This window comes from Collinsella aerofaciens, assembly GCF_028209395.1.
Taxonomy (GTDB): domain Bacteria; phylum Actinomycetota; class Coriobacteriia; order Coriobacteriales; family Coriobacteriaceae; genus Collinsella; species Collinsella aerofaciens_AZ.
On record NZ_JAQLDQ010000014.1, the window covers coordinates 1 to 56,391 of the forward strand.

General features: G+C 60.2%; 55 protein-coding genes and 5 tRNA genes. 33 read left to right on the forward strand and 27 right to left on the reverse strand.

The window, feature by feature from the left end; genetic code table 11:
- The 4 genes from PMW67_RS06450 to PMW67_RS06465 form a co-directional block, all read left to right on the forward strand.
- The coding region (locus tag PMW67_RS06450) for a DUF3825 domain-containing protein (protein WP_271739181.1) at positions 1-267 on the forward strand (267 nt) is incomplete at its 5' end.
- A gap of 138 nt (positions 268-405) precedes the next feature.
- Positions 406-480, forward strand: a tRNA-Val gene (locus PMW67_RS06455).
- Positions 481-927: 447 nt separating this feature from the next.
- Positions 928-2,082, forward strand: coding sequence for a hypothetical protein (locus tag PMW67_RS06460; protein ID WP_271739183.1), 1,155 nt, complete (start codon positions 928-930; stop codon positions 2,080-2,082).
- A gap of 466 nt (positions 2,083-2,548) precedes the next feature.
- A tRNA-Ala gene (locus PMW67_RS06465) sits at positions 2,549-2,621 on the forward strand.
- Positions 2,622-2,831: 210 nt separating this feature from the next.
- On the opposite strand, the gene PMW67_RS06470 is transcribed toward PMW67_RS06465, so the two are convergent.
- Positions 2,832-2,907: transfer RNA gene (locus PMW67_RS06470), tRNA-Ile, on the reverse strand.
- A 552-nt stretch (positions 2,908-3,459) separates the two neighbouring features.
- Between PMW67_RS06470 and PMW67_RS06475 the strand changes: the two genes are divergently transcribed.
- From PMW67_RS06475 to PMW67_RS06570, 20 genes are all read left to right on the forward strand, one after another.
- A tRNA-Ala gene (locus PMW67_RS06475) sits at positions 3,460-3,532 on the forward strand.
- A 74-nt stretch (positions 3,533-3,606) separates the two neighbouring features.
- Positions 3,607-5,640 (forward strand): ABC-F family ATP-binding cassette domain-containing protein, encoded by a 2,034-nt coding sequence (locus tag PMW67_RS06480; protein WP_271739185.1) that lies wholly within the window; start codon positions 3,607-3,609, stop codon positions 5,638-5,640.
- Positions 5,627-5,923: a hypothetical protein gene (locus PMW67_RS06485; protein WP_164473297.1), complete on the forward strand. Its 297-nt coding sequence runs from the start codon at positions 5,627-5,629 to the stop codon at positions 5,921-5,923. The genes PMW67_RS06480 and PMW67_RS06485 overlap by 14 nt, the downstream gene beginning before the upstream one ends.
- A gap of 9 nt (positions 5,924-5,932) precedes the next feature.
- Positions 5,933-6,616, forward strand: a complete 684-nt coding sequence (locus PMW67_RS06490; RefSeq protein WP_117564781.1) for a site-2 protease family protein — start codon at positions 5,933-5,935, stop codon at positions 6,614-6,616.
- Positions 6,617-6,700: 84 nt separating this feature from the next.
- Positions 6,701-7,510 (forward strand): segregation and condensation protein A, encoded by an 810-nt coding sequence (locus tag PMW67_RS06495; protein WP_271739187.1) that lies wholly within the window; start codon positions 6,701-6,703, stop codon positions 7,508-7,510.
- A gap of 11 nt (positions 7,511-7,521) precedes the next feature.
- Complete coding sequence (gene scpB, locus PMW67_RS06500) at positions 7,522-8,250, forward strand: SMC-Scp complex subunit ScpB (RefSeq protein ID WP_117803200.1); 729 nt, start codon at positions 7,522-7,524, stop codon at positions 8,248-8,250.
- A complete protein-coding gene (locus tag PMW67_RS06505) occupies positions 8,237-9,214 on the forward strand; it encodes a pseudouridine synthase (protein ID WP_271739188.1) in 978 nt (325 codons plus the stop codon). Before scpB ends, PMW67_RS06505 begins: the two co-directional genes overlap by 14 nt.
- Before the next feature lie 66 nt (positions 9,215-9,280).
- Positions 9,281-9,967, forward strand: coding sequence for a (d)CMP kinase (gene cmk, locus PMW67_RS06510; RefSeq protein ID WP_271739189.1), 687 nt, complete (start codon positions 9,281-9,283; stop codon positions 9,965-9,967).
- Between the two features lie 3 nt (positions 9,968-9,970).
- Positions 9,971-10,699, forward strand: a complete 729-nt coding sequence (locus PMW67_RS06515) for a lysophospholipid acyltransferase family protein (RefSeq protein ID WP_117779046.1) — start codon at positions 9,971-9,973, stop codon at positions 10,697-10,699.
- 2 nt (positions 10,700-10,701) lie between these two features.
- The gene (locus PMW67_RS06520; RefSeq protein ID WP_271739191.1) at positions 10,702-11,601 is read left to right on the forward strand and encodes a 4-hydroxy-3-methylbut-2-enyl diphosphate reductase; all 900 of its coding nucleotides are present in this window, start codon (positions 10,702-10,704) and stop codon (positions 11,599-11,601) included.
- Positions 11,602-11,603: 2 nt separating this feature from the next.
- A complete protein-coding gene (locus tag PMW67_RS06525) occupies positions 11,604-13,046 on the forward strand; it encodes a DUF512 domain-containing protein (RefSeq protein ID WP_117654758.1) in 1,443 nt (480 codons plus the stop codon).
- A gap of 10 nt (positions 13,047-13,056) precedes the next feature.
- Positions 13,057-14,391 (forward strand): ribosome biogenesis GTPase Der, encoded by a 1,335-nt coding sequence (der, locus tag PMW67_RS06530; RefSeq protein ID WP_271739192.1) that lies wholly within the window; start codon positions 13,057-13,059, stop codon positions 14,389-14,391.
- Entirely contained in the window at positions 14,384-15,067 is a 684-nt protein-coding gene (gene plsY / locus PMW67_RS06535; protein WP_271739193.1) for a glycerol-3-phosphate 1-O-acyltransferase PlsY, read from the forward strand. Before der ends, plsY begins: the two co-directional genes overlap by 8 nt.
- A gap of 9 nt (positions 15,068-15,076) precedes the next feature.
- Positions 15,077-16,084 carry an NAD(P)H-dependent glycerol-3-phosphate dehydrogenase gene (locus PMW67_RS06540; RefSeq protein WP_055250142.1) on the forward strand — a complete coding sequence of 336 codons (1,008 nt, stop codon included), beginning with the start codon at positions 15,077-15,079 and terminating at the stop codon, positions 16,082-16,084.
- A gap of 18 nt (positions 16,085-16,102) precedes the next feature.
- On the forward strand, positions 16,103-16,774 hold the full coding sequence (gene rpe / locus PMW67_RS06545; protein WP_055250140.1) for a ribulose-phosphate 3-epimerase: 672 nt from the start codon (positions 16,103-16,105) through the stop codon (positions 16,772-16,774).
- 6 nt (positions 16,775-16,780) lie between these two features.
- The gene (locus PMW67_RS06550) at positions 16,781-17,959 is read left to right on the forward strand and encodes a cysteine desulfurase family protein (RefSeq protein WP_055250138.1); all 1,179 of its coding nucleotides are present in this window, start codon (positions 16,781-16,783) and stop codon (positions 17,957-17,959) included.
- Positions 17,956-18,765 carry a Nif3-like dinuclear metal center hexameric protein gene (locus tag PMW67_RS06555; protein WP_055250137.1) on the forward strand — a complete coding sequence of 270 codons (810 nt, stop codon included), beginning with the start codon at positions 17,956-17,958 and terminating at the stop codon, positions 18,763-18,765. Before PMW67_RS06550 ends, PMW67_RS06555 begins: the two co-directional genes overlap by 4 nt.
- Entirely contained in the window at positions 18,762-19,481 is a 720-nt protein-coding gene (locus tag PMW67_RS06560; protein ID WP_055250135.1) for a zinc ribbon domain-containing protein, read from the forward strand. The genes PMW67_RS06555 and PMW67_RS06560 overlap by 4 nt, the downstream gene beginning before the upstream one ends.
- Before the next feature lie 2 nt (positions 19,482-19,483).
- Positions 19,484-20,698 (forward strand): bifunctional phosphopantothenoylcysteine decarboxylase/phosphopantothenate--cysteine ligase CoaBC, encoded by a 1,215-nt coding sequence (gene coaBC, locus PMW67_RS06565; protein WP_240139041.1) that lies wholly within the window; start codon positions 19,484-19,486, stop codon positions 20,696-20,698.
- Between the two features lie 80 nt (positions 20,699-20,778).
- Positions 20,779-20,855 (forward strand) — tRNA-Pro (locus tag PMW67_RS06570).
- A gap of 607 nt (positions 20,856-21,462) precedes the next feature.
- Here PMW67_RS06570 and PMW67_RS06575 read toward each other — a convergent pair.
- The 6 genes from PMW67_RS06575 to PMW67_RS06600 are packed head-to-tail and all read right to left on the reverse strand — an operon-like array spanning position 21,463 to position 26,299.
- Entirely contained in the window at positions 21,463-22,860 is a 1,398-nt protein-coding gene (locus tag PMW67_RS06575; RefSeq protein ID WP_271739198.1) for a sensor histidine kinase, read from the reverse strand.
- A 26-nt stretch (positions 22,861-22,886) separates the two neighbouring features.
- Entirely contained in the window at positions 22,887-23,549 is a 663-nt protein-coding gene (locus PMW67_RS06580) for a response regulator transcription factor (protein WP_055250129.1), read from the reverse strand.
- Positions 23,550-23,594: 45 nt separating this feature from the next.
- On the reverse strand, positions 23,595-23,996 hold the full coding sequence (locus PMW67_RS06585; RefSeq protein ID WP_055250127.1) for a hypothetical protein: 402 nt from the start codon (positions 23,994-23,996) through the stop codon (positions 23,595-23,597).
- Positions 23,989-24,798, reverse strand: coding sequence for an ABC-2 family transporter permease (locus PMW67_RS06590; protein ID WP_271739201.1), 810 nt, complete (start codon positions 24,796-24,798; stop codon positions 23,989-23,991). Before PMW67_RS06590 ends, PMW67_RS06585 begins: the two co-directional genes overlap by 8 nt.
- 5 nt (positions 24,799-24,803) lie before the next feature.
- Positions 24,804-25,574 carry an ABC-2 family transporter permease gene (locus PMW67_RS06595; protein ID WP_271739203.1) on the reverse strand — a complete coding sequence of 257 codons (771 nt, stop codon included), beginning with the start codon at positions 25,572-25,574 and terminating at the stop codon, positions 24,804-24,806.
- Positions 25,571-26,299, reverse strand: a complete 729-nt coding sequence (locus PMW67_RS06600) for a lantibiotic protection ABC transporter ATP-binding protein (protein WP_055250122.1) — start codon at positions 26,297-26,299, stop codon at positions 25,571-25,573. Before PMW67_RS06600 ends, PMW67_RS06595 begins: the two co-directional genes overlap by 4 nt.
- A gap of 396 nt (positions 26,300-26,695) precedes the next feature.
- On the opposite strand from PMW67_RS06600, the gene PMW67_RS06605 reads away from it, so the two are divergent.
- The 6 genes from PMW67_RS06605 (at position 26,696) to PMW67_RS06630 (ending at position 31,557) form a co-directional block, all read left to right on the forward strand.
- Positions 26,696-27,400, forward strand: a complete 705-nt coding sequence (locus PMW67_RS06605; protein WP_089573364.1) for a CDP-alcohol phosphatidyltransferase family protein — start codon at positions 26,696-26,698, stop codon at positions 27,398-27,400.
- Positions 27,401-27,466: 66 nt separating this feature from the next.
- Positions 27,467-27,901: an FHA domain-containing protein gene (locus tag PMW67_RS06610; protein WP_271739205.1), complete on the forward strand. Its 435-nt coding sequence runs from the start codon at positions 27,467-27,469 to the stop codon at positions 27,899-27,901.
- Between the two features lie 3 nt (positions 27,902-27,904).
- The gene (gene ftsR, locus PMW67_RS06615; RefSeq protein ID WP_271739207.1) at positions 27,905-28,789 is read left to right on the forward strand and encodes a transcriptional regulator FtsR; all 885 of its coding nucleotides are present in this window, start codon (positions 27,905-27,907) and stop codon (positions 28,787-28,789) included.
- A gap of 35 nt (positions 28,790-28,824) precedes the next feature.
- Positions 28,825-29,355, forward strand: coding sequence for an adenine phosphoribosyltransferase (locus tag PMW67_RS06620; RefSeq protein ID WP_271739208.1), 531 nt, complete (start codon positions 28,825-28,827; stop codon positions 29,353-29,355).
- A gap of 32 nt (positions 29,356-29,387) precedes the next feature.
- On the forward strand, positions 29,388-30,512 hold the full coding sequence (locus PMW67_RS06625; RefSeq protein WP_271739209.1) for a coiled-coil domain-containing protein: 1,125 nt from the start codon (positions 29,388-29,390) through the stop codon (positions 30,510-30,512).
- A 178-nt stretch (positions 30,513-30,690) separates the two neighbouring features.
- The gene (locus tag PMW67_RS06630; RefSeq protein ID WP_271739211.1) at positions 30,691-31,557 is read left to right on the forward strand and encodes a DegV family protein; all 867 of its coding nucleotides are present in this window, start codon (positions 30,691-30,693) and stop codon (positions 31,555-31,557) included.
- A 72-nt stretch (positions 31,558-31,629) separates the two neighbouring features.
- Here PMW67_RS06630 and PMW67_RS06635 read toward each other — a convergent pair whose 3' ends face one another.
- Together PMW67_RS06635 and PMW67_RS06640 are read right to left on the reverse strand one after the other, a co-directional pair.
- Positions 31,630-32,241 carry a DUF1836 domain-containing protein gene (locus PMW67_RS06635; RefSeq protein WP_172674580.1) on the reverse strand — a complete coding sequence of 204 codons (612 nt, stop codon included), beginning with the start codon at positions 32,239-32,241 and terminating at the stop codon, positions 31,630-31,632.
- 154 nt (positions 32,242-32,395) lie between these two features.
- Positions 32,396-33,334, reverse strand: a complete 939-nt coding sequence (locus tag PMW67_RS06640) for an NAD(P)/FAD-dependent oxidoreductase (RefSeq protein ID WP_270225187.1) — start codon at positions 33,332-33,334, stop codon at positions 32,396-32,398.
- A gap of 118 nt (positions 33,335-33,452) precedes the next feature.
- On the opposite strand from PMW67_RS06640, the gene PMW67_RS06645 reads away from it, so the two are divergent.
- Positions 33,453-34,754 carry an MGDG synthase family glycosyltransferase gene (locus tag PMW67_RS06645; RefSeq protein ID WP_117637272.1) on the forward strand — a complete coding sequence of 434 codons (1,302 nt, stop codon included), beginning with the start codon at positions 33,453-33,455 and terminating at the stop codon, positions 34,752-34,754.
- Between the two features lie 393 nt (positions 34,755-35,147).
- On the opposite strand, the gene dut is transcribed toward PMW67_RS06645, so the two are convergent.
- From dut to PMW67_RS06660, 3 genes are read right to left on the reverse strand one after another with little or no spacing between them, the layout of a single operon-like run.
- Positions 35,148-35,591, reverse strand: a complete 444-nt coding sequence (gene dut / locus PMW67_RS06650) for a dUTP diphosphatase (protein ID WP_271739214.1) — start codon at positions 35,589-35,591, stop codon at positions 35,148-35,150.
- A gap of 4 nt (positions 35,592-35,595) precedes the next feature.
- Entirely contained in the window at positions 35,596-36,039 is a 444-nt protein-coding gene (nrdR, locus tag PMW67_RS06655) for a transcriptional regulator NrdR (protein WP_022093781.1), read from the reverse strand.
- Between the two features lie 51 nt (positions 36,040-36,090).
- On the reverse strand, positions 36,091-36,540 hold the full coding sequence (locus PMW67_RS06660; RefSeq protein WP_271739215.1) for a LysM peptidoglycan-binding domain-containing protein: 450 nt from the start codon (positions 36,538-36,540) through the stop codon (positions 36,091-36,093).
- Between the two features lie 163 nt (positions 36,541-36,703).
- Between PMW67_RS06660 and lexA the strand changes: the two genes are divergently transcribed.
- Positions 36,704-37,348, forward strand: coding sequence for a transcriptional repressor LexA (gene lexA / locus PMW67_RS06665; protein ID WP_040359862.1), 645 nt, complete (start codon positions 36,704-36,706; stop codon positions 37,346-37,348).
- Complete coding sequence (locus PMW67_RS06670; RefSeq protein ID WP_271739217.1) at positions 37,348-38,052, forward strand: heparan-alpha-glucosaminide N-acetyltransferase; 705 nt, start codon at positions 37,348-37,350, stop codon at positions 38,050-38,052. Before lexA ends, PMW67_RS06670 begins: the two co-directional genes overlap by 1 nt.
- Here the strand turns inward: PMW67_RS06670 and hflX are convergent.
- The 15 genes from hflX to PMW67_RS06745 all read right to left on the reverse strand — a co-directional run bounded on the left by hflX (position 38,037) and on the right by PMW67_RS06745 (position 56,129).
- Positions 38,037-39,326: a GTPase HflX gene (gene hflX / locus PMW67_RS06675; RefSeq protein ID WP_195535605.1), complete on the reverse strand. Its 1,290-nt coding sequence runs from the start codon at positions 39,324-39,326 to the stop codon at positions 38,037-38,039. The genes PMW67_RS06670 and hflX overlap by 16 nt on opposite strands.
- Positions 39,326-40,264 (reverse strand): tRNA (adenosine(37)-N6)-dimethylallyltransferase MiaA, encoded by a 939-nt coding sequence (gene miaA, locus PMW67_RS06680; protein WP_271739220.1) that lies wholly within the window; start codon positions 40,262-40,264, stop codon positions 39,326-39,328. Before miaA ends, hflX begins: the two co-directional genes overlap by 1 nt.
- Complete coding sequence (gene miaB, locus PMW67_RS06685; protein ID WP_117736849.1) at positions 40,264-41,634, reverse strand: tRNA (N6-isopentenyl adenosine(37)-C2)-methylthiotransferase MiaB; 1,371 nt, start codon at positions 41,632-41,634, stop codon at positions 40,264-40,266. The genes miaA and miaB overlap by 1 nt, the downstream gene beginning before the upstream one ends.
- Positions 41,635-41,679: 45 nt before the next feature.
- The gene (locus PMW67_RS06690; RefSeq protein ID WP_006235982.1) at positions 41,680-41,997 is read right to left on the reverse strand and encodes a stage V sporulation protein S; all 318 of its coding nucleotides are present in this window, start codon (positions 41,995-41,997) and stop codon (positions 41,680-41,682) included.
- A 74-nt stretch (positions 41,998-42,071) separates the two neighbouring features.
- Positions 42,072-43,157: an ATP-binding protein gene (locus tag PMW67_RS06695; protein ID WP_006235981.1), complete on the reverse strand. Its 1,086-nt coding sequence runs from the start codon at positions 43,155-43,157 to the stop codon at positions 42,072-42,074.
- A 1-nt stretch (position 43,158) separates the two neighbouring features.
- The gene (rny, locus tag PMW67_RS06700; RefSeq protein ID WP_089573375.1) at positions 43,159-44,709 is read right to left on the reverse strand and encodes a ribonuclease Y; all 1,551 of its coding nucleotides are present in this window, start codon (positions 44,707-44,709) and stop codon (positions 43,159-43,161) included.
- A gap of 257 nt (positions 44,710-44,966) precedes the next feature.
- On the reverse strand, positions 44,967-45,659 hold the full coding sequence (locus tag PMW67_RS06705; protein WP_117861923.1) for a regulatory protein RecX: 693 nt from the start codon (positions 45,657-45,659) through the stop codon (positions 44,967-44,969).
- An 11-nt stretch (positions 45,660-45,670) separates the two neighbouring features.
- Positions 45,671-46,819, reverse strand: coding sequence for a recombinase RecA (gene recA, locus PMW67_RS06710; RefSeq protein ID WP_022094695.1), 1,149 nt, complete (start codon positions 46,817-46,819; stop codon positions 45,671-45,673).
- A gap of 257 nt (positions 46,820-47,076) precedes the next feature.
- Positions 47,077-47,607, reverse strand: a complete 531-nt coding sequence (locus PMW67_RS06715) for a CinA family protein (RefSeq protein WP_271739224.1) — start codon at positions 47,605-47,607, stop codon at positions 47,077-47,079.
- 12 nt (positions 47,608-47,619) lie between these two features.
- Entirely contained in the window at positions 47,620-48,168 is a 549-nt protein-coding gene (gene pgsA, locus PMW67_RS06720) for a CDP-diacylglycerol--glycerol-3-phosphate 3-phosphatidyltransferase (RefSeq protein WP_233547957.1), read from the reverse strand.
- A 99-nt stretch (positions 48,169-48,267) separates the two neighbouring features.
- Positions 48,268-49,617, reverse strand: a complete 1,350-nt coding sequence (gene rimO / locus PMW67_RS06725; protein WP_271739227.1) for a 30S ribosomal protein S12 methylthiotransferase RimO — start codon at positions 49,615-49,617, stop codon at positions 48,268-48,270.
- Between the two features lie 27 nt (positions 49,618-49,644).
- A complete protein-coding gene (locus tag PMW67_RS06730) occupies positions 49,645-50,142 on the reverse strand; it encodes a YajQ family cyclic di-GMP-binding protein (protein ID WP_118238136.1) in 498 nt (165 codons plus the stop codon).
- Between the two features lie 26 nt (positions 50,143-50,168).
- Positions 50,169-51,680 (reverse strand): RodZ domain-containing protein, encoded by a 1,512-nt coding sequence (locus PMW67_RS06735; protein WP_271739230.1) that lies wholly within the window; start codon positions 51,678-51,680, stop codon positions 50,169-50,171.
- Positions 51,680-54,457, reverse strand: a complete 2,778-nt coding sequence (locus PMW67_RS06740) for an FtsK/SpoIIIE family DNA translocase (protein WP_271739231.1) — start codon at positions 54,455-54,457, stop codon at positions 51,680-51,682. The genes PMW67_RS06735 and PMW67_RS06740 overlap by 1 nt, the downstream gene beginning before the upstream one ends.
- 1 nt (position 54,458) lies before the next feature.
- Positions 54,459-56,129 (reverse strand): ribonuclease J, encoded by a 1,671-nt coding sequence (locus tag PMW67_RS06745; protein WP_271739233.1) that lies wholly within the window; start codon positions 56,127-56,129, stop codon positions 54,459-54,461.
- Positions 56,130-56,391: the final 262 nt, after the last annotated feature.

A 56,391-nucleotide genomic window follows, 5' to 3' on the forward strand; every position in this document is an offset into this window, starting at 1 on the left:
TGTCGCAGCCCCGACCCGCGGTCACGAGCGGGGGCTCCTGTCGTTTCCGTGCCCCTGGATTGGGTCATAGTGTCTGTGCCGCAGTTCTACGGCGGCCGGATCCAGCTGCTCTTGCCGCTGTGCCTGACCGGCGACAAGCCCGAGCTGGCGCTGACCATCCAGCGCGAGGACGGTTTCTACGCAGCGCGTACCTGTCTCACGCTCGACATGGCTTACAACAACGCGCGACTTATCTGCCGTCCTGAGACTTCGTGGATCAAGCGATAAAGGGCTGTTGAACTGGTGGTTTGTCGCGTACCCTGATTGCGGTTGCGCGGTTTGCTCCCACGAATTTAAAATCGAGGGCAAAAAGTTCTTGGTAAACCGCGCGTGGCTATGTTAGTATCTCTTTTGCCGAAAGGCGACGGGCGATTGGCTCAGGGGTAGAGCATATCCTTCACACGGATGGGGTCACAAGTTCGAATCTTGTATCGCCCACCATCTAAAGCACAGGTCAGAGGTGTTAAGCCTCTGGCCTTTTTCTATTTGACACCAAGGGTGACACCAAAACTGACACCAAATTTTCGATTTTTATTAGCATGGGGTCCTATTTTTTATTGATCGCAAACCCTTCATAGTTCCTACATATTGAATATAATTTTCGTTCGTTGACCAACTATAGAGTGACGTCGTCGAACATTTTGAAAATGGTTCACGCGCTCTTTCAATGAAATCTTTGCATGATTCATACGCAATTGTGGAGAAAAAGACCACTGGCTCACAGCTCGTACCAGCACATTCACGCCTCGTGACAACCTTTCAACACATCCCATCCATTTTTTGGTCAGCGTTTGGTCAGCTTCCGGTACTTACCCGCATGATGCCCCAGTAGATAATCGTCCACGACCACAACCGCATGGCCTACGGCCGATACCAGGGGAGGCGCAAATGGACGAAATCGTCTGCGCAAACACCGCATTCCGCTATTGGCGCTGCCCACCGCAGGTGCGCGACCTCTACCCGCGCATACCCAGCTCCGATGACGGCTGGCGAGCCCTATCCCAAGCCCCTTTCGTAACCGACGTCCTCAAGACGCCAGTCATCACAGCAGCATCAACACGAAGCAACCTGCATTCCGAGACAAGACGGACCATCCGATGGAACAGCGCCTATACAGAGAAAGTTTCCATCGACACGGGTATGGGCTTTAGCGTCACAGACCCTCTTAATACGCTATTCACCATGACTCGAAGCGTTTCTTCATGCGACTTGGTTCTGGCTATGTACGAGTTTTGCGGATGGTTCTCGGTTTTTAAACCATCGCCCGCGGTCGACATGGCACTTGAGCAGGCTAAATCAGAAGAAGAGCAGTACACCACAGAAAGTCTGTTTGAACTAGACGAAACACAAGACGAGGCCCCATGGAAGCGAGTCTATGCTCAGAAGCACCAGAAGGATAGTGATAATAATCAAAGTGGGCAGCAGGATAACGGATCCGGAAATAAAGCTAACGGAAAGGGCACATCGCTCTGGATGAGAAAGCCTCTTATTGAAATAGAAGAACTGCACAGATTTGCAGCGAAGGTTAGGGACGGGATGTGGGGAAAGCAATTCTACGAAGCTGCACAGCAGGTAATGGGTATTGCTGCATCCCCGCTAGAAGTTGCTGGAATAATGTTGCTAAGTCGTCCGAGGCGTGCTGGCGGAGCGGAGTTTAAATACATATACGTCAACGACTTAACACCGCTGTCGAATTCAGCTCGGAAAATCGCAGGTCAGAAAGTCTGTTACGGCGATATCGTCATCGTAAACCCAATAAAAATGAAGGCTGTGATTATCGAACTTCAAGGAGAGGTTATCCATGGATCGGGCGCTGTGCTTGACCACGATGCCTCTCGAATGACAGCATTGCAAAGCATGGGATACGACGTATTTCTTGTAACTCATGACATGCTCAATGATCACGAACAGCTTGATGCCATCATTCACAGTGTGTGTAAGCGATTGGAGTTGCGCTACAAGCCAAAAACCGAGGGGATGAGATGTGCTGAGACCAGATTGAGCGCAAACGTTCTGTGCAATTGGCTTGGTATTGGTAAGTAATAATGGCCTAGTGAGCATTTTTAATACTTTATATGCTGCCAGTAATTAAGTCCCATTTTAAAACAATGCCGGTTTACTACGTTGGATTGAGGGTGGCTGAACACACCGAATTCGCCGCTCGTAAAACCGCAGGTAGATTGCCTGCCCGTTTTGCGAAAGCAGGCGTGAGGTCGGAAATCCGGGAATCGTCGTAGTAAACCGGTCCGTTTATGAAGCGACCAGCTGGCGCGAGCTGCGCACGATTCAGTAAATTGACCCGAAGGCGCGGAGAGGGGCTCAGACGAAACCCTCCCGCGGAAGCACCGCGAATTGCTTTGTTCTGGCCGGCGGCACCTGGGGCGCGCCCCGCGGGCTATTTCGGGCATCGTGTGTCTCTTCGTCCTCGTGCCTGTTCTACGCGCCGCAGAATATTTCCAAAATTGTCCTTGCATCGTGGTCCGAGTTCCCGTATAGTACTTTTTCGCACGGGGGCGTAGCTCAGCTGGGAGAGCGCTTGACTGGCAGTCAAGAGGTCAGGGGTTCGATCCCCCTCGTCTCCACCCGAGCATTGAATGAGGCTCCAACGCAAGTTGGGGCCTTTTTTCATATCTAACGATTGACGCCATGTGTTGGTTGGGTAGCATCTTGGCGACATTCCCATTGTTAATTACGAATATGAATGTTAATAACTTTACGTCTCTGGATGGCAAAGCTAGTTTGCAGCGCTAATAACAAAGAGGCCGGGCGTAATGCCCGGCCTCAAAATACTCTGGTGGGCCCTCCGGGATTCGAACCCAGAACCCAGGGATTATGAGTCCCCTGCGCTAACCGTTGCGCCAAGAGCCCTTATGAACGGTGAATGCAATTCTAATAAAGGCATCTAAGGCCTAATTTCTTCGCTTCACGTCGAGAAATACTACCATGCACGAGCAAGTCGCACAACGCAAGATCAAGTCCAATGCTAAACAACAACCAATCTAGGCGCGTCGCAGAAAAGACGCGTTTTAGAAAAAGTTAAGGCCATTAATTCAGGGCTCCAACACATTTTGCCGCGAAATCAAGCTGATATCATTTCAAAACACCGCCAGTTTACTACGACTGATCGGCGACTCCCGAGCACCGCGTGTTCCCCGTTTGCAAAACCGCAGGTAGGGAGCCCGACGGTTGCGTGAAAAGGCGTGCGTGGTCGAACATTCCTGATTCATCGTAGTAAACCGGCATAGTTCTGAGGCGCAGAGGAGGGGCGGTTCGCAATCGGGCCCGATAATGGGACTGGCGGAGCACGGGAAACCCGGTTGAGCGGGCGGGTCGTGTTTCGCCTGCGCCGGCACGGGCGAAAGTTTTTCCAAAAATGTCCTTGCATCGCCGTCCGAGTTCCCGTATAGTACTTCTTCGCACGGGGGCGTAGCTCAGCTGGGAGAGCGCTTGACTGGCAGTCAAGAGGTCAGGGGTTCGATCCCCCTCGTCTCCACCCGAGCATTGAATGAGGCTCCAACGCAAGTTGGGGCCTTTTTTCATATAGCACACAAGGTCAAAGGCGGCACCATGATCCTCCTGGTCGACAAGATCGAAAAAAGCTTCGGCGCACGCGTCCTCTTTAGCGGCGCGTCCTTCCAGATCAACCCCGGCGAGCGCTTTGCGCTCGTGGGCCCCAACGGCGCCGGCAAAACCACCATGCTCAAAATCATCATGGGCATCGACAGCCCCGATGCCGGCCAGGTCCAGTACGCAAAGGACTGCCAGGTGGGCTACCTAGAGCAGGAAACAAACCTGGAGCACAAGGACACTACCATCCTCGCCGAGGTCATGGCCGCCGCCAAGGAAATTCGCCGCATGGGCGAGCGCGCCAACGAGCTGCAGGCCCAGATCACCGAGCTCTCCGAGCAGGGAAAAGACGTCGACGCACTCCTCAACGAGTACGGCCATGTCCAGGACCGCTTTGAGCACCTGGGCGGCTACGAGCTCGAGAGCAACGCCCGCAAGATCCTGTCCGGCCTGGGCTTTAAGGTCACCGACTTTGAGCGCCCGTGCTCCGAGTTCTCCGGCGGCTGGCAGATGCGTATTGCGCTGGCAAAGCTCTTCCTGCGTCACCCCGACCTGCTGCTTCTGGACGAGCCCACCAACCACCTGGACCTCGAGAGCGTCCAGTGGCTGCGCGGCTTTATCGCCAACTACGACGGCGCCGTCCTCATCGTCAGCCACGACCGCGCCTTTATGGACGCCTGCGTCGACCACGTCGCCGCGCTCGAAAACCGTCGCGTGACCACTTACACCGGCAACTACAGCAGCTACCTCAAGCAGCGCGAGGACAACCTTGAGCAGATGCGCGCCAAGCGCGCCGCCCAGGAGCGCGACATCGCCCACATGCAGGTCTTCGTCGACAAGTTCCGCTACAAGCCCACCAAGGCCGCCCAGGCCCAGGAGCGCATCCGCAAGATCGAGCAGATCAAAAAGGAGCTTGTCATCCTACCCGAGGGCCACAAGCACATCGACTTTAAGTTCCCCGACCCGCCGCGCTCCGGCGACATGGTCGTGGGCCTGGAGGGCGTCTCCAAGTCCTACGGCAACAAGCACATCTACAGCGACATCGACCTCAAGCTCTACCGCGGCGAGCACGTGGCGCTCGTCGGCCCCAACGGCGCCGGCAAGTCCACGCTCATGAAGATCATCGCCGGACTGGAGCCGCCCACCACCGGCACCCGCGACCTGGGCACCAACGTGGGCGTGGCCTATTACGCCCAGCACGCGCTCGAGGGCATGACCGAGTCCAACACCGTCCTGCAAGAGATCGACACCGTCACGCCCAAGTGGACCGTGCCGCAGCAGCGCAGCCTACTGGGCGCCTTCCTGTTTAGCGACAACGATTCCATCGAAAAGCAGGTGCGCGTCCTTTCCGGCGGTGAAAAGGCGCGCTTGGCCCTGGCTAAGATGCTCGTGGCCCCCGAGGCACTTCTGTGCCTGGACGAGCCCACCAACCACCTAGACATCGACTCGGTGGACATGCTCGAGAACGCCCTGCAAAACTTCCCCGGCACCATCGTGCTGATCAGCCACGACGAGCACCTGGTGCGCGCCGTGGCCAACCGCGTCATCGACATCCGCGACGGACAAGTCACGGTCTACGACGGCGACTACGACTACTACCTCTACAAGCGCGAGGACCTCGCAGCCCGCGCCGCCGCCGAGGCGTCCACGGAGAGCGCGCCGGCCACGACCAAGTCCGCCAAGGCCAGCGCCGCCCAGGCCGACACCCCCGTCGCCGCCCCCAAGCCTGCCGAGGGCAAAAAGACCAAGGAGCAAAAGCGCGCCGAGGCCCAAGCCCGCGCTGCGCTCAACAAAAAGCTCAAGGGCGTGCGTAACCAGCTCAAGAAGATCGAGACGGAGCTCGACAAAAAGCGCGCCCGCTATGACGAGCTTATGGAATTGATGGCGAGCGAAGAGCTTTATGCCGATCAAGACAAGTTCAACGCCGCGCTGGGGGAATATAACGGCCTTAAGCAAGAGCTACCCAAGCTCGAGGACGAATGGCTGGAGCTTTCCACCCAGATCGAAGAGGAGACCGCGCGTGAACTCTCGTAAGGCCGCTGCCGTGGCGATGAGCATCATCGCCATCGCCTGTCGCATCTGCGGCATCTTTATGAGCGCGATGACCGTGCTGCTGTGCTTTAGCGGCCTCACCGCCAAGTTGCAGATTGTGGGCTTCGTCGTCGAGCTTTCGCGCGCACTGCCGAGCGCCATCGCCGGCTACGGCGTCATCACATCGCCCTTTGGCGGCGTGTTCCGCTTGGATTACGCCATCGTGGCCGTCATCCTGTTTGTGGCCGACTACCTGCTCACGCGCGCCTCGCGTCGCGTCCGCTAGGGGAGCGCCATGTCCAGCAGCTACCTCATGAACCTGCTAGCCAGCGCCGTCGCCGTCATCGTGGGCATCGTGATCCACGAGAGCGCACACGCCGCCGCGGCCTGGGCACTCGGCGATAAGACGGCCCGTTCGCGCGGACGCGTCTCACTCAACCCGCTCAACCATATCGACCCGTTTGGCACCATCATCCTGCCGCTGCTCATGCTTGCCGCCGGCGGCCCGGTGTTCGCCTTCGCCAAACCCGTGCCCGTGTACCTCAACAACCTCAAACACCCCAAGCGTGATGAGGTCCTGGTGAGCGCAGCCGGCCCCGCATCGAATATCGCGCTCGCATGCCTGGCCGCAGCCCTCATGCACGCTGCATACGGCAACCTCTACGCCAGCATGTCCTTTGCCGTGGCGACGCAAATCATGAACTTCGGCGCCACCTTTATCGTGGTCAACCTGTCGCTTGCGTTCTTTAACCTCATTCCGATTCCGCCGCTTGACGGCTCGTCGATTATCGTGCCGTTCCTCAAAGGCAAGGCGCTCTCCACCTACTACCAGCTGCAGCGATACGCCATGCCCATACTCATCATTGTGCTGTATCTGCTGCCCATGTGGACTGGCATCGACGTGATCGGCCGCTATTTCGACGTTACCGTGTATCCGTTGGCCGAGTGGCTGCTCAACTTCGCAATCGCCGGCATCTAAGGTAAACTTACAGGTCGACCGTGCAAAACGGTCGCAACATGCACCCAAACCGCGCCGCGAAGGCGCCGTCAAAGGAGGTCGAAGATGTCGTATCGCGTGTCGACGCAGGTCTACAGCGGACCGTTCGACCTGCTGCTGCAGCTGGTAACCCGCCAAAAAGTTGATATCGGCGCCATCTCGATCAGCGAGGTGGCCGAGCAATACCTGGCCGAGGCCGAGCGTATCGAGGCGCTGGACCTGGACGTGGCGAGCGACTTTTTGCTGGTCGCGGCAACTCTTTTGGACATTAAGGCAGCCTCGCTGGTACCCCAGGAGGCCCCGCGCAAGACAGGCGACGGTGACGAGGACGACGAAGACCTCGAGGAACTCAGTGCGCTCGACGGCGACGCCCTGCGCGAAGTCCTGATCCAGCGCCTGATCGCCTACAAGCAGTTTAAAGGCGCGGCTGCGGCCCTCGGTGCCCGCATGCAGGCCGAAAGCCGCATGCACCCGCGTGTGGCCGGCCCCGATCCTGAGTTCCTTGGCCTTATGCCCGACTACCTGGCCGGCATTACTCTGCGCGGTCTAGCCGTCATCTGCGCCGACCTGGATGGCAAGCGACAGACCTTCCTGCTCGAGGCCGAGCACGTGGCGCCGCATCGCGTACCGCTCGACTTGACCGTGGCCTCAGTCGACCGCTTTACCATGACGCACCAAACCTGCACCTTCCGCGAGCTACTGGACGGCGATGCCACCACCGAGCAGCTCGTCGTCACCTTCCTAGCTATGCTTGAGCTCGCCAAGCGCGGCTCGCTCACGCTGAGCCAGGACGAGATCTTTGGAACCATCCGCATCAACCGCGTCGAGGGCGCCGAGGCCTATGTGCCCGGCGAGGGCCCCGAGCTCACCGAATAGGAGCCGCAACCATGTCAACCCTTTCCACGCTGGAGGCAAACAGCCTCAAAGGCGCCCTCGAGGCGCTGCTGCTGGTGTCGAGCGACCCCGTGAGCGCACCCGCGCTGGCAGGTGCGTTGGATATCGCCCCGGGCGAATGCGCGTCGCTGCTCGCCGAGCTCAAGGTTGAGTATGAGGAGGCCAACCGCGGCTTTCAGCTGCGCGAGGTCGCCGGCGGCTGGCGCCTGTTTACTCACCCCGCCTACCACGACGTGGTCGAGGCCTACGTGCTGAGCTGGGACACGCAAAAGCTGTCGCAAGCGGCGCTCGAAACACTGGCCGTCATAGCATACCACCAGCCCGTGACGCGCGAGGTGGTCAAAGGCATCCGCGGCGTCAATTCTGACGGCGTCATCGCGTCGCTCGTGGACAAAGGTCTGGTGCGCGAGCTCGGACGCGACCCCCAGCGCAGTCAGGCCATCATCTACGGCACGACCAACGCCTTCTTGGAAAAGTTCGGCCTGCGCTCCACCCGCGACCTGCCCGACCTGGAGCAGTTTGCCCCCGACGAGCAGTCGCGTCAGTTTATCCGCGAACGCCTGAGCGGCCGCAGCATTCAGTCCACGCTCGAGGAGCAGGCCGAGGACCTGGACGAGGAGCGCGAACTGCTCGATACCGATGTTGACGATGTTGAGGCAATCGAGGACTTGGAGACCCTGGTCGTCGACGAGACCTCGGAGGATTTGCATGACGAGGATTAACGAAGTAGGGGAGACGCGCGCCGGCGCTGCGGTACCCAACGCGGATACGCACGAGTCCGACGCCCAGCCCGTCTATCCGCACACCATGCGCCTGCAGCGCTTTTTGGCGCGCGCGGGCGTGGCGAGCCGCCGCGGGTCGGAAGACCTGATGACTGCCGGCCGCGTGACCGTCAACGGCCAGGTCGCGACCGAACTGGGTACCAAGGTCGACGTCGACCGCGACCATATCGAGGTCGACGGCATGCCCGTCAAGCTCAACCAGGGCGCCGTGTACTTGATGCTCTACAAGCCGACCGGCTACCTCACCACCATGAGCGACCCGCAGGAGCGCCCTTGCGTGGCCGACCTGGTCCCCCGCGACCGCTTTCCGGGACTATTCCCGGTGGGCCGCCTGGACCGAGACACCACAGGCCTTTTGCTCTTTACCACCGATGGCGACCTGTCGCAGGATCTGCTGCACCCCAGCAAGCATGTCTATAAGACCTACCAGGCGCTCGTGGACGGCCACCTGACCGATCGCGACTTAGAACCACTCCGCCGCGGCATCGAACTCGACGACGGCCTGTGCCAGCCGGCGATCTGCCGCGTCATCAACGCGCGCGAGGCAGAGGCCGTGGCTCCGCAAGGCGTCAAGCCCGGCACCACCGCCGTGGAGGTCATCATCCGCGAGGGGCGCAAAAACCAGGTCAAGCGCATGCTGAGCAAGATTCACCATCCGGTAATCCGCCTGCATCGCTGCAACTTTGCCGGCCTGGAGCTCAAGGACGTGGCCAAGGGCTCGTGGCGCGAGCTCACCGACCGCGAGGTACAGGTCCTCAAGGCCGGCGGCATCCCGCCTAAGCAGGCGAGCGCCAAGCGCAACGGCGGCAAGCCCCAAGACACGCCCGCCAGCCGCACGCGTCACCACGGCAGCCACGGCTCCGCACCCAAGCGCAACACCTACCGCGAGCGCTACACAGGCTAGGCAACCCGCCGCGCCCCTGCCCCCGCGAACCATACCAGCACGTCAACCATCGAAAGGAAGCATTGCATGATCGTTGCCATCGACGGCCCCGCCGGTTCCGGCAAATCCACCATCGCCAAGGAGATCGCCCGCCAGCTGGGCTTTAACAAGCTCGACACGGGCGCCATGTATCGCGCCGTCACCTTCGCCGCGCTCGACCGCGGCATCGATCTGAACGACGAGACGGCCATCGACGCCCTCGCCGAGCAGATCGAGATTCGCTTTACCAACGGCACCGGCGAGGATACGCGCCTGACCATTGACGGCCAGGACGCTTCGGCCGCCATTCGTACCCCGCAGGTCGACGCCAACGTGTCCAAGGTCTCGGCCTACCCGGGCGTGCGCGCCGCCATGCTCATTCACCAGCGCCGCGCCGCCGAGGACCGCGATATCGTGGCCGAGGGTCGCGACATCGGAACCGTCGTGTTCCCCAACGCGCAGGTCAAGGTCTTCCTGACCGCCGACCCGCGCGAGCGCGCCCGTCGTCGCGTGCTGCAACGCCACCAAAACGACGCTCAGCCGCTCAGCACAGATCAGCTCGAGACCGAGGTCGACGAAACCCTCGACGCCCTCAAGCAGCGCGACAAACTCGACAGCAGCCGCGAGGTCGCCCCGCTCGTGCCCGCCGAGGACGCCGTGCACGTCGACTCCACCGCCCATACCATCGACGAGGTCGTCCGCATTATCGAGGACCTCATCAACCAAAGGAGGTAGCCCATGCGCCTGTTTAAGCAGACGCCCGAGGACTATTACAACGCCCCCTACGCAGAGTTCCCAGCGCTCATTCGCGGCACCGTCGTCGTAGTCATGGCCATCCTTTGGGCCTTCTCCAAGCTCATGTGGCGCTGGAAGGTCGAGGACGCTGACCTGCTGTTTGAGCGCCAGGACGGCCGCGGCAGCGTGGTCATCTGCAACCACACCTCGATGGCTGAGCTCTTGGCCGTGGAGACGGCGCTGTTCTTTGGCGGCCGCCGCATTCGCCCCATCTTTAAGTCCGAGTTCGCCAAGAGCAAGATCGTACGCTGGGCCTTTAGCCGCGTGGGCGGCATTCCCGTGGAGCGCGGCACCGCCGACATGAAGTGCCTGCGCGCCGCCCAGCATGCGCTGCAGCGCGGCGAGGACGTCCTGATCTTCCCCGAGGGCACGCGCATCCGCTCGCGCGAGATCAAGCCCGAGGTCCACGGCGGTTTTGCGCTCATCGCCCAGATGGGCAAGGCGCCCGTCAACCCGCTCGCCATTTGCGGCTGGTCCGACATCACGCCCGCGGGCAAAAAGCTCATGCGTCCCAAGAAGTGCTGGATTCGTGCCGGCAAGGCCGTCGCGCTTTCGGACGCGCCGGCCGGGCTTAAGCGTACGGAGCGCCTGACCTGGTTTGAGTCCGAGGCCATGAGCCGCGTATACGCCATGCGTGACGAGCTGTGCGCCGAGCATCCGGGCAGGTTCTAGCCATGAGCGAGAACGTGACGAACACCGCCGCGACTGCGTCCGACCACGCAACCGCGCCTACCATCGAGATCGCCGCCCACGCCGGCACTTGCTACGGCGTACAGCGTGCGCTCGATATGGCGCTGGCCGCTGCGCCGCAGGCAGGGGAGTGCAATCAGGTCCATACCTTGGGTCCGCTCATCCATAACCCTATCGTGGTGCGCGAGCTCGCTGAGGCAGGCGTTAGCCTGGCTGAGAACCTGGATAGCGCCGCAACCGGTACCGTGATCATCCGCGCCCACGGCGTGGTGCCGCAAGTGATCGATGCTGCCCGCGAGCGCGGCCTTACCGTGGTCGACGCCACCTGTCCCTACGTGAAGAAGGTCCATGTGGCCGCCGAGCGCCTGGTACGCGAGGGCTACCGCGTGGTAGTCGTAGGCGAGCCGGGCCATCCCGAGGTTGAGGGCATCGTGGGCCACGCCGGCAATGATGCACAGGTCGTGAGCTGTGCCGCCGACGCCACCGCCTTGTCGCTCAAGGGCAAGGTAGGCCTCGTCGTGCAAACCACCCAGACTGCGCAGAACCTCGCCGAGGTCGTGGCTGCTATCACCCCGCGCGTGCAGGAGCTGCGCGTGATCAACACCATCTGCGCCGCCACGAGTGAGCGTCAACAGGCAGCAGCCACACTTGCCAACCGCTGCGACTGCATGGTCATCGTGGGCGGCAAGAACTCGGGCAACACCCGCCGCCTGGCGCAGATTTGCGCAGACGCCTGCGAGCGCACGCATCACATCGAGGAAGCTTCCGAGCTCCAGGCCGCGTGGTTTGCCGACGCTCACCACATCGGCATCACCGCCGGAGCCTCCACCCCGCAAGAACACATCGAACGCGCCGTCACGCGCATCAAGGAGCTTTGCCGCTAACCATGGACCAGACCGTACCCGCATACGCCGCCGAGGTGGCCGATTACGGGCGCAGCCGCGACCCCGAGCCGGGTGAGGGCGCGCTCGTCAAGAACGTGCGTCCCGAATCGCCCGCGTGGGATGTGGGTATCGAGCCGGGCATGCGCGTGCTCACGGTCAACGGTGAGCAGCTTACCGACATGATTGTGTGGCTCTGGGAGGCCGACGATGATACCGTCGAGCTCGAGGTTTTCGACCCGCGCGACGGCACCGTCACCCCCGTCGAGCTCGACCGCTTTCCCGGCGAGGATTGGGGTTTGGAGTTCGATGGCCCCATCTTCGACGGCATGCGTACCTGCGTCAACGCCTGCGTGTTCTGCTTTATGACCATGCTCCCCAAGGGCGGCCGCTCCACGCTCTATATTCGCGACGACGACTATCGCCTAAGCTTTTTGCAAGGCAACTTTGTCACGCTTACGAACCTCACCGACGAGGACGTGCAAAACGTCATCCAGCGCAACATGAGTCCCATGAACGTGTCGGTCCACGCTGTGAGCCCCGACGTCCGCCGTCGTATGATGGGCCGTAACGCTCAGCGAGGCATGGACGTACTCGAGACCATCATGGCCGCCGGCATCGAGATTCACGCGCAGATTGTGCTGTGCCCCGGCATGAACGACGGCGAGGAGCTGGAAAAGACCCTGCGCTTTTGCGAGGAGCACGAGCAAATCACAAGCCTGGGCATCGTGCCGCTCGGCTTTACCAAGCATCAGAACCGTTTTAGCTGGTCCTACAGCGACAAGCCCGAGCTGGCGCGCGAGACCATTGCCATGATCCGTCCCTACCAGGACCGTGCCTTCGAGCGCTTTGGCCGCCACACCTTCCAGATGAGCGACGAGTTCTATCTGGACGCCGGCATCGATCCTCCCGAGGCGGACTTTTACGACGGTTACCCGCAGTACTACGACGGCATCGGCATGATCCGTTCGTATCTAGACGAGACCGACGACGTGCTTGCCGCCGATACCGAGCGTCTGGCCCGCGTCCGCGAGGCCATCGCCGCCCGCAGCCAGCACCTGCTGTGCCTCTCGGGCGCCAGCGCACGCGACACGGTGGCCCGCTTTGTGGAGTCGCCCCAGGGACTCGCCGGCACTGTCACGGCCATCAAGAACCGCTACTTTGGCGGCAACGTGGACGTGACCGGCCTCATCGTCGCGTGTGACATCTTGGAGCAGCTGCCCCAAGATCTGTCGGGGGTTATGCTCTTTGTGCCTAAGCTCATGTTCAACGCTGACGGCATGACGCTTGACGAGTATCATCGTGACGATTTACTCGCAAGCCTTACCAGTCGCGGCGCCGAGGTTCATGTGGTGTCGACCATGCCGCATGAGCTGCTCGATACCCTGGAGCACATCCTTGGCATTGTGCCTGCCGACTCTACTAATTCCGCTGACCCTACCCATTAAAGGAGAGCAGATGAAACCTATCGTCGCCGTCGTCGGACGCCCCAACGTGGGCAAGTCCACGCTCGTTAACCGCCTGGCCCAGACCTCGGACGCCATCGTCCACGAGTCTCGCGGCGTCACGCGCGATCGCTCATATCACACGGCCGATTGGAACGGCCGCGAGTTCACCATCGTCGACACGGGCGGTATCGAGCCGCTCAAGAGCGACGACGTCTTTGCCACGTCCATCCGCGACCAGGCGCTCGCCGCCGCCGAGGAAGCCGCCGTCATCCTGTTTGTGGTCGATGGCCGCACCGGCGTCACCGAGGAGGACGAGTCGGTCGCTCGCATGCTCAAGCGCTGCGACAAGCCGGTCTTTCTGCTGGTGAACAAGCTCGACAACCCCGATCGCGAGAACGACAGCATCTGGGAGTTCTATTCGCTCGGCATCGGTGAGCCCACGCCGCTCTCGGCCCTGCATGGTCATGGCACGGGCGACCTGCTCGACGATATCGTGGCCCTGCTTCCGGAGGAAGAGGACGAGGTCGCCGACGAGTTCCCCGATGCGCTGAACGTGGCCATCATCGGCCGCCCCAACGCCGGCAAGTCCTCGCTGTTCAACCGCATCCTAGGCGCCGACCGCTCTATCGTGTCCAACATTGCCGGCACGACGCGCGACGCCATCGACACCGTCGTGGAGCGCAACGGCAAGCACTACCGCATGGTCGACACCGCGGGCATCCGCAAGAAGAGCACCGTGTACGAGAATATCGAGTACTACTCGATGGTCCGCGGCCTGCGCGCCATCGACCGCGCCGACGTGGCGCTGCTCGTCGTCGACGCCTCCGTGGGCGTTACCGAACAGGACCAGAAGGTCATGGGTCTTGCCATCGAGCGCGGCTGTGCCATCGTTGTGCTGCTCAACAAGTGGGACCTGCTCGACGACGACCGCAAGCGCGAGGCCTGCATGGAGACCATCGACCGCCGTCTGGGCGTCATGGCTCCCTGGGCCCAGTACCTGCGCATCTCTGCCCTCACTGGCCGCAGCGTCGAGAAGATCTGGGCGATGGTCGACGCCGCCGAAAAGACGCGCTCGCAAAAGATCAGCACTTCGCGCCTCAATACGTTCCTCACCGACCTGCGCGAGTTTGGCCACACCGTGGTGGACGGCAAGCGCCGCCTGCGCATGCACTACGTGACTCAGACGGGCATCAACCCGCCGACGTTCACGTTCTTCGTCAACCACAGCGACCTGGTCAACGACACCTACCAGCGCTACGTGGAGAACCGCATGCGCTCGACTTTCGATTTTGCCGGCACGCCCATTCGACTCTTCTTTAGGAAGAAGGAACAAAAGGATGCATAATCCGATTCTGCTGACCGCCATCTGCGCCGTGGTCTCGTTCTTTATCGGGGCGATTCCGTTTGGCCTGATCCTGGGCCGCGTGTTCAACCACACGGACATTCGCAAGGCGGGTTCCGGCAACATCGGCACCACCAACGCGCTGCGCGTGGCCGGCCCCAAGGTGGCCGCGCTCACGCTGCTGCTCGACTGCCTTAAGGGCGCCATCTGCGTCCTTATCGCCCGTCCGCTTATCGCCGACATGGGCTATGGTTTTCCGCAGAACATCATGGCGCCTGGAGCCCCCGGCGACTGGATGCTCGGCGTCATTTGCCTGGCAGCTGTATGGGGCCATATCTTCTCGCCCTACCTCAACTTCCATGGCGGCAAGGGTATCGCCGTTGGTCTGGGCGTGATCCTTGCCTGGTACTGGCCCATTGGCCTGTCGCTACTGGGCATGTTTATCGTGGCCGTCGCCATCACCAAGTATGTGTCGGTGGGCTCACTCGCCGCTGCCATCGGTCTTCCCATCGCCGCTTGCGCGGTCTTTCCGTACAGCAGCCTGGGCCTCAAGTTTTGCATGGCGATGATCGGCATCACCGTAGTGTGGGCCCATCGCTCGAATATCCAAAAGCTCATGGCCGGTAAGGAGTCCAAGCTCTCGTTTACCAAGCGCGTCACCGAGCCCGACGATAAGTAGGAGAGAGTCATGAATGTTGCGCTGATTGGCTCCGGCTCCTGGGGAACCGCCGTCGCCGGCCTCGCCGCCGAGCGAGCCGAGCGCGTGACCATGTGGGCCCATAGCGAGCAGACGGCCACCGGCATCAATGCCGAGCACCGCAATCCCCGGTATCTGGTGGACTACGAGCTGCCCGGCAACGTTGTCGCCGCCACGGACCTGTCGCAGGCGCTCGACGGCGCCGAGGCCATCATCTTTGCCGTGCCCTCCACGCACCTGCGCAGCGTATGCCATCAGGCAGCACCCTTCATCGCCGCCGACACCCCGGCACTCTGCCTCACCAAGGGTATTGAGCCCGAATCCGGCCTGCTTATGAGTGAGGTAATCGCCAGTGAGATCGGCAACGAGTCGCGTGTCGCGGCGCTCTCGGGCCCCAACCATGCCGAGGAGATCTGCCGCGGCGGGCTTTCTGCCGCCGTCATCGCCAGCAATGATCCACAGGTAGGGGAGACCTTTAAGGACCTGCTCCTATCCACGGCCTTCCGCATCTACCTGTCGCAGGACATGACCGGCGTCGAGGTTTGCGGCGCCATGAAAAATGTCATCGCCATCGTGTGCGGCATTTCCGCCGGTTCTGGTGCGGGCGACAACACGCTTGCCCTTATCATGACGCGCGGCCTGGCCGAGATCAGCCGTCTGGTGCACGCCCGCGGCGGTCAAGCCATGACCTGCATGGGTCTTGCCGGCATGGGTGACCTCATTGCCACCTGCACCTCCGAGCATTCGCGCAACCGCACCTTTGGCTACGAGTTTGCCCACGGCATCTCGCTCGACGAGTACCAGGCACGTACGCATATGGTGGTCGAGGGCGCCGTCGCGGCCCGCAGCGTCAGTGAGCTTGCCCGTTCACTGGGCGTAGACATTCCGCTCACCTTTGCCGTGGAGCAAACGCTCTACAACGGTGTTACTTTGGATAGGGCGCTCGAGATTCTCACAGATCGCGTCCCTTCTCAAGAGTTCTACGGACTCACCGACTAGCGCAGAAAGGCTTCTACCATGGGTTCCATCAAAATCGCTCCGTCTGTCCTTTCGGCCGACATGGCCAACCTCAAGGGCGAACTCGACAAGATCGCCGGTGCCGACTACGTGCACTTCGACGTTATGGACGGTCACTTTACCGGCAACCTCACCTTTGGCGTTGACATCCTTAAGGCCGTCAAGCGCTCCACCGATGTACCGGTCGACGCGCACCTCATGGTGACGAACCCCGACGAGACGGTCGATTGGTACGCCGACGCCGGTGCCGACATGATCACCGTGCACTACGAGGCTTCCACGCACCTGCACCGCACGCTCACGCATCTGCAGCAGCGCGGCGTCAAGGCCGGCGTGGTGCTCAACCCCGCCACCCCCGTGTGCGTGCTCGAGAGCATCATCGACGTCGTCGATATGGTGCTGCTCATGAGCGTGAACCCGGGCTTTGGCGGCCAGAGCTTTATCCCGGGCACCATCGCAAAGCTTCACGAGCTCAAGGCCATGTGCGAGCGCCACGGCGTGTCGCCCCTGATCGAGGTCGACGGCGGTATCTCTTCCAAGAACATCGCCGAGGTCGTCAAGGCCGGCGCCAACGTGCTCGTGGCCGGCTCCGCCGTATTTAAGTCCGAAGATCCCGCTGCCGAGGTTGCGCTGCTGCAGAAGCTGGGCAACGAGGCCGCACAGGAGGCATAAACCCTTATGACCGCAGGTCAAAACCGCATACCCGTGAATCTTGACTATGCCGCCTCGACGCCAATGCGCGCCGAGGCGCTCCTTGCGCAGCGCGAGTACGACGACAGCGAGCTTGCCGGCGTCAACCCCAACTCGCTGCATTCGCTCGGCCGCAAGGCTGCCGCGCGTCTGGAGGTTGCACGTCGCGAGATCGCCCGCAGCTTTGGCGCGCACGTCCGCCCGTCCGAGATTGTACTGACCAACGGCGGCACCGAAGCCAACCAGCTGGCGCTGCTCGGTCTTGCCGAGGGCGCTCGTCAGCGCGATCGCAAGCGCGGTCGCGTAATCGTTTCGGCCATCGAGCACGATTCGATTCTGGACAACCTGCCGCTGCTGCGTGCCGCCGGCTTTACCGTCGACCTGGTGCAGCCCTGCCGCGCGGGCTACGTTGAGCCTGCCACGCTTGTCGAGCTGCTAGGCGACGACGTGGCGCTCGTGAGCATTATGGTCGCCAACAACGAAACCGGCGTGGTGCAGCCCATCCGCGAGCTTGCCGCAGCTGCGCACACCGCAGGTGCCCTGTTCCACACCGATGCCATCCAGGGCTACTTGCATATTCCACTCGATGTCACCGAGCTGGGCGTCGACGCCATGTCCGTCGCAGCCCACAAGATTGGCGGTCCCGTGGCATCTGGCGCACTCTACCTTAAGAGCCGCACGCCGCTGCGCCCGCGCATCTTCGGCGGCGGACAGGAGGCCGGTCGTCGTGCCGGCACGCAAGACCTGCGCACGCAGCTCGCCTTTGCCGCTGCCGCCTCGTCTCTGACGCCCCATGTGGCTCAGGAGCGCGCGAAGCTGCAAGCCCTTTCCGACAAGCTCTACGCCACGCTTACGGCCCATCCGCGCATTCACGCCACCATGGGTGACTACGCGCAAGCCGACCGTCTGCCCGGCATGTTATCGATCTACATTGACGGCATGGACTCAGAGGAACTCATCATCAAGCTCGACGCCGCCGGCTTTGAGGTTTCGGCCGGCTCGGCGTGCTCGAGCGGCAGCATGGACCCGAGCCATGTGCTCAGCGCCATGGGCATTGGTCGCGAGCAGGCACTAGGTGCACTGCGCATTTCCTTTGACGACCGCGTGAATCCGGACGATCTGGACGAGTTTGCCCAGACGCTGCTCTCGATCGCAGGTGCCGCATGATCGTCGCCGAGCTCGAGCGCGCGCTACTGGCACGCTATCCCAAGACGGACACCGAGCCCTGGGACCACGTAGGACTCTCCGTTGGCGATCCGGCCGCGGAGATCACCGGCGTTGCCTGCGCACTCGATGCGACTGAGGCTAATGTTCGCCGCGCCCAAGAAGCAAGCGCCAACGTGCTGCTGACGCATCATCCCATATACATCAAGGCACCCGAGGCCTTTTGTCCGGCGGATGCCACACGACCCCAGTGCAGTGCGGCCCTCTACGAGGCTGCCCGCTGCGGGGTGAGCATTATCTCGCTCCACACCAACCTGGACCGCTCGCACGAAGCCCGTGTCTGCCTGAGCAAGCTGCTGGGTGCCGCACCCGTGAGCTCACTGGAGCACGTGGACGACCCCGAGGCCACCGGCCTGGGCGCACTTGCAACGCTCAACGACCCGTGCACGCTGCGCGATCTTGCCACCCGTGCTGCCACGGCCTTTGGCAGCGACCCGCGTGTGTGGGGCAAAGCTGATCGCCCGTGCCGCACCGTCGCCATTTTGGGCGGCTCCCTGGGCGACTTCGGAGAGCTCGCCATCGCCGCGGGCGCAGATGTTGTCGTGACGGGCGAGGCGGGCTACCACGTGGCGCAAGACCTTGCCTTGCGCGGGCTGTCGGTGATCTTGCTCGGCCACGACCGCTCCGAGGAGCCGTTCGTTGATATATTGATGAACTCTGCAGTTGACGCCGGGGTCGACCCCCGTCATGCGATTAAAATACTGAACCCTTGCCAATGGTGGACTGTGACAAAAGGAGAGAACTTATGAGCGCCGGCGCTACGCTACTCAAGCTGCAACAGATCGATTTGGAGCTCGCCCGCAACAAGAGCGAACTTGCCAATATGCCGGAGCTCAAGGAGCTCGCTTCCAAGCGCAAGACCTATGTAAAGCTCAAGGCCGAAATGACCAAGCTCTACGCTCAGCGCAAGGACCTGGATATTGAGCTCGACGATCTCAACACCACCGAGATCCAGACCAATAACGCCATTGAGGCCGCTAAGAAGCGCCACGTCGACGGCTCTGACTATCGCGAGGTTCAGGACCTGGAGAACGAGCTCGCCACCCTGGCCAAGCGCCTGGACAAGATCGAGCACACCCGCAAGGACGTCGTAGTCGCCCACAAGGAGGCGCTCGACCGCGAGGCTCGCGCACAGGCAATCATCGCCAAGTTCGAGGAGGGCGTGAAGGCCGACACCAAGGCCGCCCGCGCCAAGGCAGCCGACCTCCAGGCCCAGATCGATGCCGCCACCAAGGAGCGCACCGCGCTGGCCGCTACGCTGCCCACCGACGTGCTCAGCGACTACGAGCGTCTGCTCAAGCAGTTCCGCGGCTTGGCCGTCGAGACCATCCAGGGCAACATCCCCACGGTCTGCCACACCGCGCTGCAGGCATCGTCCATGAGCGACCTCAACCACGACGGTAGCGAGATTACGCACTGTCCGTACTGCCACCGCCTCCTGGTGCTCCCGAGTAAGGAAGCCTAGCGATGACGGCGGCATCCAACAATTCAATGCAACTTGAGGGAAAAACGATCCTGCTGGGCATTACCGGCGGGATCGCCGCCTATAAGTCGTGCAATATCGTGCGCCTGCTGCAAAAGCGCGGCGCACGTGTCAAAGTCGTTATGAGCGAGCATGCCACGGAGTTTGTGGGGCCGCTTACCTTCCGCGCGCTCACCAACGAGCCGGTCGCGGTTGGGCTATTCGACGATCCTTCCGACCCCATCCACCACATTTCGCTGGCGCAGGAGCCCGATCTGGTGGTCGTGGCGCCCGCGACGGCCAATATCATCGCCAAGATGGCCAACGGCATTGCCGATGACCTGATTTCTACGACGCTACTCGCCACGCCGCGACCCATTGTGATCGCGCCGGCCATGAACAATGGCATGTGGAAGGCGCCGGCAACCCAGGCCAATATGGCCACGCTGCGCGACCGCGGGGTGCACGTGGTTGGGCCCGGTAGTGGCTACCTTGCTTGCGGCGACGTGGACACGGGGCGCATGAGCGAGCCCGAGGACATCGTCGAAGCCATCTGCGAGGTGCTCAATCCCGTGCCGCAAGACCTGGCGGGCAAGCGCATCGTCATCACTGCCGGTCCTACGCACGAACCGATCGACCCCGTGCGTTTTATTGGAAACCGATCGTCGGGCAAGATGGGCATCGCCCTGGCGGGGAAGGCCGCTCGCCGCGGTGCCGAGGTCACGCTCGTGCTGGGACCGACATCGCTCGATGTTCCCCGCGGCGTGGCGTGCGTAAGCGTGCAGACCGCCGCAGAGATGCTGCAGGCGGCGCTGAGCGCCTTCCAGACGGCCGACGCTGCCATTTGCGCCGCCGCCGTCGCCGACTACACGCCGGCGGCCCCGGCGGACCATAAGCTCAAAAAGGCCAACGAGCGCCTGGATCGAATCGAGCTCGTCGAGACCGTTGACATCTTGGCCGAACTCTCACGCCAAAAGGGCGATCGCCTCGTAATCGGATTTGCTGCCGAGACCGATAACGTCGTCAAGTACGCCGAGCGCAAATTGGCACGCAAAGGCTGCGATGCCATTATCGCCAACGATGTCTCACGCGCCGATTCGGGCTTTGGAACCGATACCAACAAGGCCTGGATTGTGAGCACAACGGGTACGAAAGAACTTCCCGTTCTAACAAAACCCCAGCTCGCAGATACAATTTTGGACTTGCTTCAAAATTTATAAAAAAGTTCTTGCACAAGTCTAAAGTTTCGGGTTAATATACTCCCTGTTGCGAGCGAGAGCAGAGCAACAAACAAAAGCTTCGGGACGTGGCGCAGCTTGGTAGCGCACTTGACTGGGGGTCAAGGGGTCGCTGGTTCGAATCCAGTCGTCCCGACCAGAAGTTTGCAGGTCAGGCATCTAGTGCCTGACCTTTTTTATTTTAAGCAATTGCTTAATTTTGATTAAGCAACGGGGTGCCAAAAATCTACCTGAGCGATAATCGCCTTTTGCGGTTACTTGCGCGTTTTGCACACGCTTGAGCCGATTTATTAACGCGATATGAATCTACATACGCGTAGTTGGTATACAGCCGAGTACAGGCTGTATTTATCGCGGCGATTTACACAGATATAGCGACTGTAACGGACAAGCGTGTCGCTGTATTTATTCCAGTAGTTCACTTGACCGGTGGACAAGTGGGCGATTGCAACGATATGCCAAACGGTATGGGTTCTATACGAGGACGCCGCAGAGGTAATGGCGGGGGAGTGCGGCAAGCGCTCTGAGAGCTGCTGTATGACCCCATTTCTCCTTAACTCGATAATTTGTGTTTCAAGCCACGAATCGGTCGAGCAATTGCCAAAAGTAAGGCCCATGCAGGATTGCACGGGCCTTACATCAGATCAAATTTGAGCTAGAAGCACCAAACGGGGCAGACGCAACACCATCTCGTCGCGGCCTCGGCGAGCGACATATCGCAGTCGAGGTAGACATCGAGGAAATCGTCAGATCCCGCACAGGGGGACCGCGATGGTGGCCACCGCACCGCCCGAGGGGCCGTTGGCGAGCGAGACGGATCCCCCGTGGGCGCTCGCGGCCTCGGAGGCGACGTGGAGGCCGAGCCCGTAGTGGCGGCCTTCGTCACGCGAGGAGCGGGAGGAGTCGTCTGTGAAGAGGCGCTCGCAGCCGCGTTCGAGGGCGGCGGGAGAAAAGCCCGGTCCGTCGTCGGCAACCTCGATGACGAGGTGCCCGCCCGCGACGTCGCAGGAGACAGCCACGCGCGAGCGTGCGTGCTCGGCGGCGTTGGCCACGAGGTTCGCGGCGGCTCGCGCCAGGGCGGTTCGGTCGAGCGCGGCCTCGGGCGCGCCCGCGACAGCGGGGCCCGTGGCCGCGTCGAGCGTCACGCCTCGCGCCCGGGCGATCTGGGCGGCCTCGGCGAGGACCTGCTCGCAAAGCTCGGCCGGCCGCATGGGGGCCCTCTCCGCCCCGCCGGACCCGCGCGAGGCCTCGATGAGCAGGCGCACGTAGCCGTCGAGCCTTTCGACACTGCCGGCTATGTCGCGCGCGGCGGCCGCGAGGTCGGCGTCTTTCTCGTCTTCCAGCTCCTCCGCTACGAAGTCGGCGTTGGCGCGCAGCACGGTGAGCGGCGTCTTGAGGTCGTGGGCGAGCGACGTCATCTGCTCGCGCTGCCCCCGCTCCGCGGCCCAGCGGGCCTCGAGCGACTCGGCGAGGGAGGCCCGCATGGCGTCCATCGCGGCGAGGACGTCGTTCACCTCGCGCACGTTGGTGCTGCCGACCGCGAAGTCGAGCTCCCCCGCGCCGACGCGCCCCGCCGCCTCCGCGAGCGGCGCCATCTTGCGCGAGATCACGCGGCTCGCGCGGCGCGCGACGAGCGCAAGCGCAAGTGCGCTTCCCGCCGTGGCGCCGACGAGCATGAGGTTCTGCGGGTTGGGAAGCAGGCCGGCGAGGTCGCGCGAGACCCACTGCGGCAGATACTCGCTGACGAGCGCGCAGGCCCCGCCACCTTTGAGCGGGAACGCGGCGTAGGTAACGCCCGAACCCCCGCCCTCGATCTCCACTGTGCCCGAATCCGCGGCGAGTGCCGTACGAGCCATTTCCTTCGCGTCCTCGAGCCGCGTGCTCTCGAGGTCTGTCATCAGCACGTTTCCGTCCTTGTTCAGGATGAGGTAGCGGTACGCCGTCGGCACGTCCTGCTGCCCGCAGACGCCGTCGCGTGCCAGGCCCTCCGCGACCTCGCGCGCATTGGCCGGCCCCCAGCTTGCCTCGTAGACGAAGCCCGCGTTGATCGCCACAGAGAGCATCATGAACGAGGCGAGCCACGCCGTGGCGACTGCCGCGAACGCGTAGGCGAAGTAGCGCGCGATGACGAAGGAGAGCGGCATGCCCCCGCGACCTCGCGCCCCGATCCTCAGAGCTGCCACTTGTACCCCATCCCCCAGACGGTCGCGATCGGATCGGCGCCGGCCTCGGAGAGTTTCCTCCGGGCGCGACTGACCTGCATGGATATGGCCGCGTCGTCGGCGTCGCTCTCCCAGCCGAGCACCGCCTCGCGTATCTGCGCGCGGCTCATGACCTGCCCGGGGTGGCGGGCGAGGTACTCGCAGATGGCGTACTCGGTGGGCGTGAGCGGCACGGCCTCGCCGCCCACGGCGAGGCCGCGCGCCCTGAGGTCGATCCGCACCTCCCCGAAGGAGAGGGCGTGCGAGCGCGGCCGGCGCTCACGGCGTAGATGGGCCGCGACCTTGGCGCGCAGCTCCGCGGCCCCGAAGGGCTTGCGGACGTAGTCGTCGGCGCCCAGGCCGTAGGCGGCCACGGCATCCTCCTCGGCCACGCGAGCGGTCAGGAAGACGATGGGGCCGTCGAAGTCCGGGCGGATCTGCCGCACGAGCTCGAAGCCGTCGAGCCCCGGCATCATGACGTCGCAGAGCACGAGGTCGAAGCGCGAGAGGTCCATCCCCGGGACCGCCGTCGGGTCCTCCGCCTTGACGACCTCATGGCCGTCGCGGCCGAGGACGCGCGCAAGCGCGTCGAGGATCGCCCGTTCATCATCCACTGCCAGTATCCTCGCCATGTTCGACCTCCTGAAACTCTCGTCGGAATTGTACTAACGCCGCGCTCAGCGGTCCAGAGCCCTGCGCGCAGCCACGGGTGTCTCGGCCGCGTCGCACGCGCGGTAGCGCACGCCCGAGCCGCCGCGCGCCTCGATCTCGAGCCAGCCCTCGCCGTCCGACTCCCGCCCGAAGAAGATGAGCTGGAGCTCTCGGACATTGCCTCTGTCGTCCGCCGCGTCCACCAGGTAGACGTAGTTTGCCCCCGCCCCGGTGGCGTCGGCGTAGGAGCTCGCGTGGCTGCCGGGCTCGGGCGCGGGCGCCCACATGGCGATCTCAGGGTTAGGCAGCACGCGGTCGGCGATCGAGCGCAGCGCCGACCCCCAGCCGGCGTCGAGCAGGGCATTCCCGCCCAGGACGAGCGCTGCGGAGAGGAGGACGAACATGGCGGCGAGCGGCTTCCTACGCATCTACCCTCCCGTCCTCGAAGCGGCAGAACCAGGCAAGAAGGACGGCGTCGGCTGCCAGGGTGAGAACGAGGCTAGCGAGCGCAGTCGTGAGGAGAGGGCCCGCCGCGCGTGCGGCGTCGATGAAGGCCTCCACCCCGAGCGACCCCAGGCGCGCGGGCCAGGCGAGCGGCACCCAGCTCAGGGGCGTCGCCAGAGCGCCGGTGAGCTCGCCGGTCATGAGGCCGTGCGCAAGTCCGCCCACCGAGAAGAACGCGAGGAGCACCCCCGCCGCGCCGGCGCCGATGGCGGCGTTGCGGCCGAGGCGCAGGGCCACGCCGAGCCCCAGCGCGTAGAGGGGCAAGCTGCCCAGCACGATGCCCGCCCAGGCGGCCGCAAGCGGAGCGGGCCCGAGCGGCAGGCGCCCGGCGACGGCGAGCACGGCCCCGAACACGCCGAGCGCCACGGCCAGCGCGCCCGCGCCGAGCGCCGCAAGGGCGAGCAGCTTCGCCGCGACGGCGCGCCCGCGCGAGGGGACCGCCGTGAGGTTGGCGAGGCGCCCGGCAGCGCGCTCCTCGTCCACGGCGAGCCCGCAGACGATGGCGGACATGAGCGGCATGAGGGCGCCGAGGAACTGGGCGTAGGCGTCCGCGCCCAGCGCCGGGTCCCATCGGGTTACGGAGAAGTACTCGCCGCAGGCAAGACCGGCTGCCAGGCCGCAGGCGAGGTGCACCGCCGAGAGCGGGGAGCGCGCCAGGCGCAGGGCCTCGGAAAGCAGGGCCCGCGGGAGAGTCATGCGCGGCGTCGGATCGGAGAGTCGTGTCATGGCCATCACCTCTCCTCGGAGTGCGCAAACCAGGCCGCGCCCGCCGCCGTGAGCGCGGCGAACGCGAGCGCACTGACCGCAAGGCCCGCCAGCGTGAGCATGCCGTCCGCCATGAGCGCCCCGCCGAGCGCCATGTCCGCCGCGAGCGGCTCGCCGCTCGGCAGCACGGGAATGAAGCTCGTGGGGATGACCATGTTCGCCGACGGCGGAAAGAGCTGCGGCAGCGGCACCAACGACCAGGCGAACCCACCTAAGAGTTGCGCGGCGAGCGGGCAGAAGATGCCCGCGAGCATGCCGAGCCGCGCCGTGAGGAAGAGCCCTGCAGGGATCATCCACGCCGCGGTCACCGTGTTGGCGAGCGCGCAGAGGAGCATCGTGAGCGTGCCCGCGGCCGTGAGACCCTGCGAGGAGAACGCCGATCCCGCGAGGTAGATGCCGAAGACCACGAGGTTCGAGAGCGTGCAGAGCGCGAGGCACCAGAGCGCCTTGGCCCACCAGGCGCGCCCGAGCGGGAAGCCCAGGCCCAGAAGCCCCCGCATCCGCGTGCGAGCGTCCGCCCGCGCGACGCACGCCACCACGAGCGAGAGACACACGGGCAGGAAGAGCGCGTACCAGTAGTTCCACGCGCTGAAGATCTGCACGCCCCGGTAGGGCATCGCGCCGAGCAGCGGCATCGGCAGCGCCATGAGCACGGCCAGGCGAACCGGTGCCGCGTGGCGCGACTTCAGGGCCTCGGCGCGCAGGGCCGCGAGCAGGCCGCCTTTCTCACCCGTCATGCCGCCACCTCCCCGCGCGCTCGTCGCCCTTCCCGACAGAAGCTCATGAAGAGTTCCTCGAGGTCCTGCCCGGGCCGAAGCGCATCCTCGTAGGCGAGGCGCCCCCCGCAGATGATGCCGATGGTGTCCGCCATCTGCTGCACCTCGGAGAGGATGTGGCTCGAGACGATTACCGTCGTACCCGCCGCCGCGAAGCCGCGGATCTGGTCGCGCAGCTCCTCGATGCCGATGGGGTCGAGCCCGTTGGTGGGCTCGTCGAGCACGAGCAGGCGTGGCCGGGCGATCAGCGCCAGCGCGAGCCCCAGGCGCTGCCGCATCCCCATCGAGAAGCGCCCGGCGCGCTTCTTCCCGGTGTCCGCGAGGTCCACGGCGGCGAGCACCTCATCTATGCGGCTCTCGGGAAGGCCCAGCAGCGTGGTGCGCACGCGCAGGTTCTCGCGCGCGGTGAGGTTGGGGTAGAGCGGCGCCTCCTCGATGAGGCTGCCGATTGCGTAGAGGTCCTCGCGGCGCCAGGCGTGCCCGGCAAAGAGGATCTCCCCGGCCGTCGGCCGCAGCATCCCGCAGATCATCTTGAGCGTTGTCGACTTGCCGGCGCCGTTGGGACCGAGCAGCCCGTACACCTCGCCCTCGCGGATATGAAGGCTCACGTCGGCCACGGCGTCCTGCGCCTGGTCGCCGCGGCCAAAGCGCTTGGTGAGCCCGCGCGTCTCGAGCATGTAACCCATGGGTTTATCCTTTCTCTTCCGGGAGCGCGGGCCGAGTCACCGTGCCCGCGCGCCTTACCTTTCGGGTTCACCATCCATGGTGGGGCGTGTTTCTAACGAAGCCGTAACGGCCGTTGGGCTCTTTTGGCGCCAACCCTTCTCGACCCGCACATCATGATTAATTTGCTTAAGGCAACAACTTTCCCGATCGATGTAATCACCGAATCAAAACGTGTACATCAGCCATCAAAGATGCCGAAAAATGTCATATTTGGAGGCTGATGTACACAAATGCAGAATGCCGCACAACCCAGTAGCATCCTCCATATGTCTGGACTCTCTATGCTTACGCTGGATAGACATCGCCGGAACGGGTATAGTATCAAAAGTTTTGTCGTTAACCAGCGGGGGAGTCCTGTGGGCATCAAAAAGAAGATCAAAAAGGAGCTTATCGGCACTTCCGATTACCCGTCGAATAAGATCTTTACGATCTCCAATTTCATCACCTTTACGCGCCTGATCCTCACCCTGGTATTTCTGTACCTGTTTGTGACGGATAACAACCGCGTCATCGCCATCGTTATCTACGCCGTTGCCGCCTCCACCGACTGGATGGACGGTCAGATCGCCCGCATGACCAAGACGGTCTCGTGGCTCGGCAAGGTCATGGATCCCATCTGCGACCGTGCGCTGCTGTTCACCGGCGTACTTGGGCTGGTGGTTCGCGGAGAGCTGCCAATCTGGGTCTGCGTGCTCATTATTGGCCGCGACATCTATCTGGGCATCGGCACGCTTATCGTGCGTCATTATCACCGTCGCCCCATCGATGTCGTCTTTCCCGGAAAGATTGCCACTGCACTGCTCATGACCGGCTTCTCGCTCATGCTGCTCGGGTTCCCCGTTATTGACGGCCTGCATCTTTTACCTTCAACCCTTACGGCCTTCCCGGGCCTCAACGGAAGCTCGGTGCCCCTCGGCATCTTCTTTGTGTACGGCGGCGTGATCTTCTCCATGCTCACGGCTGTCATCTATTCCATTAAGGGCGGAGTGGCCATTAAACAGGCTCTCGCGCATCCCGAGGACGAGGACATCGACTTTCTGAACCCTGAAATCGAAGACTGATTCGTTGGGGTATGATTACGTACGGTTCATTATTTGCGGCACGTCCGCGATAAGTTAGGGGTTGTCATGGACAACATGGTAAACAATATGCCTCACAATGATAAGACTGCTGACGCTACCTGCGTATTCCGCGTGCCTTCAAGCGACGTCACCGTTCCCGACCTCATGGCCAACGTGCGCATCACCGCCCCCGTTCTGTCCATCGTCAAGGGTCCGCAAACTGGTGCCGCCTTTGAGCTCGAGGACGACGTGACCACCATCGGCCGCGATCCTGCGAACGGCATCTTCCTCAATGACATGACCGTATCGCGCAGCCACGCGCGCATTATCCGCGAGGGCCTCGGCGCTCGCATCGAGGACTTGGGCTCGCTCAATGGCACCTGGGTCGACGGTGCCATCGTCAATTCAGCCCCGCTGCACGACGGTTCTTCCGTCCAGATCGGTACGTTTACGCTCATCTACCACGAGAGCACGCCGGAGCGCATCGAAACCGGTGAGTAGGGCATGGCCGAACGCAACTATCTGAGTATCGGCCAAGTCGTCAACCTACTTCGAGGCGCATACCCCGATCTTTCGAACTCAAAAATTAGATTTCTAGAAGATGAGGGGCTCATTACCCCTCATCGTACGCCTAAGGGATACCGTCAGTACTCTAAGGAGGACGTTGATCGCCTGGAGGTCATCCTGCACTTGCAGAAGACCCGCTACATGCCGCTCAACGTGATTAAGCAGCGCTTGGAAAACGCCACGGACCTGTCCACTTTGGCTTACGAGGTGGGTCTTCTGTCCGATGTTCCGCTTAAGACGGAGCCCAAGGAGACCAAGCAAAAGCTGCATCCCATCGAGACGATCCCCGACATGCTCGGTGTTGAGATTTCGTTTATCCGCTCCCTTGCCGAGAACGATCTTATCCGCATCATCAAGAGCCCGCAGAACCGTGAGCTCGTCGATGGCCGAGATTTCCCGATTATCCGTTACTGCTCGGAGCTGTCGCGCTTCCACATTGAGCCGCGCAACCTGCGTCAGTACGTATCGTCGGCAAACCGCGAATCTTCGATGTTTGAGCAGGTTCTCGTGAGCATGCTCGGCATGGATACCTCCGATGACGAGCGCGACGCCAAGCTCGAGCGCGCTTTTAAGAAACTGCACGACCTCACCGAGGGTGTGCATACCGCGCTACTTAAGAACCGTGTCTTTGAGTCGCTCAACGCCGTGGTCGAGGACGCTGACATCGATGCCCTCGATGAAGAGATTGCGCGTTCCGAATCGACCAAGGCTAAAAGCGATGCGACAAGCGTCCCCGCGGTTGCCGCGCACGACGAGTCGCTCGTGCAGCCGTCCAAAGTCGTCGTCCCCTCGCAGAGCTCGTCTGCTAACACGGGCAAATAACCGCCGTTCACCCGGCAATCCATGAAAGGTCACCCATGTACGACTTCGAATCTCATATCGTCGATATCCCCGACTATCCCGAGCCCGGAGTCGTCTTTAAGGACATCACGCCGCTCTTTGGAAATCCCGAGGCCCTGAAGGCCATGGTGGATGCCCTGGCCGAGCATTTTGCCGACATGGGCATTACCAAGGTCGTAGGACCCGAGGCCCGTGGCTTTATGGTCGGTGTGCCCGTGGCCGTCGCCCTGGGTGCCGGCTTTATTCCCGCACGTAAGCCGGGCAAATTGCCGCGCAAGACGGTCAGCGAGAGCTACGAGCTCGAGTATGGAACGGATTCTATCGAGATCCACGCCGATGCCATCAGCTCTAAAGATACCGTGTTGATTCTGGACGACTTGGTCGCGACGGGCGGAACTGTCGAGGCAACAGGTAAACTGGTGCGAGATATGGGCGCAAAGCTTGTAGGTTACGGTTGTATCCTTGAGCTTGCGTTTCTCAACCCGCGCAAGAAGCTCACGCCTTCTAACGACGACGTTGAGCTCTTTAGCCTGGTAACGGTGGACTAGCCGCTACCCTTAGATACCGGAAAGGAAGCTCCATGCGCACAGCAAACACGCACAGAAACATGGCACGCTGCGCTGCTACGGCAACCCTCGCTTGTGTTTTGGGCCTGGGCCTCTCGGCTCCTGCCTATGCCGATACCGCATCCGACCTTGCCGCTGCCCGTACCAAGCTCGAGCAGATTGGCACGCAAACCCAGCAAATTCATGAAGAACTCTCCGCACAGACGCAGGAGCTTGATCAGACTGCAGGCGAAATCACGCAAAAGCAGCAAGAGATTGCCGAAGGCCAGGCCAAGCTCTCTAACTACGTTGCCGGTGAGTACAAGACCGGCGGTCTGAGTCTCCTTCAGGTTCTGACGGGCGTCGACGATCTGGGCGACATGCTCAACCGTCTCTTCTACTACGGCAAGGTGTCCGACAAGCAGGCCCAGTCCATTCAGGAGGTCAAGGACCTTAAGCAGCAGCTCACCGATAAGCAGACCGAGCAGGAGAAGAACGTCGCCGCGACACAGAAGAAGGTCGACGAGCTCAATGCTCAGCAGGCTGAGGCCCAGAGTGTCGTGAACTCCCTGGATTCGCAGCTGCAGGCCGAGCTCGCTGCCGAGGCCGAGGCCAACGCTGCGCTGCAGGCTGGCATTAATGCCAGCACCGCCGAAAAGGCCACGGTGAGCAACGACACCGCCGGTACGACCGAGAACACCAACAATGGTGGCGGTACGACCAACAACGGCGGTGGCAACACGCCTGCGCCCACGCCCGCTCCTGCTCCCACGCCGCAGCCTGCCCCCACGCCCGCTCCGGCACCCACGCCCTCAGCACCGAGTCAATCTGTTGATGGTGGCTCCGTTGTTTCGCGCGCCTACAGCAAGCTTGGCTATGCTTATTCTTGGGGCGGTATTGGACCGAACAGCTTTGACTGCTCCGGCTTTGTAAGCTACTGCCTCACGGGCCGTTATTGCCGCCTTGGCACTACGGGCACCTTCATGGGCTGGACCCGCGTGTCCGATCCCCAGCCTGGCGACGTCGTGGTTAACTCTTACCACACCGGCATCTACATTGGTAACGGCCAGATGATCCATGCTTCCGACTACAAGACGGGCGTTATCATCAGCTCCGTTGCCGCTGGCATGAACAACAATTACATCTTCGTGCGCTACTAATTTATTTCTACAGCGAACGAACGTGGGCCTCGCGATCTTGAGTCACGAGGCCCATTCTTTTTGCCCCAACAGTTTGCCTTAAGATCAGGACGGCTATCTAGTATTCAAAACTAGATAGCCGTCCAATCAATCCGAAAGACGGCTATAATTGTTGAGGAACAAATAGAAAGGACCCTCAATGAGCTGGGCGCTTATCTCCGATTCGAGCTGCAATCTTCGCGATTGGCAGCCAACCGCACCTCATACCACCTTTGCATTTGCACCCCTTAAGATCCGAGTGGGGGAGCGCGAGTTTGTCGATGACCTCACGCTCGACGTTCACGAGCTCAATTGCGCCGTGCAGGCGGAGTCAAGTGCTTCTTCAAGCGCCTGTCCAAGCGTAGGGGAGTGGGCCGAACTCTTTAGGCTTGCCGACAAGACGATTTGCATGCCCATCTCGGAGGGCGTATCGGGAAGCTACAATGCCGCGGCCACCGCACGTGACATGGTGCTTGCCGAGGAGCCCAATCGTCAGATTCATTTGGTTAACTCGCGAGCCGCAGGTGGCAAAATGGACCTAATCTTCCTGCTGTTCGACCGCTATCTTGCAAGCAACCCGGATACCTCCTTTGAGAATGCCTGCGCCTACTTCGATAGCTTGGAGCAGCAGAGCAAGATCCTCTTTAGTTTGTGCAATTACGAAAACCTTGCGAAGGCCGGACGTATTCCTAAGGCGGCCGGCGTTATTGCCAACAAGCTCAATATCCGCATTTTGGGCACGGCGAGCGAAGCGGGCAAAATTGAACTCGTCGGGCACACGCGTGGCGAAAAGAAGATGCTCACCAAGATTGTCGACACCATGGAGGCCGAAGGTTTCACGGGCGGCGAGGTCATCATCGATCACGTTGAGAACGAAGCTGGAGCCCAGGCGCTTGCCGACCGCATTGTCGAGCACTGGCCCGGCTCCAAGACGATTGTCATGCCCTGCAACGGGCTAGATTCATATTATGCCGAGATGCACGGGCTCATTATCGGCTACGGCATGGGCGTGGCTTCGGGCCGATAATGCCCAACTAGACAAACGAACGGGCGGGATAAAGGGCCAGTGGCCCTTTATCCCGCCCGTCTTATACCTCGGTTAGCTATTAAACCCATTGAACTTTAGATAGCTCATCAGGTATGCCTTCGAGACGAAGGACGATACCGCACTGCGTACGAGCAACGACTCGCGCGTAACCTGATGTGCGGTATCGGGCACGGGAGTCTGCTCGACGGAAAACGCTGCACGAATCGATGCCTCAAGTTGATCGACTACATAATCGAAAGCCGTCGGAGCGTCGTAGCTTAAGCGTTGAATATTAAAGAGCGCCTGAACCGCAGCGATGGGCAGCACCTGCTTAAAAATACAAATGGCGATGAGACGCGCAATCTGCTCACGGCCATACTGCTTTTTAACCGGAGCAGGAACGAGGCCGACCTTCACGTAGTTATTGATCATCGATGGCGTGATAACGGGCTGCTCTACGCAAATCGAAAGCGGCTCCATCCACAGCGCAACATATTCAATAACTTGATCGCGATAGAGCGTTACATTGGGCAGCTGTTCATAGCGCGGCAGGCTCAACGCGTTGAGTTTACCGACCATATCGGACTGAATAAATGCATCCGGCAGCACCGTCGGCTGAATATCCTCCGGCTTAATGCTGACCGATGTATCTGACATCGGGATAACATGTTTAGCGTGGTTCATAAGAGGCCTCCGTTCGTTTTCTATATTGTATTCTAGGTTATCTAGTTTTACATACCACATAGCCGCAAAGTAAAAGTGGTTGGGCGGCACATTGATGCACCGTCCAACCACTTTGCTTAAAGACAGCAACCTTACATAAGAAATATTATCGTACTTATCCACGAAGAAACGCGTATGCGCTCGTTGCCGCTATGGCTCCATCAGAAACGGCGGTCACAACCTGGCGTAAGCGCTTGGAACGGATGTCGCCAGCGGCAAATAGACCAGGTGTACGGGTGGCCATCGAATCGTCGGTGACAATGCCGCCGTCGGGAGCCAGGTCGACTAGATGCTCAACAAGCTCGGTATGTGGCTGCGTCCCCGTAAAGACAAAGATGCCAAACGAGCCGGGCTCAAATGACTCGGCATGAGTTTCCCCAGATGCATTGTCCTTAAAGGTAATCGTCGTTGGCATGGCTTCGCCCGATAGCTCCACAATACTAGTTTGGTACCTAACTGTAATATTGTCCTTTGCGAGTACTTTCTGAACAACACCATCGGGCGCACGGAACTGGTCGCGGCGCAGCACGATGGTCACACTGCTGGCAATGTCGGACAGGAACAGCGCCTCTTCGCATGCCGAATTGCCACCACCGATTACAAAAACCTGCTTGCCGCGGAAAAACATGCCGTCACATGTTGCGCAATATGAAACGCCACGACCGCGATACGTATCCTCGCCTGCGAAACCTGCCGGACGCGGCGTGGCACCCATGCAAGCGATAACGCTCGAGGCCAGCGTATCGCCCATATCGTGATGCACCGTAAACAACGCTGCATCGGCATCGTAATCGATACCCGTAACCATGCTCCATGTAACCTGTGCTCCCAGGCCCTCTGCATGCTGCTGAAAACGCTCGCCGAGTTCGGCGCCACTCAGGAGCGGGAAACCCGGATAGTTCTCGACCTCATTGGTTGTGGCGATCTGCCCTCCCGACATGCCCTGCTCAATCACGGTCGTCGTCAGGTTGGCACGCGCAGCATAAATGGCGGCAGCATAGCCCGCGGGGCCGCCACCGATAATCGCAACATCGATCGGCTTATCGGTAGTCATGAAGCGTCCTTTCGTCGAAACGTTGTCGTTCTTTGCGCTCGTACCCAAATTTACGTGAACGTGACACTCATGCACTACAATGATAAATCCGTATTACAAAGCTGAAGGGGAGTTATCGATGGACCAGGCGCAGACGAGTGACGACGCTCCCCTGCTCACGCACAGCACTCCCCAATCGGAGCAAACCACGCTCCTGGCTCAGCAAAAACCTCTCGTGACCATCGTGCATGCCTCCGTTGGCTCGGGCCACAAGGCCGCCGCAAATGCGATAGCGCAGGCATTCGACCTCATCCGCGGCACCAATGGCATCCCCGAGGATATTGAGATTGAAGTGCTCGATATCCTTGATTTTGGACGTATTAAATTCGACGGCAATAAGACCGCGGCTTCTTTTACGGGAGCCACGCGCCCCATTTACGACCTGACCTGGCGATATACGCTTACGGGACATCTTCTCTGGGGTGGCGGAACGGCATGGTCGCGAATTATGTTCCCCGCCTTCAACGAATATATTCGTAGCCGCAGGCCCATAGCCGTGGTTGCAACGCACATCACAGCAGCCAATGTTGCCGTGGGCGCCCGCGTAATTACGGGTATCGATTATCCGGTCATCTGCGTACCGACCGACTACGAAGTCGAGGGATGGTGGCCCCACAAGGACACCGATTTATTCTGTGTTGCCAACGAATTTATGGCCGAAACGCTGCGTCCGCGCAAGGTGCTCGAGACAAAGATTCGCATTACCGGCATTCCTATTCGCGCCGGATTCGACACGGATTACGATCGCGAGGAAGAGCTAGCTAAGTTCAACCTCCCCACCGAGAAGACCGTCGTGCTGGTAATGGCCGGTGCCAGTTTGCCTCAACCGTACGTTCGCTTTCGCGCGGAGATGGACCGCACCCTCCCCTTCCTACGCAGCTTCGAAGACATGCACTTTGTCTTTTTGCCGGGCAAAGACACCGAATATGCCACCCGCCTCAAAACGCTCTTCGACGCCATGAAGCTCGAAAACGTCACGGTTCTGGACTATGTCGATGATATGGCAGCGCTTATGCACGGCTGCGACCTGGCAATTCTCAAATCGGGCGGACTCACGGTCACCGAGTGCCTATGCGCACATCTGCCGATGATTCTGCTGGGCAAGTCCTATGGCCAGGAAAAGGCCAACACCACCATGCTCACCGGCATGGGCGCCAGCATGCATGTCACCACCGCACGAGAGCTCATCGTTACCCTACGTCACTTGCACGACCATCCCGAATCACTCAAAGCCCTACTCATCAACGGCGAAGTACTACGCCGCCCCCACGCAGCCGAAGACATAGCCATCGCAACCATGGAGCTCGTAGGCAAACCCCAAAAGCGCAAACGAGCCTTCTGCCGCTTCTACTGGGGCGGAAAACCCGCGCATATCCGCTAGCGTCTTTATGTCCGCTTACCTGCGGGAGGCCCCTATATATCATCCCATGCTCAAACATTCTCGCTTCGCTGCGAAACTGCGCGTGGGACGATATATAGGGGCCTCCCGCAGGTAAGCTGCGTTTACGTACTAGCAGCTATACCAGATTCCCCTCCAGTAGAATCTGCAAAGGGGAACCAGAAAATATAAATACAGTAAGTCGATGCGACAAAGGAGGCGTCCTTTTATCGCATCGACTTACTAGAAAAGTAAATATTGTTTCAAGCGAGTAACCGCCCGCCTGCCTCTCACACATATCGTTCCACGCGCAGTTTCGCAGCGAGCGAAGCGACGCGAGAATGTTTGAGCATGGAATGATATAGGTAAGCCCCGGGCGGGAGGGATACGAGCGCCCTAGGCGATGCCGCTGGAGCCGAAGCCTCCTTTGCCTCGGTCGGTTTCGTCTAGTTCGTCTACCTCTATGAGGTTGACCGTGGGGACTTCTTGGATGACGAGTTGGGCTATGCGGTCGCCTTTTTTGATTTGGATGTTGTTCGTGGGGTCTAGGTTAATGAGGATGACCTTGAGTTCTCCTCGGTAGTGGGCGTCGATGAGGCCCGGCGTGTTGACTATAGACAGGCCCTGCTTGATGGCCAAGCCGCTGCGGGGCTGAACGAAGCCGGCGTAGCCATCGGGCAGGGCGATGGCCAGCCCCGTAGAGACCAGACAGCGTTCGAAGGGCTTCAGGACGCAGTCCTCGTTGGAGCATAGATCCAAGCCGGCATCGGAGGGATGGGCGTATTTGGGAAGCTCGACGGTGGGGTCGAGACGCTTTATGTTGACGGTAATGTTAGACATGGAATCACCTTAGCTTGTCGAGCTCTTGCAGAAACTCATCGACGTCTTTGAAATCGCGGTAGACCGAGGCAAAGCGAATGTAGGCCACCTTGTCGATCTTGGCCAAGCGCTTGAGCACCATGTCACCCAACTCATGGGACGTGACGGCCGTCAGTGTGCGAGAGCGCAGCTCGACCTCGATGTCGTCGATAATCTCATTGAGCTTCTTAGTGTCGATATCGCGCTTGATGGTGGCGCGCATCAAGCCGACGAGCAGTTTATTGCGATCGAACCGCTGCTTGGTTCCGTCTGACTTAATGACCTCGATTGGGTCTTCACATCGCTCAAACGTTGTAAAGCGGTAGTTACACGAGCAACATTCGCGACGACGCTTAATGGTGTTATTTGACTCCTGCATACGGGAATCAACGACGCGGGTATGTGCCTTGCCGCATTTGGGACAGCGCATGGTACCTCCTCTTAAACGATAACAAGGGTACCATGCGCAGCGCGATAATGATTACGAACGAGCGGGAACCTTAAGATGCGCACCGGCGGCGAGCGAACCATGCTCCAGATGATTGACGTTACGGATCATATCGGAAGTCTCTTGCGTGGAAAGGCCTTCGATTGGATATTCCTCGGCAAGCGACCAAAGAGAATCGCCAGGCTGAACGCGAATAGCCTCGTAGGTAATGTTGGAAACGGACTCGGCATACGCAGCGTGACGAGCGTTAAAGACCGACGTAGCGAGGACAAAGAAGAGCGTAAACGCAACGGCAACGGCGGCAATCGTCGAAACCTTCAGGGCAGCGCGGGCCGGCGCGACTACAGCCTGCTGATTGCGAGCAGGCTTTACGGTCAAAGGCTGAATGCCGGAGCGGCCACCCTGAACAACCGTAAATGTGGGTTCTGCAGGCGTCTCGAGCTTAAGGGCGAGGTTACCCTGGACCATATTCGTTTCGTTCATCATGTTCTCCTCTCGCGTGTTTTGCTGAGAACAGTTTTATCAAGCCGCGCGGACAAAAATATCTAGCGCGAGAACGAATGTTCGGTTATTATTATCTTCGAACAGTTGTTCCTGTCAAGCAAAATTCGAACATTTGTTTGGCATGGGTAGAGAGGATGCCCTGATGGCTCGCAAAATTACCAAGCGTCAGCAGCAAATTTACGACTTCATCAAGGAATATCAGCAGGAGAAGGGTTATCCGCCCAGCGTGCGCGAAATGGCTTCTGCCGTGGGCCTTTCCTCCCCCAGCACCGTGCACGCCCATCTCTCTGCCCTGGAGGCGCGCGGGCTACTCAAGCGCGATGCCACCAAACCGCGCGCCCTGGAACTCTTTAACGAAGACGGTTCCTCTGTCTCAATTTCTAAATCTGACGAGCCCACCGCACCTCGCGGAACGGTCTCGCTACCGCTCGTTGGTCGCGTCGCGGCTGGGATTCCCATTCTGGCCGAGCAGAATATCGAAGACACGTTTACTATCCCGACCGAAATCGCCACTGATCAGGGTTCCTTTATCCTTGAGGTGCATGGGAGCTCAATGATCAATGTCGGCATCTTCAATGGCGATTACATCATCGTCCGTGAACAAAAGAGTGCCATGAACGGCGAAATTGTCGTGGCCATGATTGATGGTTCGGCGACCGTCAAGACGTTCTACAAGGAGCAGGGGCGTGTGCGCTTGCAGCCCGAGAACGACACCATGGAACCTATCTATGCAACGAATCCCGTTATCCTGGGCAAAGTCGTCGGCTTGATGCGCCGGTTCTCGTAATGCAAAAACGCATAACCATATTTGATACCGTCCGCGGGTTTACGATGATTTCTATGGCAGGTTTTCACGCTTGCTATGATCTCGCCTACCTGTACGGCTGGGATATGCCCTGGTTTACCCAGTCAGTCTTTCAAGACATCTGGCGCGCCAGCATCAGCTGGGTATTTTTGTTTATCGCCGGTTGGATGTGCACCCTTTCGCGCAACAATATCAAACGTGCCGCCAAATACGCCTTAGCAGCACTCGTTGTCTGGTTGGCAACAACACTTGTCTCAGTCGACGATTCGGTTAATTTTGGCATCATCTACTGCATGGCCGCATGCACCGGCATCGTAGCGTTGACCGATCCCGTCCTTAAGAAGATAACGGCGAGATGGGGCATGCCCCTATGCCTTATGTTGTTCGCAATCACCTGGAGCATCCCCAAAACGATCTACCCTGTCCCCTACCTGGCGTGGCTGGGATTTCCGAGCCCTGGGTTTATCTCAGGTGATTACTACCCCATCATCCCGTTTATCTTTATGTATCTTGCAGGATACTTCGCCGCACACATAGCGCAGGGAATCGATAAGACCGTCCCTAGCTGGGCCTACGCCAACCCCCTGCCGGCGCTCGCCAGCCTTGGACGCCATGCACTCCCCTTTTATCTACTGCATCAGCCCATCATTCTGGGCATTTTGAAGCTCATCTACTCGGTACGATAACGCTCAAGCCGCGGTGCAATACGAGCCGGCAGTTTCGCCACAATGCGAACGCCGTCCTCGAGATATTCCTCATGCAGAAGGGTTCCCTGCTCATGCACCAGCGTGATGAGAGCGCCCTCGCGATACGGAATATCAGCGGAGAGCAACACATCGGTGGCAGCTGCCTCGCGAGCAATACGGTCGACGAGATCGTCGAGTCCCTCACCCGTCTGGGCCGAGAACAGAACGGCTTCGGGATAACGACGACGGAAACTCAATCGATCGACGCTATCGAGAAGATCGATTTTATTGAATACGGTCAGCGTTAAACGCTCTCCGGCGCCGATCTCATCAAGCACGCGGTCGACAGCCTCCAGCTGCCGCTCATAGTCCTCGTCAGACGCATCTACGACTTTGAGAATTAGATCGGCACCCAACACCTCGGACAGCGTCGATTTAAAGGCATCGACCAGACCATGCGGCAGCTTTTGAATAAAGCCGACGGTATCGGTAATCGTCATGCCGCGACCGCCGGGCAGGCGATACGAACGCGTCGTAGGGTCGAGCGTAGCAAACAGCTTGTCCTGCGAAAGTACCGTAGAGCCGGTCAGACGATTAAGCAACGTCGATTTACCGGCATTGGTATAACCGGCTAACGCGACGCGAAACGCCGGTGACTCAATGCGGCTCTTGGATTGAACATCGCGACGCTGTTCAACCTGCTTGAGCTCACGACGAAGCGCAGCGATCTTATTACGAATGAGGCGACGGTCGACCTCGAGCTGACTTTCGCCCTGACCAAAACGTGAGCCGATGCCGCCGCGCGTCTGCTCCTTGGCGAGATGGCTCCACATGCCACGCAAGCGAGGCAACAAATATTGAAGCTGTGCCAGCTGTACCTGCAGGCGTCCCTCACGCGTCTGAGCATGCAGGCCAAAGATATCCAGGATCAGTGCTGTACGATCGATAATCTTTACCGGCTCGCCCACGGCTTTCTCCAAATAGGATTGCTGCGAGGGGGTCAGGTCGTCGTCAAAAATAACGACATCGGCATCCATGCGATGCACCAGGCCGCACAGCTCTTCAACCTTACCGGAACCGATAAACGATTTAGGATACGGCTTTACCAAACGCTGCGACAAGCGTGCCACGCTCTGGGCACCAGCTGTGTGGGCAAGACGCTCCAGCTCATCAAGCGAGCGATCGAGCGGCCATGCATTGTCGCGCCACTCAACACCAACTAAAATGGCACACTCGGGCTCGGGTGCCGTGGGAACAAGGGGGAAACGGGCCATTAGGCAGCCTCAATACGATGCAGGATATCCTCAACGACCTCATCGATCGTACATTCATCCATATCAAACCACACGATACGGTCATCGCGCTTAAACCACGAAAGCTGACGCTTGGCATAACGACGCGAACGCATCTTAATGAGTTCGCGAGCCTCATCCATGCTCATCACGCCATTGAAAGCATCGATGATCTCTTTATAGCCAATTGCCTGCATCGACGTCAGGGCATCACCCAGCCCCTGGTCCATAAGACCGCGGACCTCATCGACAAGACCCTGCTCAAACATCAGATCGACGCGCAGATTAATGCGCTCGTAGAGCACCTCGCGATTACGCGTCAGACCAAACCATAGGGCATGATAATGCTCGCGCGGAACACTAAACTGCGACTTTTGCTGCGCATAGGAGACGCCATCATCATGCATCTCGAGCGCACGAATCACACGGCGCACGTTATGGGGATGAATAACAGCAGCCGATTCTGGATCGCGCTCGGCAAGCAAGGCATGCAGTTCTTCCTCGCCAATACGCTCGGCAAGCTCCTGATAGCCCGCACGGCGATCGTCCTCAAGTTCACCCGAGGGAAAGTCCATCTCATCGAGGGCGGCCTTGAGATACAGCCCCGTACCTCCGCAAAAAACCGGCAGGCAACCCGAACCAAGGAGACGTTCAACATGCGCGCGAGCGTCAGCCTGATAAAGCGCAGCGGAATATGCCACACCCGGCTCTACAATGTCGACGAGACGCAGCGGCGCCGTGCACTCATCGGGCGCCATCTTTGCGGTACCGATGTCCATGCCACGATAGATTTGCATCGCATCGCACGACAGCACTTCGGACGAAAGACGAACTGCCAAACGGTCGGCAACATCACTCTTACCAACCGCCGTCGGACCGACAATCGCAACGGCGGAAAGACCTGCCCCGGGAGAAACCATTAGCGCGGCTCGCCCACAACGGAGCCGGACAAATACCAGGTCTTGGCAACGTCAACGTCAACATCAACGATCTTACCAACAAGCTGATCGATGCTGTAACCCTCGGGGATAGGCGCATGCACGGTCTGATTCTTGGGACTCTTGCCCAGCAGGACCGCGTCGTTCTTTTTACTCGTTCCCTCAATGAGCGCCGGAACCACAGTATGAAGCTCACCCTGGTTATACTCGTGTGCCGTGGTCTCGATAACCTTAACCAGACGGTTGAAACGCTCGAGAATAACCTCATGCGGCGTAGGATCGTCAATCTCGGCGGCCGGGGTACCGGCGCGCTTGGAATAGATGAAGGTATAGGCCTGAGCATAGCGGACCGTCTCGGCAAGTGAGAGCGTCTGCTCAAAGTCTTCTTCAGTCTCACCCGGGAAGCCAACGATAATGTCGGTCGAGAGCGCGATATCGGGCATGCGGTTGCGAATGCGATCGACAAGGCCCAGATAGTACTCGCGTGTATAACGGCGATTCATCTCTTTGAGAATCCGCGTCGAACCTGACTGGACGGCCAAGTGCAGCTGCGGCATAACGGCAGGCGTCTCGGCCATGGCGTCGATGGTCTCGGGCAACAGGTCCTTGGGATGCGAAGACGTAAAGAAGATGCGCTCCACGCCCGTATCGCCCACGGCACGCAGCAGATCGGCAAAACGCGGCTTGCCAAACAGATCGCGACCATATGAGTTAACGTTTTGGCCCAGCAGCGTAATCTCACGCACGCCCTGGCGCACCAAACCGGTCACCTCGTCGACAATCTCCTCGAAGGGGCGGCTCTTTTCGCGACCGCGCACGTACGGCACGATGCAATAGGTGCAGAAATTATTGCAGCCCGTCATGATGGGCACCCAGGCGTGATACTGAGTCTCGCGATGCCACGGCATGCTCATGGCATCCGTATCCTCATGCTCATTGGTGCGGATATGACGCTTACCATCAAGAAACGCCTCGGCAATGAGCTCGGCCACATGTGCAATGGAATGCGTGCCAAAGATGACATTGACGTTATCGACGTTGGTGAGCAGGCCCTCGCCATCGCGCTGCGCGATGCAACCGCCAACGGCAACCACGCGCTTGCCCGAAGGCGAAGGCGGCAGGCTTTTGCAGGAATTGCACTGACCGTACAGGCGAGTATCGGCGGCCTCGCGCACGCAGCACGTCATGAAGACAACGATATCGGCATGCGCGGGATCGAGCGCCATGAGGCAGCCATACGAATCAAGCAGACCGCTCACACGCTCGGAGTCGTGCTGATTCATCTGGCAGCCAAATGTGCGGATAAAGTAGGTTTTACCGGCAAGAATATCGCGTACGGAACGCTGGTCCATGTGCATAAGTCCTAACGATGGGGAGCGAAACAAGGCAAGCAGAAGCTATGCCACAGGCTTAACATCATCCATGACGACGTTATCCATAGCAGCTCGATTGATCTGGTGAACGTAGATAGAAAGGCGGATGGCCGTGCGCGACTCCCCGTTAATGAGGATGTCGGAGAACACGGGCGCGCAGGAAATATCAAAACCGGTTGGAATCAAAAAACCGCGCGCGATAGCAACGGCCTTAATGGCCTGGTTGACGGCACCGGCGCCGACACACTGGATGTTGACGGGTACACCATCCTTGACCATGCCGGCGATGGCGCCGGCAACGGACGCGGGCGATGATTTGCTTGATACCTTCAGGCAATCCATGAAGAAACTCCTGCATTTAAAAGTACGTTTTAACTGCAATAACTGTATCGTACCGAGTGGACTCGGTAAAGGCACTATTCCTCTTTGGCAAGATCAAAGGTCACGGTGATTCGATCACGCGAAACGCGAATCTTTGGGTCGCCGCAAAGGTTGAGATAGTACCGGGCAGCAAGGTCATTAAAATCGCGCTCCACAGCACGCGAAAACTGTGCCATGTCATCCTTAGCAATACGTAGCCCGCGACGATCCTTCGCGAGATCGACAGGAGCCGGCGCATGCGAGGACGAGTCGCGCTCGCGCAGCAGACGCGCGGTCACACCGCGAACAGGCTTAATCTGCCCTGCCAAAATGCGATGGGCCGTGCGCTCGGACATCTCAAGACCCAAACCCGAACAGATACGGATAAAGTCCTCGGCATCAGAAGCAAGGCCTAAACGATCGACAACCGGAAGCTCGCTCTCGTCATCAATGAACAGGAGACGAGACGTATCAAGCCGGCTTGACGCCTGAGCATAAAGGGTCGCGGCAATCTCGGACGGAGAACCAAGATAGACATCGCAACCACGCAACTCCTCGAGCGCAAACTCACAAGCAGCGCGAATAATATTATGCGGACCGCGAGCACAGACATAACGTCCGTCCTCATCCTTGACGGCCTGGGGCCAGCTGGACTGATCGGCACGCTCACTGAGGCGGTCGGCCGCGACGCTCACCTTAAAGGCTGAACCAAGATCGACGCCGGACGTGACCACACGGGCCTCATCGGTGTTCTGCTTGATCGAAAACAATGCCATGCCACGACCGTGAACGCCCCAACGGTCCATCTTCATGCTCTCGAGCTTGGAGGTAACGCGGGCATCAAAGATTCGCTCTTGCATATCCTGCGGAACGCCCGAACCGTTATCCAGAAAGACAAGCGTGCGGACGCCGTCTTCCTTGGTCGTGGCGAGATAGACCTTGTCGGCGCCGGCATCGCGAGCATTACGGAGCATTTCGATGACGATATCCTCGACATGCTGAATGTCGTGCTTTGCCTGGCGCCGCTCGGCCTCCGAAACGCGGAGGCGGACATACCCCTCGCCAAGGTTCTCCTCGACGCGAAGGTTGCCCTCCCCCGACATCGACGCGATAAATGAGATGAGCTCGTTCGCGTCGCTCATGTTATTTAGCGATATCGACAGCGCGGCTCTCGCGAATCACGACGACGCGCACCTGACCGGGATACTCCATCTCTTCCTCGATCTGATGGGCGATATCGTGAGCCAGGACCGTGGACTGGGCATCGGAAATCTTGTCCGGCTGGACCATGACGTGGACCTCGCGACCGGCCTGCATGGCATAGGTACGTTCGACGCCGTCATGAGAGTTGGCGATCTCCTCGAGCTTCTCAAGACGCTTGATGTAGTTCTCGGCAGACTCGCGACGGGCACCGGGGCGAGAGGCAGAGACAGCATCGGCGGCCTGTACCAGGACATCGAGCACCGTATTGGGGTCGACATCGGCATGGTGAGCCTCGATAGCGTGGACGATAACGGGCTTCTCGCCATAACGGCGGGCAAGCTCGGCGCCGATGACGGCATGCGGGCCCTCGACGTCGTGGTCGATTGCCTTGCCCAGGTCGTGCAGCAGGCCGGCGCGCTTGGCGGTCACAACGTCCAGGCCAAGCTCGGAAGCCATCACGCCGCACAGATCAGAGACCTCGAGGGAATGCTGAAGCACGTTCTGACCAAACGAGGTACGGTAGCGCAGGGCACCAAGGGTCTTGACGATCTCGGGGTGCAGATCGTGGATGCCGGTATCGAAGGCAGCCTGCTCGCCAGCCTCGCGCACGCGCTGCTGAACCAGGTCGGCGGCCTTGTGATACATCTCCTCGATACGGGCAGGGTGAATGCGGCCGTCGGCGATGAGGTTCTCGAGGGCGACGCGGGCGGTCTCACGACGGACCGGGTCGAAGCTCGAAAGAACGACGGTCTCGGGCGTGTCGTCGATCACGAGGTTGACGCCGGAAACCTGCTCGAAGGTCCGGATGTTGCGACCCTCGCGACCGATGATACGGCCTTTGAGGTCATCAGAGGGAATGTGCACGGAGGTAACGGTGACCTCGGCAGTGTGATCGGCAGCGCAGCGCTGAATCGCCAGAGACAGAATCTCCTGGGCGGTCTTGTGGCACTCGGCGCGAACCTGCTGCTCGGACTCGCGAATGATCGTGGCGGCCTCGTGGGTGACCTCGCCGCGAACCTTATCAAGGAGCTCCTTGTGCGCGTCCTCGCGGGTAAGGTCGGCGATACGCTCGAGCTCGGAGGTCTGCTTTGCGCAGAGCTCCTCGAGCTCACGGGAGCGCTTCTCGACCTGACCGGCCTGGCTGGACAGCTGATGCTCGCGCTTGTCGAGAGCGTCGTTGCGGCGATCGAGAGATTCCTCGCGCTGCATCACGCGGTTCTCGAGCGTACGAATCTCGTTCTTACGCTGCTTGTCCTCGGCCTCAGCGGCCTGCTTGTTCTTGATGATCTCCTCTTTAGCCTCGAGCAGAGCCTCTTTTTTGAGGGTCTCGGCCTGACGCTTAGCATCACCGATCAGGGACTCAGCCTGTGCGTGTGCCGACTGGATTTTTTCGTCGGCCTCGTGAAGACTACCCTGCTTGGCGGTGCGCATGTAGGCAATGGCGGCGATGGCACCCAAAACGATGCCAACGAGCGCTGCGATGATAGGCATGCTCACTCCTTTTTATGGATTCGTTACACAACAAAGCGAACCGTCCTTACGAACGGCTCGCGACATTTGAGTAATATGGGCGCAGCTTATGCGGGTCGGATACAGATAAACATATAAACAAACTCATCACAGATGAGCACATATCACAAAGCAAATGACAGTGTTTATCGTACGTTGAACCACAACAACTGTCAAATAAATGGCCCCAGCACGGCGGCTAAAACGCGGTGAACGGCAGGGCCACAAAACGCATACGCCTAAACCGCACATTCCTCACGTTCGGCATCGAGACGTGCCTTAACGGCATCGGCGGCGATGTGATACGAGAAGCCCTTGCCCATCAAAAACCGAACCAGTTTTTCGAATCCGCGCGTCTCTGGAACACGCCGCTTGGCGAGCAGGGCTGACGCACGCGCCAAATCGTCTTCGACGGCAAAATAATCCTCGGGATAACCGGGAATGTCATCGAGCACGACATGACGGCGCTTGAGCTCGGTCTCGATTTTACGCTGTCCCCAACCGCGCCGCTTGCGTTCCTCGATAAAGTACGAGCAAAAGCGGTTCTCGTCTAAAAAGCGATACTCGGTGGCGCGCTCGACGGCGAAATCGATCGCGGGCTGGCGAAAGCCGTAGCGTGCCAACTTGTCACGGACCTCACCCGTCGCATGGTCGCGGCGCGATAGCATCTCGGTCACCATGGTAAGTGCACATTTACGCTCGATGAGCTGCACCGCTTCACGAAAGTTATCCCAATCACAGGGAAGATCGGGGCGATTTTTGACATACAAGCGCGCGACCCGCACGGGAATCCAAATGGACCGCTCAAAACCGCCCTCAAGCTCACAATCGATATGTGCGCAAGGCTTTTTGGACGCATACCCGCTCGAGAACGAGGAGGCCGCCTTCTTATCGGGAAAGACGACCGTGGCCTCGGTCACCGTATACGACATGAGCGTAACCGCTACTCGTCGTCATCATCGAGCATGGCGGAACCATCGATGGCGTAAAGCTCGTCAAACTCCTCAGGCGCAGGCTGATCGGTCAGCTCGACCTCGGACGGAGCATCGTCATCAAACTCAAGCCCGCAGGCAAGGCGGACCTTATGCTCAATCTCGTCGGCGCAATCGGGGTGTTCGCGCAGAAACGCCTTGGCGGCCTCGCGACCGTTGCCGAGCTTGTCCTCGCCATAGGCAAACCAGGAGCCCATCTTCTTGCAGATGCCGCACTCGACAGCCATGTCCAGAATCGAGCCCTCCTTAGAGATGCCCGTACCGTACATGATGTCGAACTCAGCAGAACGGAATGGAGCTGCCACCTTGTTCTTAACGACCTTGGCGCGCACGCGGTTACCGATAACCTCATCCTTAAGCTTAATGCTGTCGATGCGGCGAATGTCGATACGCACCGAAGAAAAGAACTTAAGGGCGCGGCCGCCCGTCGTGGTCTCGGGGTTGCCGAACATGACGCCGATCTTCTCTCGCAGCTGGTTAATGAAGATGCATGTCGTGTTGGACTTGGACAGCGAGCCGGCGAGCTTGCGGAGCGCCTGACTCATCAGACGAGCTTGCAATCCGACCGTGGTATCGCCGATCTCTCCCTCGATCTCGGCACGCGGGGTCAGCGCGGCGACGGAGTCGACGACGATGGCATCGATGGCGCCGGAACGCACGAGCATGTCAACAATCTCGAGCGCCTGCTCACCCGTATCAGGCTGGGAAATCAGTACCTCGTCGATATCCACGCCAATGCGCGCGGCATACGTGGGATCGAGCGCGTGCTCGGCATCGATAAATGCCACCACGCCACCCATTGCCTGGGCTTCGGCCAGGATCTCGAGCGAAAGCGTCGTCTTACCGGAGGACTCAGGACCGTAAATCTCGACGATACGGCCGCGCGGCACACCGCCGATACCCAGAGCGGCATCGAGTGCCAGAGCGCCCGTGGGGATGGCCTCAACCTCAAGCTCGGGGCCGCCGTCACCATACCTCATGATGGAGCCTTGACCGAACTTCTTCTCGATCTCGGCCTTGGTGGTGGCGATCATCTCATCGCGCTCTTTACCCGTCGTGCGAGCATGAACGGTACGTACGGGACCTGAATTCTTGGCCATGAATAGCCCTCCTCTTAACAACCTGCATCGATAATAAACGAACGGCTGTTCGTGGTCAACCGTTCAGGCCAATCATATGCAGGCAGTCTTTCCAAAACCCAACCAAACGCCGACCAAACACTGACCAAATGCTTGACCACAAAGGGCCGAATAAGAACAAGGAAGGCAAGAATACACCTATAACCAGCGCAAACGCTAAATTCGTCAGGGGTCCCTATCTCCACAATTAAGGGGCCCTAAGGCCCCTTAAAACACGTCTATTCCATAGAGTTGAGCACAAGGGCAATGCGTCCCAATGCCTCCGCGACCGCATGGGCACGAACACACGAACGGTCGCCCTCATAGTGGCAGCGCACAGAGTCCACGACCGGCACTTCCCCATCAGCCGCGCGATACGCCCAGCCAATATAGAAAGTGCCAGCCGGATCGTCCTCAGTGCCGCCGCCGGGGCCGGCATAACCCGTTGCGCTCACTGCAATATCGCTCTGGTACAGCTCCAGCGAACCCGCCGCCATCTCGCGCGCGGTCTGATGCGACACCGCGGTATAGCGGTCGAGCGTCTCCTGATCAACACCCAAAACGCGATGCTTGATCTCATCGCAGTAGGTCACCGCACCGCCACGCAGCACCACCGAGGCGCCCGGGATATCGGCAATCGTCGAGGCGATCATACCTGCTGTCAGCGACTCAGCCGTCGAAACCGTCACGCCCCGAGCGCTCGCGCGCTCGACAATATGACGCGCCAGCTCCTCGTTATGTGCGGAAATCTGATCAAAAGAGTCCGTCATACCCACCAGGACCTAGATCGAAAAGACGATCTTGCGGCAGTTCCAGAAGTATTGGGCGCCCGAGATAACGGTCAGGACAACGGCAACGGCGTACAGGAAGCGCGACACCGAGTAGATGCCGAGCGTCAGCGCCAGCGGGCCAAGGTGCAAGCCGGCCATCGCAAAGACGCACAGGTAACCACAGATGGAGACCATCGTGGTCGCCGTCTTGTACTTGCCAAGCTTATCGGCGGCAACGACCACGCCGGCGGCACTCGCAACCATGCGCAGGGCGCTTACCAACAGCTCGCGGAACAAGATGATGAACACGGACCAAACCGTCACGGTGCCAAAGTCCAAGAACAGCAGCAAGGCCGAGAACACGAGCAGCTTGTCGGCGATGGGGTCCAAGAACTTACCGAAATCGGTAATCTCGTTGCGCGAGCGCGCTAGGTAGCCGTCAACCTTATCGGTGCACGACAGGATCACATACAGAATGAAGGCAGCGGCGGCGAGCGGGCCGTCGAAGGTGCTCCAATCTGTACCGGCAACACTCGTGTGAGAAAGCGCCGACACGATCATGAACACCGGGATAAAGACGATGCGAACGCACGTCACGATGTTGGCGGGCGTCCAAACACTCGTCAGTTCCTTATTGCTCTCGTTTGCCACGATGCTCTCCTACTCCACAACATGGCCGATAAGCTCATAGCAGAAGCTATCGGTAAACTCGACCGTCAGAATATCGCCCACGGACGCCTCGCTGGCGTCCAAGTGCACCGCGCCATCGGAATCGGGCGCCTGGAACCAAGCATGGCCGATCAGCTCGGCGCCGTCCTCGGTCTCCTCGATGCCGTCGACAATCACCTGGGCGCGCTCGCCCACATGTGCGGCGGTGGCGGCAAAACCGAGCGACTCGGCCAGGTCCATGGCCTCCTGGGCGCGCTCGAGCTTGACCTCCTCATCGACCTGACCCTCCATCTTAGCGGCCAGGCTGCCCTCCTCCTGCGAGTAGGCAAAGACGCTCGTGTAGTCAAAGCCGACGGTGTCCATAAAGTCGATAAGGTCGCGGAACTCGTCGTCGGTCTCGGTCGGGAAGCCGAACATGGCCGTGGAACGGATCACGATGCCGGGGATACGCTCACGCAGATCGCGGAACAGGTCCTCGAGCTCCTGGCGCGAACCAGAACGGCGCATAGCCTTGAGGATGCGCGCGTCGCAGTGCTGCACGGGGATATCGATATAAGGCAGCACCTCGGGCGTATCGCGAATCGTATCGATAAGCTCGTCGGTCATGCCCTCGGGCTGCAGATAGAGCACGCGGACCCAGACGTTGTGCGGGCGCACGGACTCGGCGACGGCATGCAGCAGCTGCGCCAGATTGCGCGGCGAGCCATCGGTGACGTCTTCGTCGGCAAAGTCGGTGCCCCAGATGCCCGTGTCCTGGCCGATCAGCACGATCTCGCGCACACCGCCGGCAACCAGGTCGCGTACCTCGGAGATAATGCTCTCGGCATTGCGCGAATGATATCGACCGCGAATATAGGGGATCATGCAGAAGCTGCAGAAGCGGTTGCAGCCATCGGAGATCTTGACGTAGGCGACAGCGCCCTCGACGGTGCGCTTGACTTGCGGAATATAGGCAGCGATCTCACGCTCGACACCCAGCACGCCATCGATGACCGCCACGATGCCGTCCTCCTCGTCGGCCTTCACAAAGGCAGCGACCTCGGGCAGCTCATCGGGCAGGTCGTCGCCATAGCGCGACGGCACACAGCCGCACATGACGATGGGACAAGAACGAACGCCGTCCTGAACCTCGTTGGCGAGCTCGAGCGTGGTCTCGATGCTCTCGGACGTTGCGGAGGCGAGGAACGAGCATGTATTGACGATGGCGATATCGGCATCCTGTGGGTCGAATGCCTCCTCGTAGCCTGCGGCGGTCAAAAGAGAACGCATGCGGTCGGTGTCAACCTCGTTCTTAGCGCACCCGAGGGTGATGTAGAGCACGGAGCCCAACGGTGTATCCATGTTGGAGAGCAGTCCTTTCGAATAATATTAGCGGTAGTTGGTGAACTGCAGCGGCTGGCCGTAGTCCCGGTCGCGCAGGAACTGGATCACGGTCTGCAACGCGTCCTTCGAAGCGGAGGAAACACGCAGCTTCTCGGCCTCGATGGTCACCTTGACCTTGAGCTTTTGGTCCTTGATGTCCTTATTGATCTTCTTGGCGGTCGCCTGGTCGATACCCTCGACGATATGGCCGAGCACGCGCACGGTGCCGCCCGACGCCGCCTGCGGAGCATCCCACGAGACAGCCTTGAGGTCGATACCGCGCTTGATGAGCTTGGAGCTCAGCACGTCGATAATCTGCTTGGAGACAAAGTCAGCCGGGGCGTTGATCGTAAAGAGCTTGTCGCCCTTCGAAAGCTCGATCGTGGCGCCGGAATCCTTCAGGTCATAGCGCTGGGAAATCTCGCGCGTGGTCTGCTGAAAGGCGTTGTCGACCTCTTGCATGTTGACCTCGGACACGACGTCGAAGCTGGAATCTTTAGCCATGATGTTTCCTTTCGCGTACGAGCGGCTTAGTAGCTATCGTACGAATAGTCGGTAGAATCGGTGGGCGTCTGACCGTCAGTTGGGGTATCGGCGCCATCCGTGGACTGGGCATCGGTACCGTCGGTGGTATCGGTACCATCGGTGGTGTCGGTACCATCAGAACTTTCACCATTCTCGGAATCAGTCGTCTCCTTCTTGGGAACGGTGATCGTCACGCGCGCCACGCCCGAGGTCTTGGTATCGTAACGGACCTTTTCGCCGTTCTTGGTAACGGTGACATCGGAAGGCTTAGACGTGGTGATCTCGATCGAGGACTCGGGCGTGTACTCCTGCTCAAAGGGGCCAGTCGCCTGAGCGCCATAGACCGACTTGCCGTCGACCTTGACCTCAATCCACGCAGTCTTTCCCTTAGCAACGGAGACTTTGACCTTCGTGACCTCGTTCTCTTCCTTCTTGGCCGTCGTCTTGGTAGCGTCCGAATCAGTCGACTCATCCGTCGCCTCATCGGCGTCTTCGTCCTCGTCGACCGTTTCGGTCTTCTTAGAAGACTTCTTGGTCGTCGTCTTGGTAACAGCGGGCGTCTCGGGCGTGGTCTCGGGCGTCGAAGATGCGCAGCCGCGCAGAAGTACCACGATGAGCACGATCAGCAGCAACGCCACGGCACCGATACCTGCGTAGACGATACGCGGATCGAGCCCGTTGTTTTGAGGAGCACGGGGACCGCCGCGTCCACGACTGGAACTGCTGCGGCCGCCTCCCTGAGGCATACGGCCACGATTGCTATCGGAACGGCCGCGATAGCCACCCTGGCCCTGAAGGCTGCGCTGACCCGAGCGGGGCGCAAGTTCACCGCGGCCTTGATAGCCACGCTGGCCCGCACGCGGAGCCGAAGAGCGCTGGCCATACGGCTGTGGTTGAGAGCGAAGACGCGGCGTCACCTGCGTGGTATCGGCGTCCGCATAGCCACTGCGAGAGCGTCCGGTGGAGATACCACGGTGACCGCGATCGGAATAGCCGCCGTCGCCGTAGCCGGCACGAGGGTCACGCGCCACGCCGCGGGCAGCGGGAAGTGCACGGTCCTCGGGCATCGGCGTACTGCGGAACCGGTCACGCTGCGAGCGAATCTCCTCGCCCGAACCCGTCTCGGTAATATAACCGGCCTGCTGAGGACGCTGTCCATAGCGAGTCGAACGACCGCCCTGAACCATCAGGAAGCGCCCGTTATCGACAGAGGAACGCGAATTGACATAGCCGGCGGCGTCCTGGAAACGACCGCCCTGCTGCGACGTCTCGCGTTCGTATGCCATCAGTTCGTCAAAGTAGGCATTGACGACCTCGCGCGGATTGAGGCCCAAAAAACGAGCATAGCTCGAAATCATGCCCTGCGCATAGCCGCGCGGCGGCATCGAAGCAAAGTTACCGGTCTCGAAAAACTCGATGATCTGCGGCCTGATTTTGATGGTGTTGGCGACCTGCTGAATGGAAAGGCCCATTCGGCGACGCTGCTCGAGCAGCATGTCACCAAAGCGTGCAGTCATCAGAATCCTCCAAACTCACGATCTTCACGTGCCATCTCGGCGTCGACAGATTCCAGCGCGGCAAGCCCCTCCTCGTCCAGCAGGACCTCGCGCGGCTTGGAACCGTCGGGCGGGCCGACGACACCCTTTTCTTCCAGCATGTCCATAATACGCCCGGCACGCGCATAGCCAACCTTCAGGCGGCGTTGCAGGCCAGATGTGGAGCCCAGCTGCGATTCCACCACAATATGGGCGGCTTCCCAAATGAGCGGATCATCGTCTTGCGGCTCGGCGACTCCGGTGCGGACAATGCCGCCGCCACCAGCCATGGACATGGAAGCGGGCGCCACGGCGGACAGAATCTCCTCGTGGTAGTCGGGCTCGCTCTGCGACTTGACGAACTCGACAATCTCGTTGATTTCGTCGTCCGAGACAAAGCAGCCCTGGATACGGCGGGGCTTGCCCCAGTCGACCTTGGAGAACAGCATGTCGCCCAAACCGGTGAGCTTCTCGGCACCCATCTGGTCGATGATGACGCGCGAGTCGATGCCCGTGGCGACGTTAAAGGCGATGCGGTTGGTGATGTTGGCCTTGATAAGGCCCGTCACCACGTTGGAGCTGGGGCGCTGCGTGGCAACGATAAGGTGAATACCGGCGGCACGGCCCAGCTGTGCAATACGCACGATCGAGGCCTCGACATCCTTACCGGCGACCATCATCAGGTCAGAGAGCTCGTCAATGATAATGACCAGGTAGGGCATCTTTTGCGGCGGGTTGTCGTAATGCTCAAACTCGCCGGCGGCCTGCTTTTCGTTATAGGTCGAAATCTTACGGACGTTGAGGCGTTCGAACACCTTCAGGCGACGCTCCATTTCGGACACGGCCCACTGCAGGGCGCTCGCGGCCTGCTTGGGCTCGGTCACCACGGGCACATAGAGATGCGGCAGACCGTTATAGCCCGCAAGCTCGACGCGCTTGGGGTCGACCATGATTAGGCGAACGTCCTCGGGAAGGGCGCGCATGAGCAAGGTCGTGATGATGGAATTGATCATCACCGACTTACCAGAACCGGTCGTACCGGCGATCAACAGGTGAGGCATCTTGGCGAGGTCGGCGACGACCGGCGTGCCCTCGGCGTCGCGGCCGATGGCAAGCTCGAGCGGACCGCCCTTCACATAGGGCAGCACGTCGCCCAGATTGACGTTCTGGCGCTTGCGGTTGGGAATCTCGATGCCCACGAGCGAGGTGCCGGGGATCGGGGCAAAGATACGAACCGACTGGGCGGCGAGCGAAAGCGCAATATCGTCCTCGAGGCTCGAAATCTTGCTCACGCGCTCGCCCTCGCCAGGTTGCAGCTTAAAGGTCGTCACCGTGGGGCCGGCGATCCAGCCGACCACGCGGGCACTGCGGCCAAACTCAAGCAAGGTGGATTGCAGTGACTCAGCGGTCTGCTCCAGCTCCTTATCCGAAGACGCGGCAGAAGCCGACTGCGGGTTGGCATGTAGGATTTCGAGCGGCGGAAGCTTGAGGCCGCCCTCTTCTTCGCCCTCGTTATCTGCGGCGCCGCCGTCCGCTCCCCCATCACGAGCCGCAGCCGATTCGACAGCACTCGTGGCAGGCGCATCGGCAACCTTGGGATGCTTTAAGAAGTCGGGAATCTGAGGTGCGGCCGAAACAGGGTTCACGGCAAACGGCGGCTCGGACTCGTCAACCTTGTCCGGATCGTCCTCCATCGAAAGCTGTCCAGTGACCTGCCCGCGCTTGGCGTGGCGACGCGGCAGCAAGGTTGTCTTGGCGGTCTCGAGCGGAGCCTCGTCGTCCTCGTCGTCACCCTCGGTGAGCTCAATCTCGCTATCGGACCAAGACGGGTCGGGCTCGCTTGTGTTGAGCTTGGGCACAGCCTTGCCCTTCTTGGCATGGCGGCGCGGCAGCAGCGTGGTCTTGGCGCGCTCGGCTTCAACCGACTCGGATACGTCGACAAATGGGACATCGTCCTCGTCGTCATCCAAAACCGGGTCGACATCGCCACCCATGACCGTGGTCACCGCGGCGTCAGTCCCCTTCTGGCGCAAAATGCTCAGGTGCGGACGAGCGACGCCGGGAACAGACAGGGCCTCTTCATCGCCCCACGGGCTCGCATTGACATCGGCACGTCGACGCTCGGCAAAATCGGCAGCGCGATCGCGTGCGGAGCGCAAAACGCCACCCACCGAAAAGCCGATAATGACCAAACCAACGACGACAAGCCCCAGCAAGACAACCATGGCGATAGGTTTACCCAAGGCGTTTTGCAAGGCACTTGCGATAAAGGCGCCAATGTAGCCGCCCGACACGGAAAGGTTCTGCGGCGTAAACATAAGGTCGCACGAATCGCTCGTGCCCGGCACCATCAGCGAAAGAATGGAGACGACGGCGATAAAGACCACGGCGCCGCCCGCAACAGAGCGCACGTTGAGCGGCGAGTCCTCACCCAAAAAGAGCGTGGCGGCAAACAGCAAGATGACGATCGGCAGCACGTAGGCGCCCAGACCAAAGCCCAGGTGGTAGAAACCGGCAACCGCAGCCGTCACGGGCGCTGTTGCCGGAGAGATCACGGCAATGAAGGACGCGATCGCCAAAACGGCGATGACCACACCGGCGATATCGCGATTGGCCGAAGGCTCGACCAGGGGCTCAAACTCATCAAACTCGGACTCGTGGCCCTTATTGGCACGCAGATGGGAACCGGCACCCTTAGCAGATGCCGGTTGGTTATTGACCTTATTGCCTTTGGCGTTTTTTGCAGATCCGCGCGCCAAACTAAACCTCCATGACGACCGGGATGATCATCGGACGGGTGCGCGTACGGCTCCAGATAAAGTTAGAGAGCGAATCGCGCACGGCCTTGCGAATGGCATCGGAACCGCTGCTGGTAAAGCTAAACTTACCCTTCTCGATCGTCTTCATAATGGACGTGGAGGCATCCTCGGAGAACTGGTCGTCGATGGCAAACGAGACGCCGCGGCCCGAGAACTCGATGGCCTCGATCTTCTTGTGTTTGAGGGAGACGATGGCAACGGCCGTGACCATACCGTCGTTGGCGAGCTTCTGGCGATCGCGCAGGACGATGGGGTCGGTATCGCCGATACGCAGGCCGTCGACGTAAACGACACCGGACTCGACGGGCGTACCGCGCTTAACGATACCACCGCGCATCTCGAGCGTGTCGCCGTTATCGAGGATAAAGATATGATCGTCCTTGATGCCCATCTTGCGGGCCAGCTGCGCATGGGCGCGCAGATGCACGGCCTCACCGTGAACCGGCATAAAGTACGTGGGCTTGGCCATGGCCATCAGGAGCTTGAGCTCCTCCTGGCTACCGTGACCCGAGACGTGGACGAGAGCGCGGTTCTTATCCCACACGTCGCAGCCGAGCTTGGCCAGGCTGTTGACGACCTGCTGGACGGCCTTCTCGTTGCCAGGAACGGGAGTTGCCGAAAGGATAACGGTATCGCCCTCGTGGATGGAGAGCGTCTTGTGCTCGCCATTGGCCATGCGGGACAGGGCCGACAGCGGCTCGCCCTGCGAACCGGTGCACATGACGACAATCTTATCGTCGGGCAGGTTATCGATATCGAAGGCATCGATGATATCGGCGTCATCGATGTTGAGGTAGCCCAGCTCACGCGCCACGCGGGTGTTCGTGAGCATGGAGCGACCGGTCACAACGACCTTACGGCCGCACTTGCGGGCGGCATCGCAGATCTGCTGCAGACGATGGATGTGGCTCGAGAACGACGCGACGAACACGCGGCCCGGGGCGTTCTTGATGGCGTGCAACAGGTTGGGACCAACCTCGGCCTCGGACTTGGTAAAGCCGGGAACCGTGGCATTGGTGGAGTCGGAAAGCAGCAGGTCGATGCCCTGCTTGGCAAAACGGCTGATAGCGGCATAGTCGGGCGTGACGCCGTCGATGGGCGTCTGGTCGAGCTTAAAGTCGCCGGTGTGCATAACGGTGCCCTGGTTGGTGCGAATGAACACACCCAGAGCGCCGGGGATGGAGTGCGTCATCGAGAAGAAGTCGAGCGAGATGCCGCCGAGGTTGACATGGCTGCCGCCCTTGACCTCACGGAACTTGGGTGCGCGGATGCGGAACTCGGAGAGCTTGCCCTCGATAAAGCCGAGCGTCAGCTTGCTCGAGAAGATGGGCACCTTATTGTTGAGGTCCTGCAGCAGATACGGAAGCGAACCGGTGTGGTCCTCGTGGCCGTGGGTGACGATGATGCCGCGGAGCTTCTCCTCGTTCTCAAGAACATAGGTGTAGTCGGGAAGCACCAGGTCGATACCGGGCTGGGAGTCATCCGGGAACATGAGGCCAGCGTCGACGAGCACCATGTCGTCGCCGCACTCGAAGACCGTCATGTTCTTGCCGATGCCGTCAAGGCCGCCGAGCGGAATGATCTTCAAAGGAGATGATTTTTTAGCTGCCATAGGTAAGTGTGGTTTCCTTTCTTCGAAACGGGTCTGGAACAACCGACGGGGCGCTTCTGGCAAACCGACCGCCGGGAACGTACAAACATGCATCGCAGAGTCGATGCAGTAACCACAGTATGATACCCATTTGAACCAATACAGACCACCCATGCATTAAAGCCCCATCTGAGCCGGTCTATCCCGCCGGTTTCCCGTGGGGCGGGCACTGATGAAGTTTCCTGCTCTACAGTCCTGCTCACGACGGAGGCCACATTAAGTG

Excerpts from the sequence above, each read along its gene's own strand:
- PMW67_RS06460 (WP_271739183.1), top strand. The coding sequence starts at position 928 with ATGGACGAAATCGTCTGCGCAAACACCGCATTCCGCTATTGGCGCTGC.
- PMW67_RS06480 (WP_271739185.1), top strand. The coding sequence starts at position 3,607 with ATGATCCTCCTGGTCGACAAGATCGAAAAAAGCTTCGGCGCACGCGTC.
- PMW67_RS06490 (WP_117564781.1), top strand. The coding sequence starts at position 5,933 with ATGTCCAGCAGCTACCTCATGAACCTGCTAGCCAGCGCCGTCGCCGTC.
- PMW67_RS06495 (WP_271739187.1), top strand. The coding sequence starts at position 6,701 with ATGTCGTATCGCGTGTCGACGCAGGTCTACAGCGGACCGTTCGACCTG.
- scpB (WP_117803200.1), top strand. The coding sequence starts at position 7,522 with ATGTCAACCCTTTCCACGCTGGAGGCAAACAGCCTCAAAGGCGCCCTC.
- PMW67_RS06505 (WP_271739188.1), top strand. The coding sequence starts at position 8,237 with ATGACGAGGATTAACGAAGTAGGGGAGACGCGCGCCGGCGCTGCGGTA.
- cmk (WP_271739189.1), top strand. The coding sequence starts at position 9,281 with ATGATCGTTGCCATCGACGGCCCCGCCGGTTCCGGCAAATCCACCATC.
- PMW67_RS06515 (WP_117779046.1), top strand. The coding sequence starts at position 9,971 with ATGCGCCTGTTTAAGCAGACGCCCGAGGACTATTACAACGCCCCCTAC.
- PMW67_RS06520 (WP_271739191.1), top strand. The coding sequence starts at position 10,702 with ATGAGCGAGAACGTGACGAACACCGCCGCGACTGCGTCCGACCACGCA.
- PMW67_RS06525 (WP_117654758.1), top strand. The coding sequence starts at position 11,604 with ATGGACCAGACCGTACCCGCATACGCCGCCGAGGTGGCCGATTACGGG.
- der (WP_271739192.1), top strand. The coding sequence starts at position 13,057 with ATGAAACCTATCGTCGCCGTCGTCGGACGCCCCAACGTGGGCAAGTCC.
- plsY (WP_271739193.1), top strand. The coding sequence starts at position 14,384 with ATGCATAATCCGATTCTGCTGACCGCCATCTGCGCCGTGGTCTCGTTC.
- PMW67_RS06540 (WP_055250142.1), top strand. The coding sequence starts at position 15,077 with ATGAATGTTGCGCTGATTGGCTCCGGCTCCTGGGGAACCGCCGTCGCC.
- rpe (WP_055250140.1), top strand. The coding sequence starts at position 16,103 with ATGGGTTCCATCAAAATCGCTCCGTCTGTCCTTTCGGCCGACATGGCC.
- PMW67_RS06550 (WP_055250138.1), top strand. The coding sequence starts at position 16,781 with ATGACCGCAGGTCAAAACCGCATACCCGTGAATCTTGACTATGCCGCC.
- PMW67_RS06555 (WP_055250137.1), top strand. The coding sequence starts at position 17,956 with ATGATCGTCGCCGAGCTCGAGCGCGCGCTACTGGCACGCTATCCCAAG.
- PMW67_RS06560 (WP_055250135.1), top strand. The coding sequence starts at position 18,762 with ATGAGCGCCGGCGCTACGCTACTCAAGCTGCAACAGATCGATTTGGAG.
- coaBC (WP_240139041.1), top strand. The coding sequence starts at position 19,484 with ATGACGGCGGCATCCAACAATTCAATGCAACTTGAGGGAAAAACGATC.
- PMW67_RS06575 (WP_271739198.1), bottom strand. The coding sequence starts at position 22,860 with ATGCCGCTCTCCTTCGTCATCGCGCGCTACTTCGCCTACGCGTTCGCG.
- PMW67_RS06580 (WP_055250129.1), bottom strand. The coding sequence starts at position 23,549 with ATGGCGAGGATACTGGCAGTGGATGATGAACGGGCGATCCTCGACGCG.
- PMW67_RS06585 (WP_055250127.1), bottom strand. The coding sequence starts at position 23,996 with ATGCGTAGGAAGCCGCTCGCCGCCATGTTCGTCCTCCTCTCCGCAGCG.
- PMW67_RS06590 (WP_271739201.1), bottom strand. The coding sequence starts at position 24,798 with ATGACACGACTCTCCGATCCGACGCCGCGCATGACTCTCCCGCGGGCC.
- PMW67_RS06595 (WP_271739203.1), bottom strand. The coding sequence starts at position 25,574 with ATGACGGGTGAGAAAGGCGGCCTGCTCGCGGCCCTGCGCGCCGAGGCC.
- PMW67_RS06600 (WP_055250122.1), bottom strand. The coding sequence starts at position 26,299 with ATGGGTTACATGCTCGAGACGCGCGGGCTCACCAAGCGCTTTGGCCGC.
- PMW67_RS06610 (WP_271739205.1), top strand. The coding sequence starts at position 27,467 with ATGGACAACATGGTAAACAATATGCCTCACAATGATAAGACTGCTGAC.
- ftsR (WP_271739207.1), top strand. The coding sequence starts at position 27,905 with ATGGCCGAACGCAACTATCTGAGTATCGGCCAAGTCGTCAACCTACTT.
- PMW67_RS06620 (WP_271739208.1), top strand. The coding sequence starts at position 28,825 with ATGTACGACTTCGAATCTCATATCGTCGATATCCCCGACTATCCCGAG.
- PMW67_RS06625 (WP_271739209.1), top strand. The coding sequence starts at position 29,388 with ATGCGCACAGCAAACACGCACAGAAACATGGCACGCTGCGCTGCTACG.
- PMW67_RS06630 (WP_271739211.1), top strand. The coding sequence starts at position 30,691 with ATGAGCTGGGCGCTTATCTCCGATTCGAGCTGCAATCTTCGCGATTGG.
- PMW67_RS06635 (WP_172674580.1), bottom strand. The coding sequence starts at position 32,241 with ATGAACCACGCTAAACATGTTATCCCGATGTCAGATACATCGGTCAGC.
- PMW67_RS06640 (WP_270225187.1), bottom strand. The coding sequence starts at position 33,334 with ATGACTACCGATAAGCCGATCGATGTTGCGATTATCGGTGGCGGCCCC.
- PMW67_RS06645 (WP_117637272.1), top strand. The coding sequence starts at position 33,453 with ATGGACCAGGCGCAGACGAGTGACGACGCTCCCCTGCTCACGCACAGC.
- dut (WP_271739214.1), bottom strand. The coding sequence starts at position 35,591 with ATGTCTAACATTACCGTCAACATAAAGCGTCTCGACCCCACCGTCGAG.
- nrdR (WP_022093781.1), bottom strand. The coding sequence starts at position 36,039 with ATGCGCTGTCCCAAATGCGGCAAGGCACATACCCGCGTCGTTGATTCC.
- PMW67_RS06660 (WP_271739215.1), bottom strand. The coding sequence starts at position 36,540 with ATGAACGAAACGAATATGGTCCAGGGTAACCTCGCCCTTAAGCTCGAG.
- lexA (WP_040359862.1), top strand. The coding sequence starts at position 36,704 with ATGGCTCGCAAAATTACCAAGCGTCAGCAGCAAATTTACGACTTCATC.
- PMW67_RS06670 (WP_271739217.1), top strand. The coding sequence starts at position 37,348 with ATGCAAAAACGCATAACCATATTTGATACCGTCCGCGGGTTTACGATG.
- hflX (WP_195535605.1), bottom strand. The coding sequence starts at position 39,326 with ATGGCCCGTTTCCCCCTTGTTCCCACGGCACCCGAGCCCGAGTGTGCC.
- miaA (WP_271739220.1), bottom strand. The coding sequence starts at position 40,264 with ATGGTTTCTCCCGGGGCAGGTCTTTCCGCCGTTGCGATTGTCGGTCCG.
- miaB (WP_117736849.1), bottom strand. The coding sequence starts at position 41,634 with ATGGACCAGCGTTCCGTACGCGATATTCTTGCCGGTAAAACCTACTTT.
- PMW67_RS06690 (WP_006235982.1), bottom strand. The coding sequence starts at position 41,997 with ATGGATTGCCTGAAGGTATCAAGCAAATCATCGCCCGCGTCCGTTGCC.
- PMW67_RS06695 (WP_006235981.1), bottom strand. The coding sequence starts at position 43,157 with ATGAGCGACGCGAACGAGCTCATCTCATTTATCGCGTCGATGTCGGGG.
- rny (WP_089573375.1), bottom strand. The coding sequence starts at position 44,709 with ATGCCTATCATCGCAGCGCTCGTTGGCATCGTTTTGGGTGCCATCGCC.
- PMW67_RS06705 (WP_117861923.1), bottom strand. The coding sequence starts at position 45,659 with ATGTCGTATACGGTGACCGAGGCCACGGTCGTCTTTCCCGATAAGAAG.
- recA (WP_022094695.1), bottom strand. The coding sequence starts at position 46,819 with ATGGCCAAGAATTCAGGTCCCGTACGTACCGTTCATGCTCGCACGACG.
- PMW67_RS06715 (WP_271739224.1), bottom strand. The coding sequence starts at position 47,607 with ATGACGGACTCTTTTGATCAGATTTCCGCACATAACGAGGAGCTGGCG.
- pgsA (WP_233547957.1), bottom strand. The coding sequence starts at position 48,168 with ATGATCGTGTCGGCGCTTTCTCACACGAGTGTTGCCGGTACAGATTGG.
- rimO (WP_271739227.1), bottom strand. The coding sequence starts at position 49,617 with ATGGATACACCGTTGGGCTCCGTGCTCTACATCACCCTCGGGTGCGCT.
- PMW67_RS06730 (WP_118238136.1), bottom strand. The coding sequence starts at position 50,142 with ATGGCTAAAGATTCCAGCTTCGACGTCGTGTCCGAGGTCAACATGCAA.
- PMW67_RS06735 (WP_271739230.1), bottom strand. The coding sequence starts at position 51,680 with ATGACTGCACGCTTTGGTGACATGCTGCTCGAGCAGCGTCGCCGAATG.
- PMW67_RS06745 (WP_271739233.1), bottom strand. The coding sequence starts at position 56,129 with ATGGCAGCTAAAAAATCATCTCCTTTGAAGATCATTCCGCTCGGCGGC.